Origin of the sequence: Bradyrhizobium sp. IAR9 (genome assembly GCF_013408065.1) — a bacterium.
Lineage (GTDB): Bacteria > Pseudomonadota > Alphaproteobacteria > Rhizobiales > Xanthobacteraceae > Bradyrhizobium.
Genome location: NZ_JACBZW010000002.1, coordinates 109,300 through 165,554 on the forward strand (window position 1 = coordinate 109,300; position 56,255 = coordinate 165,554).

A 56,255-nucleotide genomic window follows, 5' to 3' on the forward strand; every position below is an offset into this window, starting at 1 on the left:
ACCAGCCAGGCGACCGGCAAGGTGACGTCTTACGCCGTGGCCGGCGGGCTGTTTGCGGTCGCGGGCCTGTTCGTGATCGCGGCATTCTTCGTCGGGCTGATCGCCCTATACCGCTGGGTCGCCATCACCTACGGGCAGTTCTGGGGTTTCGGTGCCGTCGGCGGCGCGCTGCTGGTGTTGGCGGCGGTCTGCGCGGGCGTGGCAATGGCGCAGATGAAGCGCAAAGCCAAGCCGATCGTGCCGCTGGCCAGCCGGTTGCGCGTTGCGATCGCGACCCCGCGGATCCCGCGCGGAACGGTCAAGGAGGCCGTGAAGGAGGTTGCGACCACGATTCCCCTTGCGCCGCTCGCGCCGGGCGAGCGCCGCCATGGCGCAAGAGCCCGGCCCGTTCGCACCAACCGACCCGTGCAGCTTGGCTTGATGCTCGCCGCGATTGGGTTGGCAGGGTTCACGGCAGCGCGCCGCCGGCGTCACGGCCGGAGATTGGACGCTTAAATGCTGGTGCGGCGCTCCGAACAGATCGACTCCTGGCTGCTGGTGGCGGCGACGGCCGTCTTCGTGCTGACGGCGGAGCGCTACTTTCAGGACAGGGACCTGGTCCCATCGGGGCCACCGCAAGACCATCGCAAAGGCGAGGCGAATTCACCGGAAACGCATCCCGCGCGCGCGGCCGTGCAGCCCGGCCATGGCCGCCGCGCCAAGACCCCGTTTGAGATCCCCTGGAAGGGCTGGAAGGATATCTTCTGGCGGACCTATCAGCGCATCGATGAGGATCGCCTGCTGGCGACAGCGGGCGGCGTCGTGTTCTTCGGGCTGCTCGCGGTCTTCCCGGCGGTCACGGCGGTGGTCTCGTCTTACGGCCTGTTCGCCGATCCCGCGACAATCAGCGCCAATCTGCAGACGCTTGCAACGATGCTGCCCGAGGGCTCGTTTCAGATCGTCGAGGACCAAGTGGCGCGCGTGGTCTCGCATGGCAATACCACGCTCGGTGCCACGTTCCTGCTCGGCCTTCTGCTGGCGATCTGGAGCGCCAATGCGGGGGTCAAGGCGATCTTCGATGCCCTCAATGTGGCCTATGAGGAACGCGAGAAGCGCAGCTTTATCCGGCTCAACATGGTCTCGCTGGCCTTCACGGTCGGCGGCATCGTGGCACTGCTGGTGATGGTGGGGCTTGTCGTTGCCTTTCCGCTGGCGCTCAATCATCTTGGCATGGCGCCCGAAAGCAAGCTGATCGTGGCGCTGGCACGATGGCCGCTCATGTTCCTCGTCCTGCTGGTGGCGCTTGCGATACTCTACCGCTTCGCGCCCAGCCGGGATGCGCCGCGCTGGCAATGGCTGAGCCTCGGCGCGGTGATCGCTGCCATCCTCTGGATCGCCGGCTCGGCGCTGCTGTCCTGGTATCTCTCGGAGTTTGCCAATTACAATGCGACCTACGGCTCGCTCGGCGCGGCAATCGGCCTGATGACCTGGATGTGGATGTCGGCGATCGTCATCATGTTCGGCGCCGAGCTGAATTCGGAGATCGAACGGCAGACGCTGAAGGACACGACCGCGGGGCCACCCAAGCCGCTCGGCACCCGCGACGCCGTCTCGGCAGATACGGTCGGAGCCGCCGCGCCCGCCTGACCGCGCCCGGGAACGGGCCGCTATCCCCTCGAATCAACAATGATGATAAGCTCATGCAGCTTGGGGGAGCATGAGGCGTGACGGGTTCGCACAGCGGCCCGTGTTTTCCCGGGTGAGGCAGTCAGCTCTTTGAGGCGTAACGCGCGGCATGATTCGCATTTCGACGATCTTCATCGCCATCTGCATGGTACTGGTCGCGGCCTCGCTCGGGCTTGTGCTCTACGCCGTCGCCGGCATCAGCGGAACCGAATCCGCGATCGTTGCCCTGACCGCGCTGACCTTCCTGATCCTCTACAACGCGGTGTCGATGCGGCTGCGCGACCGCAGCGATGTCGGCGGCCAGATCGCCGATTTGTCGCGCGGCACCGCCGACCTCGCCCGCCAGGTGGCGGAGTTCGGCCGCCGCCTGGCCGCGATCGAGGGACGTATCGCCTCGTCCAATTCGACCAACTCCGACCGCATCCAGTCGGTGGTCGGCGAGATCAACGAGCTCGGCGGATTGGTCAGGCAGCTCGCCACCACCGTATCGACTCATGAGGATCTGTTGGCTGGCAATGCGCCAGCGCCGGCTCCCGCTCCGATCGCCAGGCTGGAGCCGGAGGCGCCAATCGACCTGATTGCGCCGTTCGAGGAGCGGTCGGCTGCCCCGCCGCCGCTGCCCGCACCGCCGTCACGACCGGCACCGGCGATCCAGACCCAGGCCGCCAATCCGGTTCCGGCAGTCAACGGGCGCAACCAGACCCAGTTGCTGGCGGCGCTGCGCAACGCGATCGACGAAAACCGCATCGACATCTTCCTGCAGCCGATGGTGACGCTGCCGCAACGCAAGGTGCGGTTCTATGAAGCCGTGACGCGACTTCGTGACGAGCGCGACCAGCTGATCGCCGCCGAGGAGTTCATCAGCATCGCAGAAGCGTCCGGCCTGATCGGGCGCATCGACAACATGGTGATGCTGCGCTGTGTGCAGGTGCTGCGGCGCCTGATGGTGCGCAACAAGGACGTCGGCGTGTTCTGCAACGTCGCGGCCTCCACGCTCGGCAATTCCACCACCTTCGCGCAATGCCTCGACTTCCTCGAAGCCAACCGGGCGCTGGCGCCCTCGCTGGTGCTGGAGTTCAAGCAATCGACCTTCCGCAATCTCGGCCCGGCCGAGACCGAAAATCTCGCGGCGCTCGCTCAGCGCGGCTTCCGTTTCTCGATCGACCATGTCACCGATTTGCGCATCGAGCCGCGCGAGCTGGCCGACCGCGGGGTGCGCTTCATCAAGGTGCCGGCCACCCTGCTGCTCGACCCCCGGCAAGCCTCGGCCTCGGACATCCATCCTTCCGACCTCTCCGACTTGCTCGGCCGCTTCGGCATCGACCTGATCGCCGAAAGGATCGAAGGCGAGCGCGCGGTCGTGGACCTGCTCGACTATGACGTGCGGTTCGGCCAGGGCTTCCTGTTCGCGCCGCCCCGGCCATTGCGGCCTGAGGGGGCATCTGCTACCGGCGGGGCCTCGCCGAACCAGGCGCAGGACATTCAGGGATCCAATGGCTCCGCTCCCCCCAGCCAAGGCGCGACATCTGGCGCGACTTCATCCGCTCCGGCACAACGCATCACCGGCAACGCGGCGCTCGCGCGCCGCATCTGATCGACGCTGCGCATCATGACCACACTGCATTTCGCCGAAAGCCTGCGCGAGCTCGTGGGCGGTGTCGATGTCGTGCTCAGCGACATCTGGGGCGTGGTCCATAACGGCCTCGAATCCTTCCCGGAAGCCTGCGAGGCGTTGCACACTTATCGCAGCCGCGGCGGTACGGTGATCCTGATCACCAACGCACCGCGCCCGGCCGATAGCGTGCAGCGGCAGTTGCGCAAGCTCGGCGTCGCCGACGAGACCTATGACGCGATCGTGTCGTCCGGCGACCTGACCCGGCTCTATGTCGCCGAGCATCCCGGCCGCAAGATGTTCTGGCTCGGCCCCGAGCGCGACAACTCGATCTATCGCGGGCTCGACGCGAAAACCGCGCCGCTGGAGGAAGCCGACTACATCGTCTGCACCGGCCTCTATGACGACGAGACCGAAACGGCGGAAGACTATCGCGGCATGATGCTGAAGGCGCGCGAGCGCAAGCTGACGCTGGTCTGCGCCAATCCCGACATCGTGGTCGAGCGCGGCGACCGGCTGATCTATTGCGCCGGCGCCATCGCGGAGCTCTATCGCGAGCTCGGCGGCGAAGTGATCTTCTACGGCAAGCCGCACCGGCCGATCTACGAGCGCGCCATGGCACTCGCCGGCGAACGCCAGGGCCATCCGATCGACCGGAAAAAAGTGCTGGCGATCGGCGATTCCGTCCGCACCGACTTAACCGGCGCGCGCGAATTCGGCATCGACTGCCTGTTCGTCACCCGCGGCATCCATGCCGAGGAGTTCGAGGGCCTCGACCAGCTCGACCCGGCATCGGTGATGGAATTGTTCGGCCACCCGCCGAAGGCGCTGATGCGCGAATTGAAGTGGTGACGGCTGGGCGTGAACTGACGCCGGCTTAGACCAATTGCTTAGCTCTCAACACCGTCATGGCCGGGCACAGCCGTCCGAAGGACGGCGTCGCTTCCGCTCGCCTATGACCCGGCCATCCACGACTTGCTTCCAACGCCCAAGAACGTGGATGCCCGGGACAAGCCCGGGCATGACGATCTCCATAGAAAGCTGTGTTTGGATCAGGCGGCGCTTTACGCGCTCGCCATGTCCGGGAAGACCGCCTCGATCTTGGTCTTCAGCGTCGCCGCGTTGAACGGCTTGACGATGTAGTTGTTCACACCGGCCTTCTTGGCCGCGATCACGTTCTCGGTCTTGGATTCCGCGGTGATCATGATGAAGGGCGTGGTGGCGAGGTTCGGATCCGCGCGCACTTCGCGCAGCAGGTCGTAACCCGTCATCGGCTCCATGTTCCAGTCGGAGATCACGAGCCCGTACTTCTTGCCGCGCATCTTGTTCAGTGCTGCCGAACCGTCGCTGGCATCATCGATGTTCTCGAAGCCAAGCTGCTTCAGCAGATTCCTGATGATACGGATCATGGTGCTGTAGTCATCCACCACCAGAACCGGCATCGACAAATCAACCGCCATCTCGACTCCCCCAACGCAAACCCAAGGAATATTACGATCGGACCTGCCCAAGCCGGAGCCCGGCAGTTCCACGCTCAAGGACTAGCACCAAGGCGTTAAACAGCGCGTTAATTGGGGACGCCCGCCAAGAACTGAAATCGCGTTCGATGTGGCCGCCTCCCTCCCGCTTGACTTCATCCGGCCGGTCGCGCCACGGTCCCGCCCGGTCCTGCCGGTTTGAGAATTCCCCTGATGGCTCCGCATTTTATCATTATCCGCGACACCACGCCGGTCTCCGCGATTCCAAGGGGTGCCGTGGTCGCCATGGGCAATTTCGACGGGGTTCATCTCGGCCACCGCGCCGTGATCGCCGCAGCCCTGGAAATGGGCCGGGCGCAGGGCCGCCCCGCGCTGGCATTGACCTTCGAGCCGCATCCGCGGCGGTTTTTCAGCCCCAACACCCCCCAATTCCGCCTGACGGACGAGCGGGCCAAGCTGCGGCTCCTGGCCGGCACCGGGCTAGCCGGCGCCGTGGTCATGACCTTCGACAAAGCCCGTGCCGGAACCAGCGCGCAAGACTTCATTCACCATGACCTGATCGGGCGGCTCGGCGTCAGCGGGATCGCGGTCGGCTATGACTTCCATTTCGGCAAAGGACGCGTCGGCTCGCCGAGCCTTTTGGTCAACGAAGCGCCCCGCCTCGGCATCGAGGTCGATGTGCAGCCCCATGTCGATATCGACGAGCGGCCGGTGTCCTCCAGCGCCATCCGGATCGCACTCGCCGAAGGCCTCCTCGGCGATGCCACTACCATGCTGGGCGCGCCCTGGTTCGTCACCGGCGAGGTCATCCACGGCGAGAAGCGCGGCCGCGATCTCGGCTATCCCACCGCCAACATCCGCCTGGACGCCAATTGCGGACTGAAGCACGGCATCTATGCGGTGCGCGTCGGCCGCGGGCCTGAGCGGCTGGACGGGGTGGCAAGCTTCGGCCGCCGCCCGACCTTTGATAACGGTGCCCCGCTGCTCGAGATCTTCCTGTTCGACTTCAAGGGCGACCTCTACGGGCAGGCTCTGGACTGCGCCTTCGTCGGCTTCATCCGCGAGGAGCTGAAATTCGACAGTCTGCAGGCCCTGATCCGCCAGATGGACGACGATTCCGCCCGTGCCCGCGCCATCCTGGCCGCCGCCCCGGACGCATTTCCGCGGCTCGGCACCATCGATTGAGCCCGAACCCGGCTTTCCCGAACCTTTGCGCTTCCCTTGGCCCCCTGCTATGGAGGGCCCATGTTTGCGCGGCGCATCATAGGGATTAGCGGCCCGGCTTCCGCCTGAGCCTTCGGCTCGGCGCAAGACCGGGATTTTGTCGTTTCACCCCGCGATTCCGCATCGCCATCCGTTCCCGCGCCCTTCCGAGCCAGTCAGCCTCATGTCCGAAAAGCCGCAAAAATCCCCAAAGTCTGAAGCCAAAGACTATTCGAAGACCCTGTTCCTGCCGCAGACCGAATTCCCGATGCGCGCCGGCCTGCCGCAGCGCGAGCCGGAGATCCTCAAGCGCTGGTACGAGATCGGCCTCTACGAGAAGCTGCGCGAGGCTGCCCAAGGCCGCGCCAAGTTCGTGCTGCATGACGGCCCGCCCTATGCCAACGGCAACATCCATATCGGCACCGCGCTGAACAAGATCCTCAAGGATCTCGTCACCAAGAGCCAGCAGATGCTCGGCTTCGATTCCAACTACGTGCCTGGCTGGGACTGCCACGGCCTGCCGATCGAATGGAAGGTCGAGGAAGAGCACTATCGCAAGAAGGGCAAGCAGAAGCCCGACTTCCGCGACTCCACCGCGATGATCGATTTCCGCCGGGAGTGCCGCGCCTACGCCACGCATTGGCTCGGCGTGCAACGCGAGGAGTTCAAGCGCTTGGGTGTGATCGGCGACTGGGACCATCCCTACGCCACCATGAGCTTCCCGGCCGAAGCCCAGATCGCGCGCGAACTGATGAAGTTCGCAGCCAACGGCACGCTCTATCGCGGCTCCAAGCCGGTGATGTGGAGCGTGGTCGAGAAGACCGCATTGGCCGAAGCCGAGGTCGAGTACGAGGACTACACCTCCGATACGGTGTGGGTGAAATTCCCGGTCACCTCGCCCGCGCACGGTGCGCTCGCTACCGCAAGCGTCGTGATCTGGACCACCACGCCGTGGACGTTGCCGGGCAACCGCGCCATCTCGTTCTCGCCGAAGATCGCCTACGGCCTGTACAAGGTGACGGACGCGCCCGCCGACAATTGGGCCAGGACCGGAGATCTCCTGATCCTCGCCGACGCGCTCGCTGAAGAGGTCTTCAAGCAGGCGCGCGTGACGGCCTTCGAGAAGGTGCGCGACGTGCCCGGCGACACCATGGACACGATCGAATGCGCCCATCCGCTGAAGGGTCTTGCCGGCGGCTACGACTTCATCGTGCCGCTGCTGCCCGGCGACCACGTCACCGACGACACCGGCACCGGCTTCGTGCACACCGCGCCCGGCCATGGCCGCGAGGACTTCGATGCCTGGATGGCGCAGGCGCGTGATCTCGATTCGCGCGGCATCACCACGGCAATCCCCTACACCGTCGACGAGAACGGCGCCTACACCGATCATGCGCCGGGCTTTGTCGGCAAGCGGGTCATCAACGACAAGGGCGAGAAGGGCGACGCCAACGAGGCCGTGATCAAGGCGCTCGTCGAAAAGGGCATGCTGCTCGCGCGCGGCCGGCTCAAGCACCAATATCCGCACTCCTGGCGCTCCAAGAAGCCGGTGATCTTCCGCAATACGCCGCAATGGTTCATCGCGATGGACAAGGACGTGGCGCAGGGCGGCAAGACCAAGAGTGGCGACACGCTGCGCGCCCGCGCGCTGCACGCGATCTCGGTGACGCAATGGGTGCCGCCGTCAGGCGAGAACCGCATCAACGGCATGATCGAGGCGCGGCCCGACTGGGTGATCTCGCGCCAGCGCGCCTGGGGCGTGCCGATCGCCGTGTTCGTGCGCGAGAAGGGCGACGGCTCCGCCGAGATCCTCCAGGACGAGGCCGTCAACACCCGTATCGGCGAGGCCTTCGAGCAGGAAGGCGCCGATGCCTGGTACGCCAAGGGCGCGCGCGAGCGCTTCCTGGGCGCACGGGCCAATGAAGACTGGCAGAAGGTCGACGACATTCTCGACGTCTGGTTCGATTCCGGCTCGACGCACGCCTTCGTGCTCGAAGACCCCGTGCAGTTTCCCGGACTCGCCGGCATCAAGCGCAAGGTCGACGGCGGCACCGACACGGTGATGTATCTGGAAGGCTCGGACCAGCATCGCGGCTGGTTCCACTCCTCGCTGCTGGAGAGCTGCGGCACCCGCGGCCGCGCGCCCTACGACGTCGTGCTGACCCACGGCTTCACCCAGGCCGAGGACGGCCGCAAGATGTCGAAGTCGCTCGGCAACACCATCGAGCCGCAGGCCGTCATCAAGGAATCCGGCGCCGACATCTTGAGGCTCTGGGTCGCGTCCTGCGACTACACCGACGACCAGCGCATCGGTCCCGAGATCCTGAAGAACACCGTCGAGACCTACCGCAAGCTGCGCAACACCGTGCGCTGGATGCTCGGCACGCTGCATCATTACAAGCCGGCCGACGCGGTGGCGCCTGCCGAGATGCCCGAGCTCGAACGGCTGATGCTGCACGAGCTCGCGGTGCGCGCGGCTGCGGTCGACAAGGCCTATCGAGAGTTCGACTTCAAATCGGTGGTCGCGATCCTGTCGGCTTTCCTGAACAGCGAGCTCTCGGCGTTCTATTTCGACATCCGCAAGGACACGCTGTATTGCGATCCACCGTCGTCGCCGACGCGCAAGGCGGCGCTGACGACGATCGACCTGTTGTGCGCCTCGGTCCTGAAATGGCTGGCGCCGATCCTCAGCTTCACCGCGGAGGAAGGCTGGTGCAGGTATCGGCCAGATGCCGAGCCATCGGTGCATCTGACGCTGTTCCCGACCGATCTCGAAGCCTTGCGCGACGACAAGCTCGCCGCGAAATGGGAAGCGATCCGCAACGTCCGCCGTGTCGTCACCGGCGCGCTCGAGCTCGAACGTGCCGCCAAGAACATCGGCTCCTCGCTGGAGGCTTCGCCGGTGATCTACGTCGCCGACCGGGACATGCTGATGACGCTGTTCGACGTCGACCTCGCCGAAATCTGCATCACCTCGAACTACGAGGTGCGTGAGGGCGAGGCGCCCGCCGATGCGTTCCGGCTCGATGCCGTCCCCGGTGTCGCGGTCGTGGTGGAGAAGGCGGTCGGCACCAAATGCGCCCGCTCCTGGAAGATCTCCCCGACGGTCGGCGAAGACGCCGAATATCCCGACGTCACCCCACGCGATGCACAGGCGCTGCGCGAGTGGAAGGCGTTGGGCGTGAGCGTCTGATCCCGCGGCCATGACCCCGCTCCGCGCCGGCATCCTCGCGGCCCTGGTCACCCTCGTGGCCGACCAGGCCTCAAAGCTCTGGCTGCTGAACGTGTTCGACCTCGCCCGTCGCGGCGTGGTCAAGGTGACGCCGTTCTTCGACCTGGTGCTGGCCTGGAACATCGGCATCAGCTTCGGCTGGCTGCAGAACGACGGCCAGGCGGCGCAGCTCGCGCTGATGGCCGTTAAGGCCATCGCCGTGGTCGCGCTGGCGATCTGGATGGCCCGCTCGCACACCCGGCTTGCCACGATCGCGTTGGGCCTGATCATCGGCGGCGCCATCGGCAACGGCATCGACCGCCTCGCCTATGGCGCGGTGGTCGATTTCGCCCTGCTCCACATCGAGATCGGCGGAAATACCTATAATTGGTATGTGTTTAACGTCGCCGACGTGGCGATCGTTGCTGGGGTGGCGGGGCTATTGTATGATTCCTTCCTGGGGGTACCCGCCGCAAAAGCGCCCTGATCCCGGCCGATACGGACCGGCAGGTGGAACCCGGCCTTTGCGAGGGTTTGCCGCGTGCGAGCGGCGATCTGACACAATATGGAACAGGTACAGTAATGCGCAGCTCGAAGACCAGCATTTCGATGGTTCGAGACCCCCGATTGGGGCTTTGGCGGGCGTTGAGATTGTCCGCCGTCGCGCTCGGCATCGGCCTCGTCATGTCGGCCGGCGCAGCACGCGCCGGTGACGACGACGATGAAGATGACGGGATGACCTTCGAAGAGAAGATCATCGACAATCTGATGTCCGGCATCGGCGCCAAGAGCATGGAAAAGCCCGGCATCGAATACCGCGAGCGCTCGCCGCTGGTGGTGCCGCCCAAGCTCGACCTGCCGCCTCCCGCGACCCAGGCCAAGGCTGCGCCGAACTGGCCCAAGGACCCCGAGGAGAAGCGCCGCAAGGAAGCCATCGCCGCGCGCAAGAAGGCAACCAAGGAAACGGAAAACTGGCAGGCCGCCCGACAGCTGACGCCCGCCGAGATGAAGGCCGGCCAGGTCGCCGCAGCCCCCCGGACAAGCAATGACCCGATCCAGCCGGGCACCAACGGCAATCCGTCACTCAGCCCCGCCGAACTGGGCTTTTCCGGCGGCCTGTGGAATATGATGAAGGGCGGCAACGCCACCGAAGAAAAGAAATTCACCGAGGAGCCGCCGCGCCAGTCGCTGGTCGAGCCGCCGCCGGGCTATCAGACGCCGTCTCCGAACTACGCCTATGGCGCCGGGCCGGACAAGTCGCGGCGGACCTATTTCGACATCATGTCCGGCAAGGACAAGGAACAATAGCGTTCCTGTTCCACAGACCCGAAACCTCGCGCCGGCCATTCATGCACGCCGGCCGAGGCGCATAAATTGCTGATCAGTAACTTGCCATCGCGTTGAGTTCTCTGCTTCGTGACGCGAAGCCTCAGCCGCACGGTGTAGCATGCCGTGCCGTCCGAGCCGGACATCCGGACCTCGGCCTTTCACTAGGGATCATGATGTCCGCAAACCGATCGGCTGCCTGCCTCCTTGCCGCGCTGCTTTCGACCAGTGTCCTGACATCAGGCGCGGCCCTTGGCCAGACCACGGTCACATCGGCCCCGCCCGCCAGCTTCACGCTCAGCAACGGCATGCAGGTCGTGGTGATCCCCGATCACCGCACGCCCGTCGTCACCGAGATGATCTGGTACAAGGTCGGCTCGGCCGACGAGACGCCGGGCAAGTCCGGCCTCGCCCACTTCCTCGAGCACCTGATGTTCAAGGGCACCTCGAAGCACCCCGTCGGCGAATTCTCCCAGACCGTGCTTCGCGTCGGCGGCAACGAGAACGCCTCGACCTCGGTCGACTACACCAACTATTACCAGCGCGTGCCGAAAGAGCAGCTGCCGACCATGATGGAGTTCGAGGCCGACCGCATGACCGGCCTCATCCTCAAGGACGAGAACGTGCTGCCCGAGCGTGACGTCGTGCTCGAAGAATACAATATGCGCGTCGCCAACAATCCGGACGCGCGGCTGAACGAGCAGATCATGGCCGCGCTCTATCTCAATCATCCCTACGGCCGTCCGGTGATCGGCTGGCACCAGGAGATCGAGAAGCTCGACCGCGAGGACGCGCTCGCCTTCTACCGCCGCTTCTATGCGCCGAACAACGCGATCCTGGTGATCGCCGGCGACGTCGAGGCCGCCGACATCCGCCCACTGGTCGAGCGCAATTTCGGCTCCATCCCGGCCCAATCAGCCATCCCGGCGCGGCGCGTCCGTCCGCAGGAGCCGGAGCCCGCCGCCCCGCGCACCGTCACGCTGGCCGACCCGCGCGTCGAGCAGCCGAGCATGCGGCGTTATTATCTGGTGCCCTCGGCAACCACGGCCGCGGCCGGCGAGAGCGCGGCCCTCGACGTGCTGGCGCAGCTGATGGGCAGCGGCAGCAATTCCTATCTCTACCGCGCCCTCGTCGTCGACAAGCCGCTCGCGGTCTCCGCCAACGCCAGCTATTCGAGCATCTCGCTCGATCCGACCCAGTTCGCGATCTCGGCCTCACCGAAACCCGGCGTCAGCTTCGCAGAGGTCGAGCAGGCGGTCGACGGGGTCATCGCCAATGTCGCGCAGAACCCGATCCGCGCCGAGGATCTGGAGCGCGTCAAAACCCAGCTCATCGCGGAAGCGATCTACGCCCAGGACAACCAGGCGGTGCTGGCGCGCTGGTATGGCGGCGCGCTGACCACCGGCCTGTCGATCGAGGACATCAGGAGCTGGCCCGATCGCATCCGCGCGGTCACCGCCGAGCAGGTCCGTGCGGTCGCGCAGAAATGGCTCGAGAAGAAGCGCTCGGTGACGGGCTATCTGATCAAGGACACTGCCGCCACCAAGCGCGAGGAGAAGCGTTCGTGACCTATCCTTTCCTTCGACGCGTTGCCTTCTCGTTTGTCACGGGCGCTGCGCTTTCCCTCGCCGCCATCTCGCCGTCGCAGGCGGCCGCAAAGATCCAGCACCTGGTCTCGCCGGGTGGTATCGAGGCCTGGTTCGTGCAGGACGCAACCGTGCCGCTGATCGCCATGGAATATTCCTTTGCCGGCGGCTCGGCGCAGGATCCCAAGGACAAGCCGGGCGTCGCCAATCTGGTCGGCGATCTCCTCGACGAAGGCTCCGGCGATCTCGACTCCAAGACCTTCCACGAGCGGCTCGACCGCCGCGCCATCGAGCTCTCCTTCAGCGCCACCCGCGACACTTTCCGCGGCAGCTTGCGCATGCTGCGCGACAACAAGGACGAGGCCTTCGACCTCTTGCGGAGCGCGTTGACCTCGCCGCATTTCGACCCCGCCGATGTCGAACGCATCCGCTCGCAGGTCGTCTCGGGCCTGCGCCGCGAGACCACCAATCCGACCTCGTTGGCGAGCCGCAAGTTCCTGGAGGTCGCCTTCGGCGATCATCCCTACAGCCGGCAGAGCAACGGCAATCTCGACAGCGTGCCGACCATCACGATCGCCGACATGAAAGACTATGTCGGACGGGTCCTCGCCAAGGATGGGCTGAAGATCGCAGTCGTCGGCGACGTCGATCCGGCGACCCTCGGCAAGCTGCTCGACCACACCTTCGGCAGCCTGCCCGCCAAGGCCAACCTCACGCCGGTCCCCGACGTCGAGGCCGCAAAACCGCCGCAACGCGCCTTCGTGACGCTCGACGTGCCGCAGACCGTGATCACCTTCGGCGGCCCCGGCGTGAAGCGCAGTGATCCCAACTTCATGGCGGCCTATGTCGTCAACCACATTCTCGGCGGCGGCGGATTGTCTTCCAGGCTCTATCGTGAGGTGCGCGAGAAGCGCGGCCTGGCCTATTCGGTCTATGAAGCGCTGCTCTGGATGGAGCATTCGGCGGTGTTCATCGGCAATACCGGCACGCGCGCCGACCGCGCCGGCGACACCATCGATGCCATTGAAAAGGAAGTGCGCCGGATCGCCGAGGAAGGCCCGACGCAGAAGGAGCTCGACGAGGCCAAGTCCTACCTCAAGGGCTCGCAGATGCTGGCGCTCGATACCTCGTCCAAGCTGGCCCAGGCGCTGCTGCAATACCAGCAGGACAAGCTGCCGATCGACTATATCGAGAAGCGCAACGCCATCGTCGACGCCGTGACGCTGGACGACGCCAAAGCCGCCGCCAAGCGCCTCTGGGGCCAGGGCCTCCTGACCGTCGTCGTCGGCCGCGCCCCCCAGGCCGCGGCGCAGCCCTCCGCGGCTCCGGCGACGAAGTCGAACTGACGTCCCTCTCAGATGTCCTGAAATGGCCGGGCTCGCCCGGCCATTTGCGTTTCCACCAAGCACCATTGCCCAACGCAGACGTCCGCGATATGTCCGGACATCACGAATGGTGCCATCATGCTGCGGATATCCCGTGATCTCGTCATCGACGAGGACGACATCGAGATCGGCTTTGTCCGCGCCTCCGGCCCGGGCGGGCAGAACGTCAACAAGGTCGCGACCTCGGCGCAGTTGCGCTTCGACGCGCGCAAGCTGACCCTGCCGGAGGATGCGGCGATCCGGCTCGCCCGCCTCGCCGGTCAGCGCATGACCAAGGACGGCGTGATCGTGATCCAGGCGCAGCGCTTCCGCACCCAGGAGCGCAACCGCCAGGATGCCATCGACCGCCTCACGGAGATGCTGCGCGAAGCCATGGTGCGGCCAAAGCCGCGGCGGGCGACAAAGCCGACTTTTGGCTCAAAGCAACGCCGGCTCGAGGGCAAGAAGCGCCGCAGCGACGTCAAGGCCGGACGCGGCGGGCGCTTCGACGACTAATTAGCGCGGCAAAAAACTCCGGCCGCTGGGCGACCGGAGTTTTGCCGTTTCACCGGCGAGACTAGTAACGCTTGGAAGGGGCTGCGCCGCCCGTCGTGGCATCGTCGGCCGTTCCCTTGTGCGCAGCGCTACCCGTGGTGCCGACCGTGCCCCTGGTGCCTTTGGTCGATTTCATGCCGGTCTTCTCGCCCGCCGCGCCCGGCTGAGCATTCATCTCCTCGTCGCCGCTGCCCATCGTGCTGCCTTGCATGGGTTTGCTCTGCACGGTGCCGCCCGGTTTGGCGGTGGGGGGCGCGCTTTGCGCGAGAACGGGCGTCGCAATGAGAGCCGACAGAGCGCATGCGATCATCGAGGTCTTCACCAACTTCATCCATTTCTCCTGGATTGTTTCGCGACGAATGGCTCGGCGGCGCACACGCCGCTGATCTGCACCGGGCCATTGCATCGCGTCGAGAGTTCAAGCGGCGCAATCGTCATGCAATGCGCATGGTGTGGTGATCGTTTAGGGATTTGACGGCGGTTTCGCGGAATTGTGCTCCGCATATAAGGCGGCGCGGAACACCGCGCATCACGAGCATCTCCGCACGCAGCGAAACAGCCCGCTACTACCACCGCCCATCTGACGCCGCCTAGAGTTTGCGCAGGTTGATGTCGATGGGCGGCTCTAGACGATGCGCGCGTTCGTGCTGGGATTGTGCACCGCGATGGTGCTGGTGGTGCGGGTTGCCGACGCACAGATGCCTTTGCCGGCCGCAAAGCCGCCGGACGGTGCGACACTCTTCAAGCAACAATGCGCGGCGTGCCACACCACGAACCTGTCGGAGCCGGCGCGCCAGGGACCGCCGCTGCTCAAGGTCGTGGGCCAGCCCGCCGGCAAGGTCGAAGGCTTTCGGTATTCGCAAGGCCTCGCCAACGCAGATTTCACCTGGGACGAAGCCCGGCTCGACGCCTGGCTGACCAATCCGCAAGCCGTCATTCCCGGCGTCGTCATGGCCTACCGGCAAGGCAAGCCGGAGACGCGCGCCGCCATCATCGCTTACCTGAAGGGGCAGAACTGAGTGGCAAAGCCGGTCCATTCCATGATCCGCGTGCTCGACGAGGCGCGCTCGCTCGACTTCTACCGGCGTGCCTTCGGCCTCGAAGTCGCCGACCATCTGAAATTCGCGGACTTTGCCCTGATCTATCTGCGTCATCCCTCCTCACCTTTCGAGGTCGAGCTGACGGTGAATTTCGATCGCAAGGCGCCGTACCAGCTCGGCGACGGCTACGGCCATCTCGCCGTCGTGGTCGAGGATCTCGAGGCTGAGCATGCCCGCTTCGAGCGCGAGAAGCTCGCGCCGGGGCCCTTACGCGATTTCAAGCACGACGGCAGGACGCTGGCGCGCTTCTTCTTCGTCAGCGATCCCGATGGCTACAAGATCGAGGTGATCCAGCGGGGCGGACGGTTCGGCTGACACAAAGGTCCAAATCATAAAAATCCACGGAGGAATGCCATGAGAGAAGTCGATCGTCGAAGCAAGCACAGCCGCCGCGTCTTTCTCAAGGGCGCAGCGACCGCCGTGCCGGTCGTAGCCGTCGCGACCAGCGTCACTGTGAGCATCGAAGATGCGTGGGCCGATGATGCCAGCGCACTCTCGCCCGCGACGATGAAGACACTGCTGAAAGTCGCGCGCGACATCTATCCGCACGACGTGCTCGGCGACAGCTACTACATCACCGCGGTCAAGCCGTGGGACGGCAAGGCGGCGAAGGATCCCGCCGTCAAGTCGCTGATCAGCGACGGCATCACGCGGCTCGATCAGAATGCACGGGATCGCCACAAGGTGCCCTATGTCGAAGTGCCATGGGAAGCCGACCGTGTGGTGCTCTTGAAGGAGATCGAGGGAAGCGACTTCTTCCAGAAGGTGCGCGGCGACCTCATCGTGTCGCTCTACAACCAGAAAGAGGTCTGGCCGCGGTTCGGCTACGAGGGCTCCTCCGCCGAGCACGGCGGCTACATCAACCGTGGCTTCGCCGACATCGACTGGCTGCCGAAGGCTTGAGACCCACCCCAACGGTTCAGGAGAACGCATATGGCAAAATTCGATCTGAACGACTCCAGCGTTGTGGTGATCGTCGGCTCCGGTGCCGGCGGCGGCACGCTGGGCAACGAGCTCGCGCAGAAGGGCGTAAAGGTGGTCATTCTCGAAGCGGGTCCCCGCATCGAGAACCACGACTTCGTCAACGACGAGTGGGAGAGTTTTTCCCAGCTTGCCTGGACCGATGCGCGCACCACTTCGGGGACGTGGCGCGTCGCCAAGGATTTTTCCGGCCTTCCCGCCTGGATCGTCAAGGCGGTCGGCGGCTCGACGACCCATTGGGCCGGCGCCTCGCTGCGCTTCGATGAGCACGAGTTCAGGGTGAAGAGCACCTACGGCAACCTTCCCGGCGCCAACCTCCTGGACTGGCCGGTCACGCTCGCCGAGATGGAGCCGTGGTACGCCAAGGCCGAGAACAAGATGGGCGTGACCCGCACCAACGGCATTCCCGGCCTTCCCGGCAACAATAATTTCAAGGTGCTGGAAGCCGGCGCCAGGAAGCTCGGCTACAAGACGGTGCACACCGGCAATATGGCGATCAACAGCCAGCCGCGCGACGGCCGGGGCGCCTGCCAGCAGATCGGCTTCTGCTTCCAGGGCTGCAAATCCGGCGCGAAATGGTCGACGCTCTACACCGAGATCCCGAAGGGCGAGGCGACCGGCAATCTCGAAGTGCGACCGAGCAGCATGGCGATCAAGATCGAGCATGATGCCGGCGGCAAGGTGACCGGCGTGGTCTACGCCGACGAGAGCGGCGCGATGCAGCGCCAGAAGGCGCGCATCGTCGCGGTCGCCGGCAACTCGATCGAGAGCCCGCGGCTGCTGCTCAACAGCGCCTCGACCATGTTCCCCGACGGCCTTGGCAATTCATCGGGCCAGGTCGGCCGCAACTACATGCGGCACATGACCGGCAGCGTCTATGCCGTGTTCGAGAAATCAGTGCACATGTATCGCGGCACCACCATGGCCGGCATCATCCGCGATGAAGCCGCCAACAACCCGAAGCGCGGCTTCGTCGGCGGCTACGAGATGGAGACGCTATCGATCGGGCTGCCGTTCATGGCGGCGTTCCTCAATCCCGGCGCCTGGGGCCGTCCATTCACCGCGGCGCTCGACGGTTATCCCAGGATGGCCGGCATGTGGCTGGTCGGCGAGGACATGCCGCAGGAGACCAACCGCATCACGCTCGACCCTCGCGTGAAGGACAAGTTCGGGCAGCCGGTCGCGAGTGTGCATTTCGACGATCATCCCAACGACCTCGCGATGCGCGCGCACGCCTACAAGCAGGGCGCTGCGGTCTACGACGCCGTCGGCGCCACCGTGACCTATCCGACGCCGCCCTATCCGAGCACCCACAATCTCGGCACCAACCGGATGAGCGAGAAGCCGCGCGACGGCGTGGTCAACAAGTTCGGGCAGAGCCACGACGTCAAGAACCTGTTCGTCTCGGACGGCAGCCAGTTCACCAGCGGCGCGGCGTGCAACCCGACCCTGACCATCGTCGCGCTGGCGATCCGGCAGGCGGACTACATCGCGGGCGCGATGCAGAAGAAGGAGATTTGATCGTACGTTGGCGTCGCGTGCACCGGGACGGCATTGAGGCAGGATTGCATATCCACACTCAGGTGTCGTCCCGGCGAACGCCGGGACCCATAACCACAGGGAGCAGTTTGGCGGAAATTGGCAGTTCGGTACTCCGACCTTCCGCAATCGATAGATCACGCGGTATGGGTCCCGGCTTTCGCCGGGACGACGCCGAGAGTGGGGCGACTATTCCGCCGCATCGAGAATCGGCGCCACCGTGGCCTTGAACTCCGGCACCGTCGCCATGCTCTTCGAGCGATAGATCAGACACGAGCAGCGCAGCAGCGAGGCGAAATTGTTGACCTCGCCGTGATGGTCGAGCACCTCGTTGTAGAGCGTCGTCAGGAACTTGCCGAGGCTCATGGCCTCCCTGGCCGCGATCTCCTCCAGCGTGTCCCAGAACGCCATTTCCAGCCGGATCGAGGTGCAATGGCCATCGATCCTTAAAGAACGGGTCTGGGATTCGTAATCGCGTTGGGGCTGATGCGCGAAGAGATGGCACATGGCGTCCTCCCGTCCTGTTGCCATTTTTTCACGATGCTACACCGCTGCCCGGCGCCTCACAATCCGGACCGTCGTCGGATGTCGGCAGGTGCCGGCCTGCGCAATTTTCTCGAACGCTCAATGTCTTCAATGCGATAGGTAGCCCTCTTCCCCAGGCGGCCACACGGCTGTTGCCCAACACATGCTTTTGACGCAACACGGCCTAGAATAGCGCTGTCCGCGAATCCAGATCAGAACCTCATGCCCGTCCGCCAGCTTCCAGAACAGGTCGTCAACCGCATCGCCGCCGGCGAGGTGGTCGAGCGTCCGGCGAGCGTGGTCAAGGAGCTGGTCGAGAACGCGATCGATGCCGGCGCCAGCCGGATCGACGTCTTCACCGACGGCGGCGGGCGGCGGCGGATCGGCATCACCGACGATGGCGGCGGCATGACCGCGAAAGACCTCGCGCTGGCGGTCGAGCGCCACGCCACCTCCAAGCTCGACGACGAGGATCTGCTCCAGATCCGCACGCTCGGGTTCCGCGGTGAGGCGCTGCCCTCGATCGGCTCAGTGGCGCGTCTGTCCATCACCACCCGGCATGCGGGTGAGCCGCACGCCTGGGCGCTCACGGTCGAGGGCGGCGAGAAGTCCGAGATCATGCCGGCAGCGCTGGCGCATGGCACCCGCGTCGAGGTTGGCGACCTCTTCTATGCGACGCCGGCCCGGCTGAAATTCCTCAAGACCGACCGCACCGAGGCGGAAGCCATCCGCGAAGTGGTGCGGCGCCTCGCGATGGCGCGGCCCGACATCGCCTTCACGCTGGCGGGCGAGGAGCGCGCACCGGTGACCTGGGCTGCCGCGCTGCCCGGCGCCGCCGGCCGCCTGACGCGGCTCGGCGACATCCTGGGCGCTGAGTTTCGCAGCCATGCCTTCGAGGTCCACGCCGAGCGCGAGGGCGTCGTCGTCGCCGGCTATGCCGCTGCACCTGCGCTGACCAAGGCCAACGCGCTCGGGCAGTATCTCTTCGTCAACGGCCGCCCGGTCCGCGACAAGCTGATCCTCGGCGCGGTGCGCGGAGCCTATGCCGACTATTTGCCACGCGACCGGCATCCCGTGCTTGCGCTGTTCGTTACGCTCGACCCACGCGAGGTCGATGCCAACGTCCATCCGGCCAAGACCGAAGTGCGCTTCCGCAACGCCGGCCTGGTCCGCGCGCTGATCGTGCACGGATTGAAAGAGGGGCTCGCGCGTGAGGGGCGTCGCACCGCCGCCAACAGCGGCGAGAGCGCGTTGTCCGCGTTCCGGCCGGCCTTCACGCCGCCGCGTCCCGCAAGCTGGGACTGGCGGGCTTCGCCGTCCGCCCCAGTCGCGCCGATGCCGTCCTTCGAAGGATCGGCCGCACCCGCTTTCGCCGAGCGCGCGCAGGCCGCCTTCGACGTCGGTGCGCCCAGCGCGGACGTGCGGTTCGAGACGCAACCGGTCGCCGACCTCATCGATCGTCCGCTTGGCGCCGCGCGCACGCAGATCCACGAGACCTATATCGTCTCGCAGACCCGCGACGGATTGATCATCGTCGACCAGCATGCCGCGCATGAGCGCATCGTCTATGAACGGCTGAAGGCCTCGCTGGCGGCGAACGGCGTGCAGCGGCAGATCCTCCTCATTCCCGAGATCGTCGAGATGGACGAGGCGACGGTGGAGCGCCTCCTGGAGCGCAGCGAGGAGCTTGCATCGTTCGGCCTCGCCATCGAATCCTTCGGCCCCGGTGCGGTCGCAGTGCGCGAGACGCCCTCGCTGCTCGGCAAGACCAATGCCGGCGGCCTCTTGCGCGATCTCTCGGAGCACATGGCCGAGTGGGACGAGGCGCTGCCGCTCGAGCGCCGCCTGATGCACGTCGCGGCGACCATGGCCTGCCACGGCTCGGTGCGCGCCGGCCGAAGGCTGCGGCCGGAAGAGATGAACGCCCTGCTCCGCGAGATGGAGGAAACCCCGAACTCCGGCCAGTGCAATCACGGCCGGCCGACCTATGTCGAGCTGAAGCTCAGCGATGTGGAGAAGCTGTTCGGGCGAAGGTGACGGTGCCGTGGTGAAGGTGCCGTAGGGTGGGCAAAGGCGCAAAGCGCCGTGCCCACGATCTGCGCATGATCGAGACAGGTGGTGGGCACGCTCCGCTTTGCCCACCCTACGGCAGTAAGGCTGTTCGGCGCGATGAGCTTCGTAGGGCGGGTTAGCGTAGCGTAACCCGCCGCCTTTACCCCCGCGGAACGAGCCGACGGCGGATTACGCTTCGCTAATCCGCCCTACGCAAAAACACGAACTCCGTGTCGTCATACGCCCGCCGCTCCAATTCCTCGTATCCTTCCGGCGTCGCGAACTGCGCGGCCTTCGCCTCTTCCACCACCAGCAGCGCGCCGGGCGTGAGCCAGCCGCCATCGCGCAAGCTTGCCAGCGCCTTCTCGGCAAAGCCCTTGCCGTAGGGCGGATCGAGGAACGCGAGCGAGAACGGCTCGACGGGATGCGCCGGGCCAAGATCGGTCGCATCGCGGCGATAGACTTTCGTCACGCCGCCGAGGCCAAGCGACTCGACGTTATTGCGCAGCAGCGCCCGAGCTTCCGCGCCGTTGTCGACGAACAGCGTGAACTTCGCGCCGCGTGACGACGCCTCGATGCCGAGCGCCCCGGTGCCGGCGAAGAGATCGAGCACGCGCGCGTCCGCAATCGGATCATCATAGGCGTGCACGAGGATGTTGAAGACGGACTCGCGCAGGCGGTCCGCCGTCGGGCGGATGTCGCGCGAGGACGGTGAGGCGAGATTGCGCCCCTTCAACCTGCCGCCGACGACGCGCATTATGAGACTCGAATAGTAGAGGCACGGAAGGAAAGCTCCCTTCCCCCTTGTGGGGAAGGGTTGGGGAAGGAGGTGCCACAAGCAGCGACCTCTCGTGGGGTACCCCCCTCCCTAACCCTCCCCCACAAGGGGGGAGGGAACGAGGGAGTGCCGAGCGACGAAGAGCTCCTCACTCTCAATCCTCCCGCGGCGTCAGGTCGCGCTTGCCGTGATAGCCGCGCTTGGGACGGCGCGGCGGGCCATAGCCGTTGGCCTCTTCCTCGTTGCGCTCGCGCGCCTCCTCGCTGCCGGTGCGCTGCACCAGCACGCGGCGGCCCTTGCGGTCGTTGATGACGGCACGCTTGCTGGTGGGCTTCTTCTCGTCATCACCCGCAGAAGATTTCTGCGGCACGTCGAACTGCGCACCCGACTTCTCGATTACCTTGTCGCCGAGCTGGTCGCGCAGCACGCGCGAGCGGATCTCCTCGACCTGACCTTCGGGCACCTCGCCGAGCTGGAACGGACCGTAGGAGACCCGGATCAGCCGATTCACCTCGAGCCCGAGATGAGCGCAGACATTGCGCACCTCGCGGTTCTTGCCTTCGCGGATCGCGAACACCAGCCAGACATTGGCGCCCTGATCGCGCTCCAGCGTCGCTTCGATCGGACCGTATTTGACGCCCTCGACCTCGATGCCGTTCTTGAGCTCGTCGAGCTGCGCCTGGGTGACGTCGCCATGGGCGCGAACGCGATAGCGGCGCAGCCAGCCGGTGTCGGGCAGCTCGAGCGTGCGCGCGAGCCCGCCGTCATTGGTGAGCAGCAGCAGGCCTTCGGTGTTGAAATCGAGCCGGCCGATCGAGATCAGGCGCGGCAGGCCTTCGGGCAGGTTGTCGAACACGGTCGGACGACCCTCGGGATCGTCATGCGTGGTCATCAGTCCGCGCGGCTTGTGATAGAGGAACAGCCGCGTGCGCTCGCGCTCCGGCAACGGCTTGCCGTCGACCAGGACGACGTCGTTCTTTGTGATGTCGAGCGCGGGCGAGTTGATGACGCGGCCGTTGACGGTGACGCGGCCCTGCGTGACCATCTCCTCGGCATCGCGGCGCGAGGCAAGCCCCGCGCGGGCCAGCGCCTTGGCGATGCGCTCGCCGGCCTTCTTCGGCTTCGGCTCCTCTTCGCGGCGCGGACGGCGGTCGAAATCGCGGTCCCGCTCGCGATAGGCGCCGCGGCCGCCGAAGGCCGGGCGTTTCTCGAAAATCCTGCTGTCGTCCTCATTGTCACGGCGCGGGCGATCGCCGAAACGGCCTTCGCTGCGCGGATGCTCGTGCCAATCGGAGCGGCCTTCCGAGCGCTCGCGCGGACGATTGAATTTCGGCCGGTCGCCGCCGCGCCCGCCGCGGTCGCCATCGCCGTCGCGACGGGGCCGATCGAACTTTGGACGATCCTCGCGGGGCCGATCGAATTTGGGCCGCTCGCGGAACGGACGATCACCGGATGCGCGATCGTCGCGCGAGCGCGAGAAGCGCGGACGGTCCTCGCCGCCGCCGCTGTCGCGACGGTCGTCGCGCTTTTGCCAGGGCTTGTCCTCGCCGCGATCACGGCCGCCGAAATCCTTGCGCGGGCCTTTGCCAAAATCCTTGCGCGGCGGACGATCGCCACGCGGACGGTCGTCGCGCTTCTGCCACGGCTTGGAATCACCGCGCTCGCCGCGGTCGCGATCAGGACCGCCCCGCGAAAACTTCCGCTCGCTGTCGAACTTGCGTTCCGGACGATCGCCACGCGGCGCGTAGGGACGCTTGTCACCGAATTTCTTGTCGCCGAACCGGCCGGCGGGACGGGAATCGTCACGATCCCGGCTGCGCGGCGGACGGTCATCACGGCCATAGGACGGGCGATCACCACGCGGCTTGAACGGCCGCTTCTCGCCATCGCGCGAGGAGCGATCGGAAAACGGCCGGTCGCCGCGCGGCTTGAAGCTGCGCTCGCCACGACCCTCACTGCCGCGGTCATCGCGCTTGAAGCGGGGACGGTCGGAAAAATCGCGGCGCGGGGCATCGCCCTCCTCGCGGCGGCGGAACGGTTTCCCCTCGCGGGGCGGGCGGCTGTCGCGATCGCCCCTGCCCTCGCTCTTGCCCTCAAAACCGCGCTTGGCGAACTTCTTCTCGGGGCCGCGCGCCTTGCCGGAACGGCCGCCTTTGGCCGGGCCTCGCCGGCCGCGGGAATCGTTGTCTTTGTCGCTGTCGCGAGGCATGAATGATCTCACTCAAGGGGGTGGCCGTTGAGCATTGTGCGCGCTCGTTCGGAGCCGCATGCCCAGGCAAAACCGGTAAGCACTTCTGCTGAAGGCGCAGCTACTAGCAGGTTTCTTCGGATGATACGAGGCTTGAAAGCCCCCTCTTTCATGGATTTGGCGCTTCTGGCGGCCGAAAATGCCGGAAAAGCGGGCGAAGTTCCGATCGGCTGCGTGGTGGTCCGCAATGACGAGGTCATTGCCACCGCCGCCAATCGGACGCTGACCGACCGCGACCCCACCGGCCATGCCGAAATCGTTGCGCTGCGCGAGGCGGCCAGGAAGACCGGCAGCGAGCGCCTGGTCGACTGCGACCTCTACGTGACGCTGGAGCCCTGCACCATGTGTGCGGGCGCGATCTCGTTTGCAAGGGTGAGGCGCCTCTATTACGGCGCCGCCGATCCCAAGGGCGGCGCGGTCGAGTCCGGCGTGCGGTTCTTCGCCTCGCCGACCTGCCACCACGCCCCGGACGTCTATTCCGGGGTCGGCGAGAGCGAGGCGGCGCGGCTGCTCAAGGAGTTCTTTCGGGAGCGAAGGTAGGGCAGTCGTAGCCCGGATGGAGCGAAGCGCAATCCGGGGCAGTGTCGCGGCGTTGACAGACCCGGATTTCGCTTCGCTCCATCCGGGCTACAAGATCGTCAGCCCGAAAAGAACTCGCGCAGCGCCTCTGCCGTCACGTCGGGATTCTCCTCGGTCAGGAAGTGGCCGGAATCCACCGGCATGCCCACAACGTTCGTCGCCCATTGCTGCCAGGTGTCGAGCGGCGTGGCTGCGGCTTGTGCCACACCGGCATTGCCCCACAGCGCCAGCATCGGAATGGTGATCTTCTTGCCGGCTTCGAAATCGGCCTTGTCGAGGTCGTAGTCGAAATAGGCACCGGCGCGATAGTCCTCGCACATCGCATGCACGCGGGCGGGATCGCGGAACGGGGCGAGGTAATGTTCGAGCGCGCGCGGGTCGATGGCGTCCAACGTCCTCGACTTGGTCTGGCTCGCCATCTTGAAGCGCAAGAAGAACTCGCCATTGCCAGAGATCAGCGTCTCCGGCAGCGGATAGGGCTGCGCCAGGAAGGTCCAGTGATAGATCTTCAGCGCATAGGCGCGGTTCATCCGCTCCCAGTAATTATAGGTCGGCAAGATATCGAGCACCGCGAGCTTCGACAGCCGGCCGGGATGGTCGAGCGCGAGGCGGTAGGAGACGCGGCCGCCGCGGTCGTGGCCGGCCAGCGCGAAGTGCACGTGGCCGAGCCGCTCCATCACTTCCACCATCGCCTTGGCCATGGCGCGCTTGCTGTAGGGGATGTGCAGCGCATCGCTCTCGGGCATGTCGGACCAGCCGTAGCCCGGCAAATCGGCGATGATCAGCGTGAAGTGCCTGGCCAGCTCGGGCGCGACCTGGTGCCACATCACATGGGTCTCGGAGAAGCCGTGCAGGAGCAGCAGCGGCGGCCCGCTGCCGCCGACGCGGGCGAAGATGCGGCCGAAGGAGGTATTGATCCATTCGGCGGCAAAATCCGGATAGAGGTCGGCGAGATCGGACATCTTTCTGCATCCTTTAAAGGGTCAGTCGGGGCCGGCCCCGACACCTAAAATTGCGAAAACAACCCCATGCACAGTAGCGGTATCATCGGCGGGGCTACTAACCCCAACAGCTGATTGCACATTCTGGAATGTCGATATGGCGGCGTGGTGACACAAGCCCTCGAGATTCTCGGATTGGCGGGCTTTGAGCGCCGTCCGGGATCGTGAGCCGGTTCTTGTCAGCCGCTTCTCAGCCCTTGGCCTTCTCCGCCTCCACCGCCTGCCAGCCGATGTCGCGGCGGCAGAAGCCCTCGGGCCAGCTGATGCGGTCGACGGCCTGGTAGGCACGCGCCTGCGCCTCCGTCACGGTCTTGCCGAGCGCGCAGACATTGAGCACACGGCCGCCATTGGCGAGGATCGCACCGTCCTTCTCGACCGTGCCGGCGTGGAAGATCTCGACGGTGTCCACCTTCGCGGCGTCATCGAGCCCGTCGATCCGCGTGCCCTTCTGGTAGTCGCCGGGATAACCCTTCGCCGCCATCACCACCGTGAGCGCGGAGTCCGGATGCCAGCGCAGATCGAAATTCTTCAGCTGGCCGTCGCAGGCGGCGAGGAAGGCCGGCACGATGTCCGACATCATGCGCAGCATCAGCACCTGGCACTCGGGATCGCCGAAGCGGACGTTGAACTCGAACAGCTTTGGCCCCTGCGTCGTCAGCATGATGCCGGCGTAGAGGATGCCGCGGAACGGCGTGCCGCGCTGCTTCATGCCTGATACCGTCGGCAAGATGATCTTCGCCATGATCGCGTCGTGGATCGCGGGCGTCACCAAGGGCGTCGGCGAATAGGCGCCCATGCCGCCGGTGTTCGGGCCGACGTCGTGGTCGAACACGCGCTTGTGGTCCTGGGCGGAGGCCAGCGGAATGGCCGTCTCGCCGTCGCACAGCGCAAAGAAGCTGATCTCGCGGCCCGGCAGAAACTCCTCGATCACGACCTCAGCGCCGGCCTCGCCGAACGCGCCCTCGAACATCATGGCGATGGCGTCCTCGGCCTCGCGCACGGTCTTGGCGACGACGACGCCCTTGCCGGCGGCAAGGCCATCAGCCTTCACGACGATCGGCGCGCCCTGGCTCTGGACGTAGTCGCGCGCATCCTTTGCGTTGGTGAAGCGCTTGTAGGCGCCGGTCGGAATGCCGAATTCGGTGCACAGCGCCTTGGTAAAACCCTTGGAGCTTTCGAGCTGGGCCGGGATCTTGCTCGGGCCGAACGCCTTGATGCCGGCGGCGGTGAGGTCGTCGACGATGCCGGCGGCCAGCGGCGTCTCCGGCCCGACCACCACGAGCTCGACCTTGTTCGTCTTGCAGAACTCGATCACCGCCGCATGGTCGGCGACGTCGAGCGCCACGCATTCCGCCTCCCGCGCGATGCCGGCATTGCCGGGCGCGCACCAGAACCTGGTCACCAGGGGGGAGGCCGCGATCTTCCACGCCAGGGCATGTTCGCGGCCGCCGGAACCGAGCAGGAGAATGTGCATCGAAGGCTCAGAATGAGGGGTTTTGCTGGGGCGGAGGTCGCACGAATCGCGGCGCGTCTCAAGGGGAAACGCCTCAAACTCCCCCGTCATTCAATTCCCCCTGTCATTCCGGGGCGCGCGTAGCGCGAGCCCGGAAGCCATTGGGCCGCAGCGTTGGTAGCAAGATGGATTCCGGGCTCGTCGCTTCGCGACGCCCTGCGAAGCGGCCGAAGCCGAGCAGAGGCGAAAAACGGGCTGACCAAGACTGTACGGGGGCCGCGAAGCGCCTAACGGTCGCCGACTGCAACCATTAAATTCCCGCCCCCATCGCAAGGGCATCGGCCGCTGGCACCCTGACCCGCTTCTCGCATGTGAGGCCGCCGAGGCGGAGAGCGCAGGGGCGACGACTGGGGGGCCGCATAGTAGGCTAACCTGCACTTAGACGCGCAAAATGACCGTGCGTGAAGTTGTTCTCTCCTCTACAGTCCGAAGGCAGCGACTGTTTGGAGGCTGTGTTCTTTGGATCGCTTTTGGCGCCAACTGGTAACGACTTGGCAACGACTCACCGGATCAGAGCGCGCGGACCCGCGTGACCCTGTTTTCGGTGCAGAAATGGCCGATGCTCGCGCGCAACTTCTGCCATGCCCTTTCTGTGATGAGGCGGCCGCTGGCTTTCAGCTCGTGAAACTGCGTCCGAGGAAGGTAATCATACACTGCTACAAGTGCGACGTTGAAATGGACGTAACTCACCAGTCCTGGGAAAATGCCAAGGAGAGGTGGAATAGGCGCGGCGGAATGTCGGAACGGATGACATGGGAAGCCGTCGAGTTTGGAGAGGATGAGCCGCTTCGATCATGAGCGGTGGCCTCCGCAACTCAGAGCGGAATCCCGACCCGGCGCAAGCGCGAGCGCCGCGAGGCGAGAAGGGCCCCAACTCGATTGGTAAATTGGTAAAAAGCCAAAGTGAAACGATCTTTCCCGAGATCATTGAAGGTCAGGACGGTGCCAACCACGTCTCCGCACGACATGTCGTCCCCGATTTGAATATTGATACGTTGCGGGTATAATCGCAATCCTTCACGCAAAAATTGCACGGCGGCGACGTTCCATGGGCCAGTCTAAAATTCCGTTGTACGCATACGTTGATGAGACGGGCAACACCGGCCACAACCTGTTTGATGAAGCGCAACCGGATTTTTTTACAGCGGCCCTGATCACGAAGGGCAACTTCGACGACGGCTACAGCGAAGCAGCTTTAAAGCTCACTGCCGCGCTCGGCGTCGATACCCTGCACGGCAAGGAGCTGGGCATAGGTCGGATTGAGAAGATTGCAGATGATTTTCTCGCCTTGCTGAACAAAGCTCACGCTCATTTCTTTATCTCCCGCGTCGAAAAGAAATACCTTCTTGCGACTAAGGTATTCGATTCTCTCTTCGATTCCGGAGAAAATGCAGGCGTTGCATGGCATCACTACAATCTTCGCCCGCTCCGGCTGCTGCTCGCTTTCAAGCTCGCGCTAACTGTGGACGAAGAGACGGCTCGGCTATTCTGGCAATGCATCCTCGAACCTAGTGAAGAGAAGGCGTACGAAATGCTGCCGGGAATTTGTGCTCGGCTGCACGGAAACCTGTTGGAGGTCCCTGATCACAGGTCCCGCGAAGTTCTCGGAGAGGGACTGGAGTGGGCCCGACTGCATCCCAAGGCAATCCAAATTCACACCGATAGAAAGTTATCTCGGCAGGCACACTTCCCGAACCTTGTGGCGTTCGCAAATCTACTGGATGGCCTCGACCACTTCGCGAAACAGTTCAAGAAGCGAGTTGCGCGGATCACGCACGACCAGCAGGCCGAATTCGCCAAATCACTGGCAGCGTTTCATGAGCTTTTCACTACCGCTGCGCCCGACCAGATACGTTGGGCGGGAGAGACCTTCAGCTTGCAGAAGGTCGTAGGAAGCGAATTTGAAGTCAAGGCTGATGAAAAGAGCGCGGGAATTCAAGTCACTGATGTCGTTTTGTGGCTTTATAGCCAGTTTCGAAAAGAACGGGAGCTTCCCACCAAGTGTAAGGCGATCGTCCACTATGCGCTGACACACGGCTGGGAAAGTGATTTTTCGTTCAGCGGGGTAAACCGTGTCATGCAGGAGAGGTATGGCGCGATCTTCAATACGCCTATCACCCCAGAGCAGGAGGCGCAGGCGCGAGAATTACTGGCGAAAGCGGAACAAAATCGCTTGGCATCAATGGAGCAGTACAAGCGTGATCATCTTCCTCCCTTTATGAGGGGACACGGGGTCGCAATGCCCGCTACGGAAGTTGACGCGCACATCGTGGAGAAAGTTGGAAGACGCTAGGTTTCTTTAAGCATTGCAACTGAAGCCGTGACAATCCCCGCCCTGCCACGCCGACATGCGAGCGTTGAATGAGCCCTACAGATGGCACCCTGACCGCTTGCTGAATGCGGCGAGGCCGAGCGGCGCAAAGCGGGGTGACCACTATCGGCGTTTGCCAAGCGATGGCAGGCCGCCCGGCATGGGGCGACCCTGCAGCCGACTCCAGTGATTCGAGACCCAACCCTTGTTGATCTCTTTGACGGTCTTCGCCTCGGCCTCGGTGGACGGTCGCGTGGTGTCAACGACGTCATCCCAACCATCGACCAAGTCGGGATCGGCCTCGGGATGTTTGTCATGACCTTTAGGCTTCAGGTTCTTTTTCTTGTTTAGTGAGGCGCGTTCGACCACCATCGCCGCCAGCATTTCAGCGCGACGGGCCAGATACTTCCTTCGCTTCTCTTTCGATCCTGCCATCTGGCCGCATCCTAGTTCTAAGTCACACTCAGTTCGGAAGGAAAAAACGGAATTCTAAAACGCGAAACCGAGGTCAACCGCCCCCCTAAGGGCTCGATACTGATCTTCTGACAGTATCGTAATCGACTGGTACGGATGGTTTCCAAGAACGCCGAGACGTTGAAGTTCCGCCAATCCGACAGCGGGTTGCGTGTGACCAACCAAAAGGAAGTCTATTACTTTGACCGGTGACACGGGCGTTGGATTCATCGCCCGCATCTCCTCAGGCGAATACACCGAGCGTTTGGCAGTGTGCTTTATAAGCTCATCCGGGTCGTCGATGTCACTTACCTGTTCGACGATTGCGAGCGTCGTAATGGATTGGCTCGCCGCCAACGCTTCATCTTTAGACATGTAGAAGAGCAGTATGTCGCCCGGCTTAATCATGCTGGTGCGCGCGTGGCACAGATAAACTTTACGAATGGTATTTCCGGGTGTCCTGTCTTTTTCGCGCGTCAGAATGGGACCGAAGTCGGCAGTCGGAAAGAGAGGCAGTTCTCGACCAAACGCAATTTCCGGGAACAGCCTGCGGTGATAATCCGGCTGGATTGGCACATAGAACTTGCCCACTGCTGCCCCATCATGGAAACGGGGATAGTTGGCCCGCGCGAAATCGAGCGCATTTCCGGTGAGTGCAGGCAGAGCGCCGCGCAAGGTGGGCTTTTCCATCACCAGCTCGCCGGTCGCTGACCTCATCGTCTCCGAAAATCCATAATACTTGAGCAATGAAATGAGAAGCGCGTGCTTGGGATAAACTGTGAGATAAGCAAGGTCGTAGTTGTTGTGTTGAGCAAACCACAGGGCCTGCTTCAACAGCAGCTCGCCAAATTTCTCGCCGAGATACTCATCACGCACTTTGAAGGTGCAGATTTTTAGAATCTTTGGTCCACGGTGTTGAGTTTGAGCTTCTGAGTGCGTCTCTGTTTTTCGTATTATTAGGCCCGCTATCTCAGAATCGATCTCTAGTACCCAACAATCACGGTGAGCTTGTTTGCAACGCTCAAACCAACCATCAAATGGCGGGTAGTCCTCACGCAAACTCACAAAGATCGGATCATGTTCACTAAGTTCATATGCTTTGCGTTCGATGACGTGGGGAAGTTCGACCGTCTTTGCTACAAAGGTGAGCTTTAGCCATTGCAGCGCATCGTCAATGGTGAGAACGCGGTCGCTCAATCCCACCCGCGCAGCCCGCTTGTGTAAGTTGCCGTCTTCGGAAATGAGATAGTCCACAGCTCGCGCGTCTAAAGCGGCGAGCAGCCGCGCATCTGAACGGTCATTGTCCTTTTTGATGGGGCCAAACCGCGTGACCAAATCTGCGTCGCTTTGGTTCGGCAGACCGGCTAATTTTTGAAACTTATCTAGCTTGCTGAGCGTGACTCTGCGGCGTCCCTCATCTCGATCACGTGCTATGTCGTCGTAGTTTGCGCCCTCAACGAAAAGGCCAACGCCATACTCATTGCTAAGCCGGGAAATATCAGCGAGTCGCGCCTCGACCGGCTTCGGGTCTTCCAGCCCGATTACTATGTGAGTGTCGATGAGTAGTTTGAAATGGTCCATCGTCTAGCAATGAATTAAAATGCTTTGTAACGTACCGATAAGATTGAGGGGGCACAATCCCAAATTGAGCCTCAAGTTCACTCGCGGTCAGGTGGGTGCGCATCGCTTTGACAGCCCCGAGCAGGATGGCAAAGCCAAACTTGGTGCCGCTAAAGTAGTCGTAGAACTCTCGGCGCGAGACGCAGGCGGCGTTGGCGTGCTCTTTCCAGATTTCGGCAATGGCCAGACGCTGAACCTCTTTGATCTTGGCGCATCCGACGACGGCACGGACCGGGCTGGTGGAATAGATATACACCTTGGCCCCGAGGTTGACGGACTCGGGAAAGCGTCGCCGCAGTTCTACGGTCTTTTGGCCGTCTAGAATTTTGGCGACATACTGCGGGCGGATGCTTACCAAGAAGTCCCGTGGCTCGCTAACCTTCATTGCATTTCCCGCTTCCGAATCGACGCCTAGATTGAATCAGCACTTGGATGCACAGCCAAGTCAAATCCCGGCGGAGCCGAATCCGCATCATCAGCCAGAGCGAGACACGCCGTGGCTCGCCGCCTGAGCCCGCCCATGACTTCAGGCTGATCTCACTTTCTGAGAAACTCCCACGGCTCCCAAAACTTTTGGGTAGATTCGATCCGCCAATCCGCAGTTTCGCTGAGCTTTTCGCTGGTGATGCCTACTCCGATTGCGAACTGTTCCATAGTGATCGCAACCTCTTTGGCGAAGTCGAACATCTCGCCATATTGTGGGGGCCGCATGCCGGGTTTCGGATCGGCGGAATGGGCTGTGTACTTGTCGCGGAAATGTTTCACTGTGGCGAAGCGTGAATCGGATTGCAGCTTCGTCCAAAGGGCCTCCGCTTGTGCAAGGGCCTGCTTGTCCATCGGCAACTGACTGCGCACGCTAGGATCAGCCGTTTCCACGAAGCCCATTCTTAGATGCTTGTCACCCGACCTAGTTGGGGCGAATGCTCCCGCCACTAGGATTACCAATCGGGTTATCAGCGAGTTTCTAACCGTTATTGCGGCTCGGGCGGCCCCGGAATCGGAGAGGTTACCATTTATCCGCCCGGTGTTCTGCTTTTCTAGGAGTTCGACAAGCTGGAGAATCTCCACACCGGTTTGATGGGCTTCCCGCGCGATGACGTTAACGTTTGCTGCCCTGCTGACGGTCATAGGATCATCGGCCTCTCGCGTTCTGACTGGTCGCGACGCGCGGCCTGCACGGCATCCGGCAACCAGGGCGCGCCTCCGCCGCCCCCCCCAACCATAGCAGGTCGTCGAGCGGCATCGCCCCGTAGTGTCAGCGGATTTTGATTTTTTAAACTGCCCATACACTCGGATGTGGACCGACTGATATTGCTGGGCTATTCCACTGTTGACTTTCCCACAAGGGGAGAGGGTGAAGCGCGCGCACCGGAATGACGGCGGTGCTAAACTTGCTTCCCCGCAATAATCTCCTGCAGCGTCGCCACATGCCGCGCAAACGCGCCGCGACCCGCCGCCGTGGCCGTCACCGTGGTTTGCGGCTTCTTGCCGACGAAGGCTTTCTCGACGGACACATAGCCCGCCTTCGCCAGGGTCTCGATATGCGCGCCGAGATTGCCGTCGGTGGCGCCGGTCAGCTTCTTCAGCCGCGAGAACTCCAGTCCCGCGGTCGCAGGCAGCGCGTTCAGCGCCGCCATGATCTTCAGCCGCAATGGCTGGTGGATGATGTCGTCGAGCTCCGCCACGGCTAGCCCCGCCGCATCCAGAGGGTACCCGCGATCAGCGCGCCGCCATTGACGGCTGCCATCCACGGCAACAGCGGTACACCCGGGATATAAAAATATCCGATCAGCGTCAGTGCGATGATGGTCGCGCCGAGCGGTGCAAAGGCGTAGCCGAACCGAAGGCCCGCCGTCAGGTAGACCAGCGTGATGTAGACCTCCCAAAACACCGTTTGCTGGCGCGGCGAGAACCTGCCGAAAGTGCAGCAGACGAGGCCGAAGGCGGCGATCAGCAGGAGCGCCAGCAGAGTGCGCCTGTCGAACAGGCGGATGCCGTTTCTCGAAAGATGATAGGCGCCGAGAACAACGAGGCCGAGAGCCGAGACGACGTAGAGTGCAAACCAGAAATACAGCCCGTCATTCACCACGAACCAGCTGTTCCAATAATAGGCCCCGTAGCGCGGCCAGAACCACATCAGGACATCGTCGGCAAACGGCATCACGGCCCATATCAGCAGGACGAGACCCGCGACCAGGTAGACCTGCGACCGCTGCCCACGACGAACGGCATGCTCATTGGCGTTCAGTGCTTCAGGAGCCTGATGGCTGTCGATCACGGGCGCGCTCCTTCCTGGGTATTGGCTGCAGGCTGGTGGATGATGTCGTCGAGCCCGGGCATGCGCTAGATCCGCCGCATCCAGAGGCCGCCGAGGATCAGGCCACCGCCATTGACGAAGGCCATCCAGAGCGGGAACGCCTCGCCGATATAGAAGAAGCCGAACAGCGTCAGCGCCGTGATGCCGAGGCCGATCGCCACGAAGGCGTAGCCGAACCACAGCCCGGCGAGCGTGTAGAACAGCATGAAATAGATCGGCCAGAACGTTCCCAGCTGGCGCGGACCAAAATGACCGACGACGCTGGTGACGAAATAACCGAAGGCGAAGAACAGCGCGAATATCAGGAACAACCTGATGCCGACACCGGCGCCAAAGGGGTGGCTTTTCGGATCGAGCACGCGAAGTGCAATCAGGCCGCCGACGCCGAAAACATCCGCGGCAACCCAGGCGTAGGCCGCGTAGATGGGCCAAAGCCAGGTCACGAGATTGGCTGCGAACACCAAGACGCCCCACCAGACCGCGGCGAGGCTCGCCAGCTCATAGAGCTGCGATTGCTTCACGCGCTGGACGATGTCGTCGATGTCGGCGAGGGACTCCGCAGCTTGCTTGCTATCGATCATATCGGTCCCCATCAACCCGGCATCATCGCAGCGTATGGTGAACACAACGCAGCGGCATCGGCACTGGGCTCCCTCTCCCGCTTGCGGGAGAGGGTTGGGGAGAGGGTACCTCCGCAACGGGACAATCCCCGGGAGGAAAGAACCGCGCAGGGACGTACTCGGTAAATTCTCGACAACCCCAACGCGGAAAAACCCTCTCCCCAACCCTCCCCCGCAAGCGGGGGAGGGAGCGCAGTGCCAATGCGGCGGCATCGTGCTCCATATGCGATTGCCCTGCCACCTGCGAGCCGCATCATGACTGCCCTGCCCCGCGCGTTGCCACGTCCTCGGCGATCACCGAGATCGCCTTCGGATGGGTGACGATGCCCATATGATTGATGCCGTCAATGACCTTGACGTCGACCGACGGCTTCACCGCCTGCACGGTCTGCGCATATTTGTCCGAGATCATCATCTCGTCCTCCGAGCCGCCGAAGATGGTGATCGGACGCGTGGTTGCCGGCAGATCGACGCGATAGCCGCGCGTTGTGAAATTGCGCGTCAGGCGATCGGAATAGGTCGAGACGAGGTACTTCGCCGAGCTCGGCGGCACCGCCAGGGCCAGCACCGGAAGCTGTGAACAGCAGTCGATGCCGAGCTTGCGCAGCGCCGTCAGACCGAAGAAGCGCGGGACATTGAAATTGGCCCAGCCGCCTGCGTTCGGCCGGTTGGTCGGTGCGTCATAGCCGAGATAGGGCGCGAGCAGCACGGTGCGCACGAACATGTCCTGCATGATCGGCGTCGCGGCGACGCGCAGCGAGAAACCGGCGCCGGCGGAATGGCCGATCAGAGTGAGCGGCAGATCCGGCGGGGTCTTGCGAACTTCGGCAACGAAATCGACGAGGTCGTCCTCGAGCTGGCCGACATAGCCGATATCGCCGCGGGTGCCGGAGCCGCCATGGCCGCGGATGTCGAGCGCCCAGGTCTCCACCCCGCGCGCGGCGATCGCATGGGTCAGCGCGTGGTTGACGGTGCCGCTGGAGCCGGAGGAGCCATGGATGAAAATGGCACCTCGGTCCGCCGCCGGGCCCCCGGAGCCATTTCCGTTCCGATGGGATCGGGCTCCGGATTCTTGTTTTGACGCGTTTTCTTCACGCGAACCGGCTTCCACTTCGCTTGAAAACGCTTTGGCCGCGTAATGGCGATAGCCGATCCAGGTGCCGTCGCGGGCCTGGAAGCGTTCGAGCGGCGGCAGCGTGGACCAGTCGATCCCCTTGGCAGAGTCGGAGACCGAGCGCATCTCGGGTGGCCGCTCCAGCGGCGTTGCGATCATCACGGTCAGGATCAGCGCCACGCCGCCGACCGCACACAGGGCCCATTTCAGACCGCTCAAGACGCCGCGCAGCAACCGGACCGCCATGGCTTACCTCCCTCAAACTCATCAATCGATAGAGAACTCTATAATACAGAGTACTCTTCCAATCAATCCCTCGATTGGCGCCGCGCGGCGAAAATCCTTAACGTCGGGTCTGACCCCAAAATGCCGAATCGTTTGCCGATGCCGCCTGCGGAACAACTGAACAACGCGTTTGAATTCACCGTCTCCGAGCTCTCCCAATCCCTGAAGCGGACGGTGGAGGACACCTACGGCCATGTCCGGGTCCGCGGTGAGATCTCGGGGTTCCGCGGCGCCCACTCCTCCGGCCATTGCTATTTCGCGCTCAAGGACGAGAGCGCCAAGATCGAGGCGGTGATCTGGAAGGGCGTGCACGGCCGGATGCGCTTCAAGCCCCAGGAAGGGCTCGAGGTCATCGCCACCGGCAAGCTCACGACCTATCCGGGCTCCTCGAAGTACCAGATCGTGATCGAGGCGCTGGAGCCGGCCGGCATCGGCGCGCTGATGGCGCTGATGGAGGAGCGCAAGAAGAAGCTCGCCGCGGAAGGGTTGTTCGACGAAGCGCGCAAGCAGCTGCTGCCGTGGCTGCCGGAGGTGATCGGCGTCGTGACATCACCGACCGGCGCGGTGATCCGCGACATCCTGCACCGGCTGGAGGACCGCTTCCCCCGCCGCGTGCTGGTGTGGCCGGTGAAAGTTCAGGGCGACGGCTCGGCCGAGCAGGTCGCGGCCGCCATCCGCGGCTTCAACGCGATTGCCCCGGGCGGCAAGATTCCGCGCCCCGATGTGCTGATCGTCGCGCGCGGCGGCGGCTCGCTGGAAGACCTCTGGTCGTTCAACGAGGAGATCGCGGTGCGGGCGGCAGCCGAGAGCATGATCCCGCTGATCTCGGCGGTGGGGCACGAGACCGACATCACGCTGATCGACTTCGTCGCCGACAAGCGCGCGCCGACGCCGACGGCGGCGGCCGAGATGGCCGTGCCGGTGCGCAGTGAATTGTTCGTCGAGGTCGCCGACCTCGGACGCCGCACCCGCGCCTATTGGCAGCGCGCCCAGGAAAGCCGTCGCAGCGAGCTGCGCGCCGCCGCACGCGCGCTGCCCGCGGCCGGTGATCTTCTGGCGATCCCGCGGCAGCGGCTGGATTCGGCGGGCGCATCCCTGCCCCGCTGCCTCAAGGCCAACACGCACGCGCATTTCCGCAGGTTTACCGCCGCAAGCTCAAAGCTGACGCTGCGGGTGCTGCACGGCCAGATCTCTCAGGCCGACCACCGCCTCACCGTGTGCGGTGAACGGCTTGGCCTGTCCGCGCGCTCGTTGCTGCGGCGTCGGCGCGACCGCTTTGCCGGGCTCGAGGTTCGCTTGCGCGCCTCAAAGCTCTCCAATGCGCAGGCGCAGCGCAACGCGATTCTCCGCCAGCGCGAGCGCACGCATCGCCTCAGCGAGCGCGCCGGCCGCGCGCTCGTCACGTTGCTGCAGCGGCTGGAGGCTCGCGTCGAGAACAGCGGCAAGCTGCTGTCCGCACTGTCCTACCGCAGCGTGCTCGCGCGCGGCTTCGCGCTGGTGCGGGACGAGGCGGGACATCCGCTGCATGCGGCCGACAGCATCGGGCCGAATGCGCGGCTCGAGATCGAGTTTGCCGATGGGCGCGTGGGCGCAACCGCGGACGCGGATCGCCCGGCGCCAACGACGAAGCGCACGCCAGCGCAGCCAAAGTCGGCTGCGGCGGACGCAAAGCCCGCGCCGAAGCGTGTGGCCAAGCCGGTGGATCAGGGCAGCTTGTTCTGAGGTGTGAGGCGCCTCTGCGATCGCAGCACTCCCAATGCCGACCCGTCATCCTGAGGTGCGAGGCTTGCGATGCGGACGCATCGCAAGGTGAGCCTCGAAGGATGTACGGCCGCGATGCAGCCGGGCCGTCGCCCTTCGAGGGCCGCTGAAGGAGCGGCCGCCTCAGGGTGACGGTGTTGGACTGATGTACTTCACCTACACGACAATCCCGCGTCGATCGTGGTCCAGAAGCCGCAATGCTCCGGCGCGCGCTGTGGGGCGCCGGCTTGGGCCTCGTACAGGAAGATCGCGACGGTGAAGACGGCCAGTGCGGAGGCGAAGAGGACGATGCGCATGAGGACTGCGTTTAATCGACATCGTGGTCGAACTAAGGCGCCGTCACGTGCTGAAACCGGCGCCGCGTGCGATCCGTAGATTCCGGGTCGGCCATCAAGTCCGTGCAGGGCGGTGGTCGATGCGGGGCTGTCCGCCTGAATTTGTTCCTCGGACGGCCCCGCTTTGGAAGACCCGTAGCCCGGATGGAGCGAAAGCGTAATCCGGGTTCGTGCCACGCGCTGCGCTGTCCCGGATTGCGCTGCGCTCCATCCGGGCTACGGGACTTCCTTTACCGCGCCAGCCACTGCGCGACGTCCTTTTGCGACTCCGCGCGCGCCTCGGCATCCGTGCCGAGATGGCCGCGCTCGGGCACGGCGGCATCGTTGCTGCCGCCGGCGGCGTGCAGCGGCGTGTTGGCGCGGTCGAAATCGTGATAGGCGTCGGGATAGACCACGATGCGTGCAAGCGCGCTGCGGCCATGCGCGCCCTCGACCATCTGGCGGCAGGCCGGCGGCGAGGAGACGTCGTCATTGGCGCCGATCAGCACCAGGGTCGGCACCCGCGTGCTCCAGCCGAGACCGGCGGAGATCCGGCAGTCCGGATAGAACGCGATCGCGGCGCGGAAATCGGGCGCCAGGTCGCGCGCCGCGCTCTGCGGCCGCACGGCCCACAGCAGCGCGCTCGCGCCGTTGGCCCAGCCCATCAGGCTGACGCGATCGCGCGCCACCCAGGACTGCTTCATCAGCCAGGCGCGCGATGCTGCGACGTCGGTGACGCGCTCACGCCGCGCCTTGACGTGCATCTCCTTGACGCGGCATTGCGGCCCGAGCTCGCGCGAGCCGTAGCTGTCGGGCAATAGCACGGCATTGCCCGCCCTGAGCAGGCGCTCGGCCCAATCGCGATAGCGCGGCAGCACGGGATCGGAATGACTGCTGAGGCCGTCGCAGCCGTGCAGCGCGACCACGGCCGGAAACGGCCCCGGACCTTCAGGCTTGTAGAGCTGCGCGTGCAGCACGCCGGACGCCAGCGGAATGTCGACCGGCTGCGGCGCCGGCGCGGCATGCGCGGCGGACATCAGCAGCGTCAGAAACAGGGCGGTCAGTCGAAGGCGCATCGGACTCTGCCACAGGAGATGCCGGAACCAGCGATCCTTCGCCCAAGCACTATCACGCGGAAACGGCGGCAAAACATCACAAACCGGTGGGTTTACCGGGCGGACAAGCCGCCCTATCTATGCTACATCCCGTCCAACACATCGCCCTCCAGGGTTTCCACGGAGCGGCCTTCCACGGAGACTTTCGACCGTGCTGAACAAGTTCGGCCCCTCGGGCCATGGCGAAGCGCAAGTGCAATACCTCGACGGCGACTTCCGCGTGATCTCGCCGGGGACCTTCGTGCGCTGTGCCATCACCGACACGCGGATTCCGCTCGACGAGCTGAAGTACTGGAGCGTGGATTTGCAGGAGGCCTACGCCACACCCGCCGCCGTGCTGCAGCGACATTTCCCCGGCGCGCCGAAACCGCAGCAATGAGCTTTCCGCTCTCGTAACTCTCGTAGGGTGGGCAAAGCGAAGCGTGCCCACGTTGTTCGTCTTGATTGCGACGAGACCGTGGGCACGGCGCTTTGCGCCTTTGCCCACCCTACGAGACCGAACGCTTGGCGTCGTTCTGCTATTGCTGCTCGGGACCATCCGCACCCACACAAGTCTTGATCGCGCTCTTCCTGGCTTCGCCGACGACCTTCTGATCGATCGCCTGCTTCAGGCAATCGAGCCGCGCCTGCGCCATGCAGAGCTGCAGCTGGTCGCGCTTGTCCTGCCCTTTCAGGCTCGCGGTCGTCGCAAGGCACGTCACGCGCTTGGTCGCAGGAACCGGCACGGTGACGGTCGGGCTTGCTGTCGGCGCGGGAGTTTGCGCGAAGACGGGCGCAACGATCAGACACACAAGGCTGGCGGCAACGGTCGCGGACGGCAGTTTCATCGAATTCTCCTGATCGTCGGGAACCGATAGGCGTTTTGCGATGAATGTCGCCTGAATGGCAGGCTGCTGCAGGGCAGGCAAAGCGCAGCAGTGCGGCGTGGCGCGAGCGGTGCAGCTTTTTTTCGCGTCATGGGGATGGAGACGATGTTCGCGTGCACCTGAACCGCGAGTCTCACCGAGGAAAATATCTCCGTCGTGCCGATCCGCGTTGCATCGAAGAATACTTGCACTCCGTAGTTAGTCATTTCGCGTTGTGGTTGGATTCTTTGTTGCAATCCGGCGCCCTTAAGTTGTTTGACGAAGTCTTGTTGAAACAGAGAGCTGCTACAGTGTTCGTTAGGTAATTGGCCCTGTTCCTTTTATCGCACAGACAATCAAGTCAACCAAACAGCCATCGAGCTTTGGAATTGGCGCAGTCTGTGAACGGGCTCATATCGAAAGAGCCATCCGACGGGCTACGATCACCTCGAAAATTTGCGGTGGAATATCTGTAAATCGAGAGTCAAACGATGGGGGTGATCATGCCCACCATATTGGACTTGCTCTATCGTGAATATTGTCGCGCCCGTCTCGCTGAAATGCGCAAACAGCTTCTGATCGCAGCTGAACGCTCCGAAGCTCTCGAAGCGCTTCGTCATCCTGCGGATCAGGCTGACGATGAGAGGACGGACGCACATCGCAAGACCGTTCACGGCCTGCCGCATTGAAGTGGCCCGCGACCGGCGATCTCTCCCGCGTAGCAGTGACCAAGCAATTGGCAACAGTTTGGGAGTGAGCAATGAATACACCCGAATGCTATACCGTCGCGGTAGCCTGCGTCTCGTGCCTGACCATTATTGGATTAATGGCCGTCGGGGCGTGGTGAGCACGACTGATTGCTGAATTGCGATACCGGTACGCGTGAAGACGCCGCGCCAAGAACGGGAATCCAGGGCTCCAGTTCTGCTTCAATTAGAACCGAAGCTCTAAAGCATGATCCGGAAAAGTGCGCAGCGGTTTTCCGAAAAGATCATGCTTAAACAACAACCTAAAGCGCGACGACGATTCATCCTCATCGCATCGCGCTTCAGATCCCGATGTCAGCTTCCGGGCGGGGTATACGAAGAACGCAGCTTCGCCGCGTTCTGGCGGACCTGCTTGATCTCGTCCTGCGTGAACAACCTGGTCAGTTTCACATTCTGCAGGGTGCCTGCGGTGACGGTCAGGCCGGAAATGGCCGGCGCCGCACCCGGATCAGGCACATCGAAAATTACCAAAACGCCCGGGCCGTCGGCCGCAACGCTGTACATCGAAAGCAGCTTTCCGCCGGCCGCTTCGATGAGCTTTCGTGCCGCCTCCTGGCGATCGGTGGTGGGATTCTCCAAAATGGCATTGAGAGCGCGTGGGGTGTACTGTCCGGTGAGGCAAAAATGCATGGCATGTTCTCCTCTGGTTTTTGGCAATGATTTTCCCTGCCGTTCCGAACTGATCGTTACGGCCGCTGCATCTGAAGTGATGAAGGTACTGCCCGCCGTGGGCATAAACGCCGTCGATGATTTCCGGGAGGTCGGCACGTCCCGGTGACGGCTCTCATCAAAGGCTACATCAACTCCCGAACGTGCGGAAGAGAATTCATCAGCCGCGACATGTCGCCCGATCAGTTGTCGAATACCGCATGGCGATGGATGAATTGTTTTTCCATCCTCCGCTCTTTGGCTGCGGCGGACTAGCTTACCCACCAAACGAGATCATCGCCTGCTGAACCGCCGCTCGCGCGCCTTGTAGAGATGATCGCTGATCAATTGCCGGAGCGCTGTCGGATCATCGAATTCGAGCTGCACAGCGAACGGCACGATGCTAGCAGGCAGGCCCTCGCGGCCGCGGAGGCGCGCGAGATCCTTTTCCGTCGTCACCAGCGTGTGCTGCTCGCGCTGCGCCTCCGCTGCGAGCGCTGCGATCTCGTCGTTTGAAAACATATGATGATCGGCGAAGGCGCGCGTGCGCGCGACCTCGATGCCACAGGCGCGCAAGCTGCGGAAGAATCGCTCGGGATCGCCAATGCCCGCGAATGCGAACACCGGCTTGCCCAACAGTCTTGCGACCGACGCGGCGTCCGGCCTCAGGCGCGCGCGCAGCTCCGGCTTGTCGCGCTTGGCAAGCTCGGCCGCGACATCGTTGGCGGCACGGCCGTCGCCAATCAGCACCAGCGCATCGGTGCGCGCGAGCTGCGTCTTCAGCGGCGCGCGCAGCGGGCCGGCCGGAAACACCTTGCCATTGCCGAGGCCACGTTCGCTATCGATCACGATCAGCGAAGTGTCCTTGACCAGGCGCGGGTTCTGGAAACCGTCGTCCATCAGGATGACGGTGGCGCCTTGCGACTTCGCCAGCGCGACACCCTCGAGGCGATCCCGCGCGACCGCGACCGGGACGTCGCGCGACATCATCAAGGGCTCATCGCCGATGTCGGACGCGGTGTGGCGCGCGGGGTCGACCATGACCGGGCCCTGCAGCCGTCCGCCATAGCCGCGGCTGAGCACCACCGGGGTCTCGCCGAGCTCGCGCAAAAGCTTCGTCAGCGCCAACACGGTCGGTGTCTTGCCGGCGCCGCCGACATGATAATTGCCGACGCAGATCACGGGGATGCCGGCATCCACGCCCTTGCGCAGCATGCGCCGTTCGGTGATTGCGCCGTAGAGCGCTCCGAGCGGCCATAATACGTACGACTGGAGAGAACGTGGCCGGTACCAGAAGGCCGGCTCACGCATTGGCGGCTCCCATCTCGATCCGCAGCTGCAGCAGATACGGCTCGAGCGCGATCATGGTGCGATCGAGTGCGCCGCCGAGCTCCTCGACCACGCCGCTGCCCGCGCGCTGCATCTTGTCGCGCAAGGCGGGATCGGCCAGCAGCTGGCCGAGCTGCTCGACCAGCGCCTCCTGCGTGTCGGCCTGGCGCGCACCGCCGCTGCCGTCGAGCGCCTCATAGACATCGGCGAAGTTGAAGACGTGCGGACCATGCACGATCGCGGCACCGAGCTTGATCGCCTCGATCGGGTTCTGCCCGCCATGACGGATCAGCGATCCGCCCATGAACACGATCGGCGACAGCCGGTAGAACAGGCCGAGCTCGCCCATGGTGTCGGCGACATAGATGTCGGTGGTCGCGGTCGGCAGCTCCTCGCGAGAGCGCAACGCCGGCTTCAGGCCCGAGGCGGTGATCAAGCCAGCGATCGAGGAGCCGCGATCGGGATGGCGCGGCACGATCACGGTGAGGAGCTGCGGGAAGAAGCCGGCGAGGCTGCGATGCGCCGCGACCAGCATCTCGTCCTCGCCCGGGTGGGTCGAGGCCGCGACGATGATGGGGCGCCCGCGCGTCATCGCCATCAGCCGTTCGAGCTTGGCGGGATCGGCCGGCGGCGCCGGCACGTCGAGCTTGAGATTGCCCGTGGTGACGACGTCGCGGCCGCCGAGCGCGGAGAAACGCTCGGCATCGGTCTTCGACTGCGCCAGGCAGATGTCGAACCGCGACAGCAGCGCCGAGATGGTGCCGTGCATGCGGCGCCAGCGCGGGAAGGAGCGCGGCGACATCCGCCCGTTGATCAGCACCATCGGCACCCGGCGGCTAGCGCCCGCCAGGATCAGGTTCGGCCACAGATCGGATTCGATGAACAGCGCCAGCGACGGCTTCCAATGATCGAGGAAGCGCGCGACATAGCGCGGGGAATCATACGGCACGTATTGATGGATGACGTCGGGCGGAAACCGCTTTGCGACCACGGCGGCCGAGGTGACGGTGCCCGAGGTGAGCAGGATGCGCAGATTGAGATCGCGCAACCGCTCGACCAGCGCCGCAGCGGCCAGCACCTCGCCGACACTGGCGCCGTGGATCCAGACCAGCGGACCATGCGGCCGCACGTCCCGGGACAGGCCGCGCCGCTCGCCGACGCGCGCGGGATCCTCCTTGCCCTGTTTCAGCCGCCGCTTGATCAGCGCCGGCGCAAGCGGCACCAGGCCGGAGGCCAGCCGCTGATACATCCGCAGCGTCATCGGCAACGAATTAGGCATCTTCCGGTCCCGGGCGGCCGAGTTGCGCATAGGCGCGGCGGGTCGCCTCGTTCAACGTGTCTTCCAGCTCCTGCCGCAACGCTTCCATCATGGCGGCGTCGGCATCTGCGGGAACGTGGATTTCCTTGATGCCGACCAATGCGCCCCGCCCGAATGGCAAATTGATGGTGGTGCGGTCCCAGTTCTTGAGCCGGACGAAGCGGCTGGTCGCCATCGCGAAAGGCATGATCGGCCGCCCCGATTCCCGTGCCAGCATGATAATGCCTAGCCCGGCCACGCGCGAGCGCTTGGGGACATCGGCGGTCAGCGCGACATTACAACCGGTCTGGAGCGTGCGCACCATTTCCTTGAAGGCGCCGACCCCGCCCTTGCGGTGGAAGGCGCCGCCATGATCGCCGGAACCGCGGATGGTGCCGATGCCGAGCCGCTCGGCGGCGATCGCATTGAACTCGCCGTCGCGGTGGCGGGAGATCAGGACCTTGGCGCGATAGGAAGCCTTGTTCTGGTTCTTGATGAAGGGCGTGAGGAAATGCTGGCCGTGCCAGAACGCGAAGATCGCAGGGAGCTGCGGCTCAACCTGCGCATAGACGTCGGGCGGATCCAACGTGAATTTGTTGGTCCGCCAGACCAGACGCAGATATTCGGCCGCCAGGACCCCGACGGCACGCTGAACGAAGCTGCTTCGCAGCGTATTGCGAAGCAGTTTTTTCAACGCGCCGGTTCTTGATTCGGGTCGAGCAACCGGTGGAGGTGGACGATGAAATAGCGCATCTGCGCGTTGTCGACCGTGCTCTGCGCCTTGGCCCGCCAGGCGGCGTGGGCGGTCGCGTAATTCGGATAGAGGCCGACGATCTCGACGTCGTCGAGGTTCTTGAAGGTGTTGTGCTCGAGATCGACGAGCTCACCGCCGATGACGAGATGAAGCAGTTGTTGCGGGGCACTATCTGGCATGAGTTCTGTTCCTAACGGGCTGCCCGGCAAAAGCAGTGTTCGACGGGCACGACGAAAAGCGCTTTAGGCCAAGGGGCGGTTTCGAAAATGCGCGACAATGCCCGCATGACGATCGCGCCCCGCTGCCACCAGCACCCCGTGCGCCACTTCCCGGCGGTTATAGAGGATAGGTTCTCCGGAGAGGTCGCTGATCCTACCATCGGCTTCCTGCACGATCAAATCGGCCGCCGCAAGGTCCCAATCATGGCTGTTGCCCCCCGCAAAAGCCGCATCCAGCGCGCCATGGGCGACCCGGCACAGGCGCAGCGCGAGCGAGCCGATTCGCGGATGCAGCTTGATCTCGCCGCCTGATCTGTTGAGCCGCTCGACCATCGGTTTCGGGCCGGCGATGCGGGAGAAGTCGAGCGCGGATCCGGGCGAAGCCTGCACGGCTGCGCCGTTGAGCGTGGTGCCCTGGCCGCGTGCGGCGAAGAAGAACTCGCCGCTCGTCGGCGCGAACACCGCGGCCAGCACCGGCGCGGCATCCTCGACCAGCGCGACGCTGACGCACCAATCGTCGTGGCCGTTGAGATAGTTGCGCGTGCCGTCGATGGGATCGACGATCCAGGTCAGCCGCCGCGACAGCCGGGCAGCGTCGTCGGCGCTCTCCTCCGAGAGCCAGCCGTAATCCGGCGTCGCGATGCGCAGGCGCGCTTCGAGCAGGTCGTTGACGGCAATGTCGGCTTCGGAGACCGGCGAGGATGCGCCCTTGGTCCACTTCTTCAGTTCGGTGCGAAACATCGACTGCGCCAGCGCACCCGCCTCGCGCACCGTGTCCTGCAGCAGTGCCGCGTCGCGCGTCAGGATGGTTTCGCCCGGGGCGTTCGCCTCAACGTCCGCCAAGCGTCAATCCCTCGATGCGCACCGTCGGCGCATTGATGCCGTAGCGGAACTCGAGATTGTTCGCGGGCTGCATCGACTTGAAGATCTCGAACAGATGGCCGGCGATCGTCACCTCGCTGACGGGATAGGTGATCTCGCCGTTCTCGATCCAGAAGCCGGAGGCGCCGCGGCTGTAATCGCCGGTGACGCCGTTCACGCCGGAGCCGATCAGATCGGTGACGTAGAAGCCCTGCTTGATGTCGGCGATCAGCTCGGCCGGGCTCGGTGTGCCAGGCTCGAGATGCAAATTGTACGGCCCGGGCGAGGGCGAGGAGGAGACGCCGCGATGGGCATGGCCGGTGGTGGCAAGGCCGAGCTCGCGCGCGGTGGCGCAGTCGAGCAGCCAGGTCGTCAGCACGCCCTCGTCGATCAGCGCGATCTTCTTCACGGCAACGCCTTCGGCGTCGAAGGTCTGCGAGCGCAGGCCGCGCTTGCGCAGGGGATCGTCGATGATGCGGATGTTCTTCGCAAACAGCTGCTGGCCGAGCTTGTCCTTGAGGAAGCTGGTCTTGCGCGCGATCGAGGCGCCGTTGATGGCGCCGACGACATGGCCGACCAGGGAGCCCGCAACGCGCGGATCGAACACGACGGGCACCTTGCAGGTCTCGACCTTGCGCGGATTGGAGCGCGCCACGGTGCGCTCGCCGGCGGAACGGCCGACGATCTCCGGCGACAACAGGTCCGCACCATGCGGCGCCGAGGTGAAGTCGTAATCGCGCTCCATGCCGGTGCCTTCGCCCGAGATGGCGGTGGCCGAGATGCCCTGGCTGGAGCGCAAATAGGAGCCGTGGAAGCCGGTCGAGGTGACCAGCACCATGCCGCCCATGCCCGCGGAGGCCGAGGCGCCGCCGGATTTGGTGACGCCCTTCACGGCGAGCGCGGCAGCTTCGGCCGCGAGTGCGCGGCGCTCGAGCTCGCTGGTGGCAGGCACATCGGGATCAAGCAGATCGAGATCGGGGAAGTCGCGCGCGAGCAGCGCGGGATCGGCGAGCCCGACATATTTGTCGTCGGGCGCAACGCGCGCCATCGCGACCGCGCGTTCGGCAAGCTTGGTCACGGCATCGCCGCTGACGTCATTGGTCGAAACCACCGCCTGGCGCTGGCCGACCAGTACCCGCAGGCCGACGTCGTCACCCTCGGAGCGCTCGGATTCCTCGACGCGTCCGTCGCGCACCTCGACGCCTTGCGAGACGCCGCGCACCGCGACCGCGTCGGCCGCATCCGCGCCGGCGCGCTTGGCCGCCTCCACCAGCCGCTGCGCCAGATCCGACAAGGCGGACTGGTCGAACAGGTCGCGGCTGGCCTTTGACCCCTTGGAGGAATCCTTGGACGAAAGCGTCGAGCTTGCGGATGGTGAAGAGTTCACGAACGAAATCCTGTTGGGGCGGGGGTTCGGGACCGGAACCACAGATGTGCCCTGATCGCGCGGACTTCAAGCATTTTCAGCCCGCCAAAAGCTCAGATTCGCACCTTTGGCGCAACGTCTCGTCAATCATGCGCGCCAAGGTCTTGTCAATCATGAGCAGCAGTGACGGTGGGTTAACCAGCCTTTTTAAGCGGTTTCGGAAAGCGGCGCGCTAAGGTCCTCGCATCGACCGGGAACATAATCCCGGCGGGGAGAACTAAAGCCGTGAGGCGTCAAACAGCAACATGCGGGGTCGCTCCCGCCGGGTCGAGCCGCTCTCTGCGGCTCGACCCCCTTTCCCTTCCGGTCCGCTTCGATGCGCACGATCCGCGCGCCGACGGACATGTCAGGCAGATCGAGCTTCATCGCGAACGCGTCGTGCTTCGCCGTGCCGTTCGCGGCATGCAGATGGCGATCAACGTCCGCGTCAGCGACTTCACAGGCGTCGCACTGCGCGGCAATGACGAAGCGCAGGCCATCGTCCTGGTGCATCGCGATCCCTCGCTCTCCGTTCCGCTGCTCGTCGGCGCCGACGGCGAGGAGCTCGTCGAGGCCTTGGCGATCTGGAGCGAGCTGTTCGCGCTTCCGCAGCTCGACGAAGGCGCGCGCAAGCCCGCGGCCCGCCGCCGCCGCGCCAATGCGATCCGCGCCCGCCGTCCGAAATTCCTGATGCGCCGCCGTGTTGCGATGGCGCGGGAGCTGTCGGTTCATCGCGAAGAACGCGAGATCATCGCGAGGAATTAAAGGTACCGTAGGGTGGGCAAAGCGCAAGCGTGCCCACCTTTTTGTCATTGAGAGGATCGTGGGCACGGCGCAAGTGCGCCTTTGCCCACCCTACGGGAGCTACGCCCGCATCACCGCGTCGGCGAGCAATCCTGCAAACAGCAACAGACCCGCATCCCTGTTCGACTTGAACAAGCGCAGACACAGCTCGGGATCATCAATCCGCAAGCGCACGATCTGCGAGGCCAGGTGCGCGGCGAAGGCGGCAAGCCCGAGCCAGGCCGGCCAGCGCGCATCGCCTGAGGCCAGCGCGACACCGATCAGCATCACAGCGAGCCCGTAGAACAGGATCAGCGCCTGGTGCGTATGCGCGCCGAACAGGCGCGCGGTGGACTTGATGCCGATCAGCGCGTCGTCGTCGGCGTCCTGATGCGCGTAGATCGTGTCATAGCCAATCACCCATGAAATCGCGCCGGCATAGAGCACCATCGCGGTGACTTCGATGCGGCCGAAGGTGACGGCAAATCCCATCAGGGCGCCCCAGGAAAAGGCAAGCCCGAGCACGATCTGCGGCCACCAGGTGATGCGCTTCATGAAGGGGTAGATCGCGACGATCAGGAGCGAGGCGATGCCGGTCGCAATCGCGAAGCGGTTGAACTGCAGCAACACGATAAGGCCGATCAGCGCCTGCACGACCATCCAAGCCAGCGCCTGCTTCGTGCTCACCTGCCCCGACGGCAGCGGCCGCGAGCGGGTGCGCTCGACCTTGTCGTCGAGGTCGCGGTCGGTGATGTCGTTCCAGGTGCAGCCCGCCCCGCGCATCACGAAGGCGCCGATGAAGAACAGCACGATGGTGAGCGGCAGTCCGCGGACGTCATGCGCCATGCCGCTCGCGAGCGCCGCCGACCACCAGCACGGCATCAACAGCAGCCAGGAGCCGATCGGACGATCGAAGCGGGACAATCGCAAATAGGGCCGCGCCCATGGCGGCGCGAGCGTATCAACCCAGTTGCCGGTGGAATCGGCAACGCGGGCGGATGTGCTAGTGTCCAGTTTTCGAAGTTCGTATTCCATCGCGGCGTATCCCGGTACGAACTTCGAAAACTACAAGGGCACTAGCAAGAAACTATAATTCACGTGCCGCTTATCGATTTGAAGTTCTCATGAGGATCTCGCGGCAAACACCGTAGGAACTTCAAATCGGCGGCACGTGTATCATCGGGTCAGGACGTTGCCGTTGAGCGTGTCGAAGGTGCTGCCGCCCTTCTTGCCGGCATTGGCCTCAGGCGCCGAGCCTGAACCGAGCACCTCGCTCAGCGACGGGCCGGCCGGACCGCGCGGCTGGTTCTGCATCTGCTGCGCGACGTTGCAGACCTTCGTCGCCATGGCCTCGGTATTCTTGTGACCGTCCTTCATCTGCGCGCCGATCTGCGGCGGGATTCCGCATTTGGCGGCGTGGGACTCGATGTACTTGATCATCTTGGTCTCAGCCTGGCTGAAATTGCGGATCAGCTTGCAGGCTTCGTCCGGCGGCGCATGACGGTCGCTCGCGGCCTTGATCAGCTTGCCGCGCTTCTCGGCTTCCTCGCGCAGAGGAATGAAAGCCTTCATGCAGTCCTCGCCGGGGCCGCCCTGGGTCGGCGGGGCCGCGCTGAACGCGCCAGCGCCGCCGACGGGCGCGGCGCCGTTCACGGGAAAGGACGATTGCGGTGCCGTGCCGACCGAAGCGGTCGGCGCCGAGCCGTTCACCGGGGGAAACGCGGAACTGGTGGCGGCCTGGTTCGGCAGCGGCGCCGGGAAGGCGCTTTGCGCATAGGCGCCCGCGGTGCTCAGGGTGACCATGGCGGCAGTGATCGGAACCATCAAATGACGGATCATCAGGATAGTCTCTCCGGCAGGAGCTACGGGGTTCAGCGTCTTCCCAATTGAAGCGCAACCAGCGTGTTCGCGTTTTTACGATTCCCGCCGGCGCTTAACAACCCGTTGAATAGGGCAATAGCGCGGCGCGGGGACGCACCATTTCGGCAATATTTACCCCCGGAATGGCTGCTTTCGGTTAAGAACGGCCCCAAATCGGACTCCTGAACGATGCCCTCCCACGATTTTCGCGCTCCCCGCCTGTTCGTCGACGCTCCCCTTGCCCAGGACGCCAGGATCCCGCTCGACCGCGACCAGAGCAATTATCTCGGCAATGTGCTGCGGCTTGCCGCCGGGGCCGAGGTTTTGGCCTTCAACGGCCGCGACGGGGAGTGGCAGGCCGCCATCGAAGGTCGCAAGCGTCCGGACGGCCTCGTGATCCTGCAGCAGACCCGGCCCCAGGACGGGCTGCCTGACGTCGCCTACGTTTTCGCCCCGCTCAAGCATGCCAGGCTGGATTACATGGTCCAGAAGGCCATCGAGATGGGCGCCGCCGGCCTGCAGCCGGTCCTGACCCGGTTCACCCAGGCCTCCCGGGTCAATACCGAGCGGATGCGCGCCAATGTCGTCGAGGCGGCCGAGCAATGCGGCATCCTGAGCATCGCCACGGTCGCCGAGCCGGTGCCGCTGGAGCGGTATCTCAGTCAGCGCCCTGCGGTCCGCCTGCTGATCTTCTGCGACGAGGCGGCGGAGCTGCAAAACCCGGTTCAAAGCCTGCAAAACGCCCGCGAGGCCGGACAGGGGATCGACGTGCTGATCGGCCCCGAAGGCGGCTTTGCCGAAGAGGAGCGCGCCCTGCTGCTGCGGCAGCCCAGGATTCTCCGGCTGGCGCTCGGCCCGCGGATCATGCGGGCCGATACCGCCGCCGTGGCCGCGCTGGCGCTGGTGCAGGCGGTGCTGGGCGACTGGGGTGGCAAGACCGGCACCTGACAAGGCTCGATTGGCAGCCGCAGGGGAGACGCGCCCCCTCTCCCGCTTGCGGGGGAGGGTTGGGGTGGGGGTGCCTCCGCGTCGGGATTGTCTGAGGCTTAGGGAGAAATTCCCCTAGCGGAAAGAGCCCCCACCCGGCGCTTCGCGCCGACCTCCCCCGCAAGCGGGAGAGGTTGAGCGAGCCCGCGGCGGCCCAGGTGGCTCCCCTCGCGCGTCGAGAACGTCCATTGCCCGTCCATTAAGCGATTGATCCTTTGGAGGTCGAAACCGCGCATCGACCATGCTAAGGGCTGCGCAATTCGCTTGCCTCCCCTTGCCTGCCCGGTTCCACCGGGACGATGGACCCAGTTATGACCGCGACTGCCACCTCAAATGCTGCCGGCTCCGCCGCCTGGGCGGATACGCTGCTGTTGTCGTTCGCGCAGGCCGGTTACGTCAGGGCCGAGCCCGCCATCCTGCAACCGGCCGAGCCGTTCCTGGACCTCTCCGGCGAGGATATCCGCAAGAGCCTATACCTGACCACGGACCTCACGGGCGAGGAGCTGTGCCTGCGCCCGGACCTGACCATTCCGGTGGCGCGCGACTACCTGAGCTCCGGTCGTGCCGGCCAGCCGGCCGGGTTCAGCTATCTCGGCCCGGTGTTCCGCTACCGCAGCGGCCAGGCCAGCGAATTCCTGCAGGCCGGCATCGAATCATTCGGCCGCCAGGACCGCGCCGCGGCCGACGCCGAGACGTTGGCGCTCGGGCTCGAAGCAACCGCGGCCTTCGGTGTCCGCGACGTCGAGATCCGCACCGGCGACGTGGCGCTGTTCAACGCGCTGCTCGATGCGCTCGACCTCTATCCGGTCTGGCGCCGCCGCCTGGTCAAGGACTTCAATCGCAAGATCAGCCTGGAAAAGGATCTGGAACGGCTCGCGGCCGCGACCACGGCGACCCGCAGCGAATATGAGGGCGTGCTCGCCGCCCTCGCCGGCTCCGACCGCAAGGCGGCGCTCGCCTTCGTCACCGATCTGATGTCGATCGCCGGCACCACCAATGTCGGGGGACGCACCACGGCCGAGATCGCCGATCGCTTCCTCGAGCAATCGACGCTGAAGGGCGGCGCGCTGCCGCGCGAGGCCATTGCCGTGCTCAAGCGCTTCCTGACGATCGCAGGCAATCCCGACGATGCCATCGCCGAGCTGCGCGCGCTCACTACCGACGCCAAGCTCGACCTCACGGCTGCGATCGACCAGTTCGAGAGCCGGGTCGGCTTCATGGCGGCGCGCGGCATCGACGTGAAGCAGACGCGCTTCTCGACCGCGTTCGGGCGCGGGCTCGACTATTACACCGGCTTCGAATTCGAGCTGCACCACCGGGGCAACGGCGCCGAGCCGCTGGTTGCCGGCGGCCGCTATGACGGGCTGATGACCCAGCTGGGATCGCCTGAACCGATCCCTGCGGTCGGCTTCTCGGTCTGGGTGGACGCGCTGACGAAGATCGGCCGCAAGGTGGGAGCTTAAGTCATGAGCGCGCCATTCGTTCTGGCCGTTCCCTCCAAGGGTCGCCTTCAGGAAAACACCGAAGCCTTCTTCGCCCGTGCCGGCCTCAAGCTGTCGAAGGCCGGCGGCGCCCGCGACTATCGCGGCACGCTTGCAGGCCTCGACCATGTCGAGGTCGCCTATCTCTCGGCGAGCGAGATCGCCTCGCAACTGTCGCGCGGTCTTGCGCATCTCGGCGTCACCGGCGAAGACCTGGTGCGCGAGAACATCGCGGACGCCGACAAGCGCGTGTCGCTGATCGATGGGCTCGGCTTCGGCTATGCCGACGTCGTCGTCGCGGTGCCGCAGGCGTGGATCGACGTTCGCACCATGGCCGACCTCGACGACGTCACCACCGGCTTCCGCGAGCAGCATCACATGCGGATGCGGGTCGCGACCAAGTTCATCAACCTCACCCGCACCTTCTTCCAGAGCCACGGGATCACCGATTACCGCATCGTCGAGAGTAGCGGCGCGACCGAAGGCGCGCCGGCGGCCGGCAGCGCCGAGCTGATCGTCGACATCACCACCACGGGCGCGACGCTTGCCGCCAACGGCTTGCGGGTGCTCGACGACGGCGTGATCCTGCGCAGCCAGGCCAATCTGGTCGCCTCGAAAGAGGCCGACTGGACGCCGCAGGCGCGGGAGACCGCGCGCGTCATCCTCGATCACATCGCAGCAAGGGCGCGGGCCAACAAGTATCGCGAGGTCCGCACCCGCTTCCGGCAATGCGACGCCGCCCTGCTCGGCGAAGCCCACAGTCGGTACGGCGTCGAGGCCCCGTTCGGCGGGCCGACCTCGTCAGGCATGCTGACGCTGCACTGCCCACCGGGGCAGCTCTATGCGCTGGCAAGCTTCCTGCGCGAGCATGGCGCCGAAACCGTCTCGGTGGTTTCGCTCGACTACGTGTTCGACCGGGAGAACCCGCTGTTCGCCAAGCTCGAGGCGTTCCTGCGGCGGTGAGCCCTGGGACGTTCGGCTTTTCGTTCAGCTTTGCGACAGCAAATGGCGGCTACCATATGCTGTTGAGATGACTTTGAACGCTTCTGGAACCTTGATCGATGACGCTGGGCTCTGACGTTTCCGGCATGACGACGACCGCAGGCACCGCAGCCGCGAAGGGACTGTCGATCGTCGTCCCCGTCTACAACGAGGCGGCGGGCCTCGCCGCCCTGCACCAGCGCATCTGCGATCTCGCAAAGACCTTGCGGGAGCGCTATCGGCTGGCTTGCGAGGTCGTCTATGTCGACGACGGCAGCAAGGATGCGACGCTGGCGATCGCCCGCTCGCTGCCGGCCGACGCGATCGACGTCCAGGTGGTGTCGCTGTCGCGCAATTTCGGCAAGGAGGCGGCGCTGATGGCCGGCCTCGACCATGCCCGGCTCGGCGCCGTCATGTTCATGGACGGCGACGGCCAGCATCCGCCGGCGCTGATCGAACAGCTGGTGCGGCACTGGATCGATGACGGCTATGACGTCGTCTACACCGCCAAGGCACATCGCGACAACGAGACCTTCCTGCGCCGGGTCGCCGTGCACGGCTTCTATGCGCTGATCAATTGGGGGGCCCGGCAGAAGATTCCCGAGGACGCCGGCGACTTCCGCCTGCTGTCACCGCGCGCGGTCACAGCGCTCAGGCAGCTGCCCGAGCGCAACCGGTTCTTCAAGGGCCTCGCCAGCTGGATCGGCTTCCGCCAGATCCGCGTCGACTACGAGCCTGCCGCACGCGCCCACGGCGTCACCACCTTCAACGCCGCAAGCCTGCTCGGCCTGTCGATCGAGGGCCTGACCTCGTTTTCGGTCGCCCCCCTGCGCTTTGCCAGCCTGCTCGGCGTCATTCTCGCCGGTGGCGCCTTCCTGTTCGGCCTTTCGATCCTCTGGGAGGTGTTCACGACCGGCAAGCAGGTGCCCGGCTATCCCTCGCTCGTGATCGGCCTGATGACGATCGGCGGCGTGCAGCTCATCATGATCGGCATCGTCGGCGAATATATCGGCAAGATCCTGTCCGAGCTGAAGGCGCGCCCGATCTACTTCGTCGCCGAGCATAGTGAAAAGCACTTCGAAGCCGACGATGCCGCGAAGAGGACGGCCGCCGAATGAGCGCGGCCGCGGGCCTGCGGCGGATCTGGCTTTGTGCCGACGATTACGGCATCAGCCCGGGCGTCAACCGCGCCATCCGCGACCTGATCGAACGCGGCCGTCTCAACGCCACCTCGGTGATGATGGTGGGGCCTGCGATCGCGCGCAGCGAGGTCGAGGCGCTCCAGGCCTCGGCGAAGACGAGTCCGCGCTGCGCGATCGGATTGCACGTGACGCTGTCGGCGCCGTTCCGCCCCCTCACCATGCATTTTCGTCCGCTCGACGGCGACATGTTCATGCCGTTTCCGAAGCTGCTGCGCGCGGGCATTTTGCGGCGGCTCGACCGCGAATTCGTCCGCAACGAGGTAAAGGCGCAGCTCGCCGCCTTCGCCGAAGCGTTCGGGCGCGCGCCTGACTTCGTCGACGGCCACCAGCATGTGCAGCTCTATCCGCAGGTCCGCGACGGCTTCGTCGATGCGGTCAGCGAAGGCGCGCCGAACGCCTGGGTGCGCCAGGGCGGCCGCGACCTGCCGCTCAGGCAGCGGCTGGCCTCACCCAAGGCCATCGTGCTCGACATCCTCAGCGCCCAATTCCGCCGCCGTGCCGGCAGCGCCGGCCTCAGCTTCAACCCGGGCTTTGCCGGCGCCTATGACTTCACGCGGGCGGCCGATTTTGGCGAGCTGATGGGGCAATTCCTGGAAGGCTTGCCGGATGGCGGCCTCGTGATGTGCCATCCCGGCTTCGTCGACGATGTCCTCGCCGGCCTCGATCCGATGACCGATGTCCGCGAACGCGAGCACGCCTATCTGGCCGGCGACGCCTTCGCGCGTCTGCTGGCGGACAGCCGCGCCACGCTGGGATGACAGCAAGCCGCGGGGCAGCTTGTCGCATACCGAAATTTAATCCGGCCGGCACTGTTGGGGCCACAATGGAACCCTACATCTGCTTCGCGCTTGTTTTGCGCGAGGGAGACTGATCATGACGCCGCAGGAACGCCAGCTCGTCGACGACCTTTTCGACCGGCTTTCGAAACTGGAAAACGCACCGCGCGATCCCGACGCGATCGCCGCGATCTCGGACGGGCTGCGCAAGGCACCCGGCGCGATCTATGCGCTGGTGCAGACCACGCTGCTGCAGGACGAAGCGCTGAAGCGCGCCCATAACCGCATCCAGGAGCTGGAAGCGGCCCATGGGCCCGAGCAGGCGCAGTCCGGCGGCTTCCTCGACACCATGCGCGACACCTTGTTCGGCGGAGGTCCCTCGCGCGGCTCGGTTCCGAACGTGCCGCCGCGTGACGCGCGGCCGGTCTGGAACAGCGGCGGAGCGATGCAGCAGACGCAACCGGGCTACGGTCAGCCCCCTTACGGCCAAGGCCCAGGTCAGGGCCCGGGCCAGGGTTATGGCGCACCGCCGATGGGCGGTGGCGGCGGCTCGTTCCTCGGCACCGCGGCGGCAGCTGCCGCCGGCGTCGTCGGTGGCTCGCTGCTGCTCTCGAGCATCCGCGGCATGATGGGCGGATCGCATCAGCAGGCCTTTGGCGACACCAATGCCCTCGGCGACCGCGGCGCTGGTGGAAGTCCTTGGGGCGGCAGCGATCAGTCCGGCGGCTCGCTCGCGCGCGATGCCGGCCTGAACGACATCGGCTCGAACCGCGAGTCTCGCCAGAGCTTCTCCGACCAGGCGAACAACGATCGCAACGACAACGACCAGAACTACGGCGACAACAACGACGACGGCAATATGGACGTGGCCGACGACAGCGACTTCGGCGGCGACGACGACGGCGGCAGCGATTACGCGTGAGCAATTCGCCCCGAAGATGCGAACGGCTGCCTCTCGGCGGCCGTTTTCTTTAGAGCGTGCCCCGAGCGCCTTTTGTGCGACGGCAAGCAGCTGGGACGTTCGATATAGTATGACTAATGTGCAGCGTCATTGGACTGGCTGAACGTTACCCGACGCGCCTGAATTCACCATGACAAATCAAATCGGCATCTGACACGCGCAGCCGTAGACTCCCGGATTTCCAAATGCGGACATGGGTGTTCAACTGGAAGAACACGTTGCTCATGCCACACACCGATGTGGTTGCCTCTCTTGGTTATAGTCGGGGTTTTAAAAATGAGTCCACTTCAGCAGCGCATCGCCACCCTGACCAACGTGACAACTCATCTCATCACCGAGTTGTCGGAGTTGGAGGGACTGCACGAGCTCGTCAAGAAGGCCGAGCTGTCGGCGCGGCGATTTAAGCGCTCCGCTCGCGCATCGCTTTCCCATTCATCAACGCGTCGTCGCTGCTCTGTTGCCCCTCGTCTCGCTTCGACGGGGCATCGTCGGCCAGCCTAGACCTTAGCCGGAGGACGTACGCCGGCGGCACGCAACGCCTTCGATGCCGCGCGTCGCGAGCCGGCGCGACACGCGGAGTTGACGGCTCGCAGCGAGCGCCGGCCTACATCACCACGACCTTGGTGCCGACATTGACGCGGCCGTAGAGGTCGATGACGTCTTCGTTGCGCATGCGGATGCAGCCGGAGGAGACGTTGGTGCCGATGGTCCAGGGCTCGTTGGAGCCGTGGATGCGATACAGGGTCGAGCCCAGATACATCGCACGGGCGCCGAGCGGGTTCTCCGGACCACCTTCCATGTGCCGGGGCAGATCGGGGCGGCGGGCGAGCATTTCGGCCGGCGGCGTCCAGTCCGGCCATTCGCGCTTGGCCGT

General features: G+C 64.6%; 57 protein-coding genes (2 of these 57 only partly in view). 29 read left to right on the forward strand and 28 right to left on the reverse strand.

Features of this window, described 5'->3' with window-relative positions; genetic code table 11:
- The 4 genes from GGD67_RS06080 to GGD67_RS06095 form a co-directional block, all read left to right on the forward strand.
- Positions 1–495: the 3' portion of a phage holin family protein gene (locus GGD67_RS06080; RefSeq protein ID WP_179731606.1), read on the forward strand. It extends 93 nt beyond the left edge of the window; the window shows 495 of its 588 coding nt (coding positions 94–588); its start codon lies beyond the left edge, outside the window; its stop codon occupies positions 493–495.
- Positions 496–1,626, forward strand: a complete 1,131-nt coding sequence (locus GGD67_RS06085) for a YihY/virulence factor BrkB family protein (RefSeq protein ID WP_179731608.1) — start codon at positions 496–498, stop codon at positions 1,624–1,626.
- A 148-nt stretch (positions 1,627–1,774) separates the two neighbouring features.
- The gene (locus GGD67_RS06090) at positions 1,775–3,259 is read left to right on the forward strand and encodes an EAL domain-containing protein (RefSeq protein WP_179731610.1); all 1,485 of its coding nucleotides are present in this window, start codon (positions 1,775–1,777) and stop codon (positions 3,257–3,259) included.
- Positions 3,260–3,274: 15 nt separating this feature from the next.
- Positions 3,275–4,129 (forward strand): TIGR01459 family HAD-type hydrolase, encoded by an 855-nt coding sequence (locus GGD67_RS06095; protein ID WP_028140142.1) that lies wholly within the window; start codon positions 3,275–3,277, stop codon positions 4,127–4,129.
- A gap of 212 nt (positions 4,130–4,341) precedes the next feature.
- Here GGD67_RS06095 and GGD67_RS06100 read toward each other — a convergent pair whose 3' ends face one another.
- Complete coding sequence (locus GGD67_RS06100; protein WP_008567674.1) at positions 4,342–4,737, reverse strand: response regulator; 396 nt, start codon at positions 4,735–4,737, stop codon at positions 4,342–4,344.
- Between the two features lie 231 nt (positions 4,738–4,968).
- On the opposite strand from GGD67_RS06100, the gene GGD67_RS06105 reads away from it, so the two are divergent.
- The 7 genes from GGD67_RS06105 to arfB all read left to right on the forward strand — a co-directional run bounded on the left by GGD67_RS06105 (position 4,969) and on the right by arfB (position 13,961).
- Positions 4,969–5,940 (forward strand): bifunctional riboflavin kinase/FAD synthetase, encoded by a 972-nt coding sequence (locus tag GGD67_RS06105; protein WP_018318362.1) that lies wholly within the window; start codon positions 4,969–4,971, stop codon positions 5,938–5,940.
- Positions 5,941–6,142: 202 nt separating this feature from the next.
- The gene (ileS, locus tag GGD67_RS06110) at positions 6,143–9,151 is read left to right on the forward strand and encodes an isoleucine--tRNA ligase (RefSeq protein WP_179731612.1); all 3,009 of its coding nucleotides are present in this window, start codon (positions 6,143–6,145) and stop codon (positions 9,149–9,151) included.
- Positions 9,152–9,161: 10 nt separating this feature from the next.
- Positions 9,162–9,656, forward strand: coding sequence for a signal peptidase II (gene lspA / locus GGD67_RS06115; RefSeq protein WP_179731614.1), 495 nt, complete (start codon positions 9,162–9,164; stop codon positions 9,654–9,656).
- 95 nt (positions 9,657–9,751) lie between these two features.
- Positions 9,752–10,477 (forward strand): hypothetical protein, encoded by a 726-nt coding sequence (locus GGD67_RS06120; RefSeq protein WP_092255207.1) that lies wholly within the window; start codon positions 9,752–9,754, stop codon positions 10,475–10,477.
- 194 nt (positions 10,478–10,671) lie between these two features.
- Positions 10,672–12,063 carry a pitrilysin family protein gene (locus GGD67_RS06125; protein ID WP_179731616.1) on the forward strand — a complete coding sequence of 464 codons (1,392 nt, stop codon included), beginning with the start codon at positions 10,672–10,674 and terminating at the stop codon, positions 12,061–12,063.
- Complete coding sequence (locus GGD67_RS06130; RefSeq protein WP_179731618.1) at positions 12,060–13,427, forward strand: pitrilysin family protein; 1,368 nt, start codon at positions 12,060–12,062, stop codon at positions 13,425–13,427. Before GGD67_RS06125 ends, GGD67_RS06130 begins: the two co-directional genes overlap by 4 nt.
- Positions 13,428–13,544: 117 nt before the next feature.
- Positions 13,545–13,961, forward strand: coding sequence for an alternative ribosome rescue aminoacyl-tRNA hydrolase ArfB (arfB, locus tag GGD67_RS06135; protein WP_018321949.1), 417 nt, complete (start codon positions 13,545–13,547; stop codon positions 13,959–13,961).
- Positions 13,962–14,022: 61 nt separating this feature from the next.
- On the opposite strand, the gene GGD67_RS06140 is transcribed toward arfB, so the two are convergent.
- Complete coding sequence (locus tag GGD67_RS06140) at positions 14,023–14,331, reverse strand: hypothetical protein (protein ID WP_026202641.1); 309 nt, start codon at positions 14,329–14,331, stop codon at positions 14,023–14,025.
- A 301-nt stretch (positions 14,332–14,632) separates the two neighbouring features.
- Between GGD67_RS06140 and GGD67_RS06145 the strand changes: the two genes are divergently transcribed.
- The 4 genes from GGD67_RS06145 to GGD67_RS06160 are packed head-to-tail and all read left to right on the forward strand — an operon-like array spanning position 14,633 to position 17,602.
- On the forward strand, positions 14,633–15,019 hold the full coding sequence (locus GGD67_RS06145; RefSeq protein ID WP_179731620.1) for a c-type cytochrome: 387 nt from the start codon (positions 14,633–14,635) through the stop codon (positions 15,017–15,019).
- On the forward strand, positions 15,020–15,415 hold the full coding sequence (locus GGD67_RS06150; protein ID WP_179731622.1) for a VOC family protein: 396 nt from the start codon (positions 15,020–15,022) through the stop codon (positions 15,413–15,415).
- Between the two features lie 39 nt (positions 15,416–15,454).
- Positions 15,455–16,003, forward strand: coding sequence for a Twin-arginine translocation pathway signal (locus GGD67_RS06155; RefSeq protein WP_092255219.1), 549 nt, complete (start codon positions 15,455–15,457; stop codon positions 16,001–16,003).
- A 30-nt stretch (positions 16,004–16,033) separates the two neighbouring features.
- Positions 16,034–17,602 (forward strand): GMC family oxidoreductase, encoded by a 1,569-nt coding sequence (locus GGD67_RS06160; RefSeq protein WP_018321944.1) that lies wholly within the window; start codon positions 16,034–16,036, stop codon positions 17,600–17,602.
- Between the two features lie 207 nt (positions 17,603–17,809).
- On the opposite strand, the gene GGD67_RS06165 is transcribed toward GGD67_RS06160, so the two are convergent.
- The gene (locus tag GGD67_RS06165; RefSeq protein WP_018321943.1) at positions 17,810–18,127 is read right to left on the reverse strand and encodes a ribbon-helix-helix domain-containing protein; all 318 of its coding nucleotides are present in this window, start codon (positions 18,125–18,127) and stop codon (positions 17,810–17,812) included.
- A 240-nt stretch (positions 18,128–18,367) separates the two neighbouring features.
- Between GGD67_RS06165 and mutL the strand changes: the two genes are divergently transcribed.
- Positions 18,368–20,182, forward strand: coding sequence for a DNA mismatch repair endonuclease MutL (mutL, locus tag GGD67_RS06170; RefSeq protein ID WP_179731624.1), 1,815 nt, complete (start codon positions 18,368–18,370; stop codon positions 20,180–20,182).
- Positions 20,183–20,396: 214 nt separating this feature from the next.
- On the opposite strand, the gene rsmD is transcribed toward mutL, so the two are convergent.
- Positions 20,397–20,954, reverse strand: coding sequence for a 16S rRNA (guanine(966)-N(2))-methyltransferase RsmD (gene rsmD / locus GGD67_RS06175; protein WP_091958677.1), 558 nt, complete (start codon positions 20,952–20,954; stop codon positions 20,397–20,399).
- A gap of 175 nt (positions 20,955–21,129) precedes the next feature.
- Positions 21,130–23,184 (reverse strand): pseudouridine synthase, encoded by a 2,055-nt coding sequence (locus tag GGD67_RS06180; protein ID WP_179731626.1) that lies wholly within the window; start codon positions 23,182–23,184, stop codon positions 21,130–21,132.
- 120 nt (positions 23,185–23,304) lie between these two features.
- Here GGD67_RS06180 and GGD67_RS06185 point away from each other — a divergent pair, with 120 nt between their 5' ends.
- Positions 23,305–23,763, forward strand: a complete 459-nt coding sequence (locus GGD67_RS06185) for a nucleoside deaminase (RefSeq protein WP_179731627.1) — start codon at positions 23,305–23,307, stop codon at positions 23,761–23,763.
- Positions 23,764–23,861: 98 nt separating this feature from the next.
- Here the strand turns inward: GGD67_RS06185 and GGD67_RS06190 are convergent, their stop codons facing one another.
- Positions 23,862–24,764, reverse strand: coding sequence for an alpha/beta fold hydrolase (locus GGD67_RS06190; protein ID WP_179731629.1), 903 nt, complete (start codon positions 24,762–24,764; stop codon positions 23,862–23,864).
- Positions 24,765–24,993: 229 nt separating this feature from the next.
- Positions 24,994–26,277, reverse strand: a complete 1,284-nt coding sequence (purD, locus tag GGD67_RS06195; RefSeq protein WP_179731631.1) for a phosphoribosylamine--glycine ligase — start codon at positions 26,275–26,277, stop codon at positions 24,994–24,996.
- A gap of 833 nt (positions 26,278–27,110) precedes the next feature.
- Here purD and GGD67_RS06200 point away from each other — a divergent pair.
- Positions 27,111–27,323: a hypothetical protein gene (locus GGD67_RS06200; protein ID WP_179731632.1), complete on the forward strand. Its 213-nt coding sequence runs from the start codon at positions 27,111–27,113 to the stop codon at positions 27,321–27,323.
- Positions 27,324–27,364: 41 nt separating this feature from the next.
- Positions 27,365–28,609 (forward strand): DUF3800 domain-containing protein, encoded by a 1,245-nt coding sequence (locus GGD67_RS06205; protein WP_179731634.1) that lies wholly within the window; start codon positions 27,365–27,367, stop codon positions 28,607–28,609.
- Between the two features lie 141 nt (positions 28,610–28,750).
- Here GGD67_RS06205 and GGD67_RS06210 read toward each other — a convergent pair whose 3' ends face one another.
- From GGD67_RS06210 to GGD67_RS06245, 8 genes are all read right to left on the reverse strand, one after another.
- Positions 28,751–29,062 (reverse strand): hypothetical protein, encoded by a 312-nt coding sequence (locus GGD67_RS06210; RefSeq protein WP_179731636.1) that lies wholly within the window; start codon positions 29,060–29,062, stop codon positions 28,751–28,753.
- A 54-nt stretch (positions 29,063–29,116) separates the two neighbouring features.
- Positions 29,117–30,661 carry a GNAT family N-acetyltransferase gene (locus GGD67_RS06215; RefSeq protein ID WP_179731638.1) on the reverse strand — a complete coding sequence of 515 codons (1,545 nt, stop codon included), beginning with the start codon at positions 30,659–30,661 and terminating at the stop codon, positions 29,117–29,119.
- Positions 30,579–31,085, reverse strand: a complete 507-nt coding sequence (locus tag GGD67_RS06220) for an ASCH domain-containing protein (RefSeq protein WP_179731640.1) — start codon at positions 31,083–31,085, stop codon at positions 30,579–30,581. The genes GGD67_RS06215 and GGD67_RS06220 overlap by 83 nt, the downstream gene beginning before the upstream one ends.
- Positions 31,086–31,237: 152 nt before the next feature.
- Positions 31,238–31,828 (reverse strand): hypothetical protein, encoded by a 591-nt coding sequence (locus GGD67_RS06225; protein ID WP_179731642.1) that lies wholly within the window; start codon positions 31,826–31,828, stop codon positions 31,238–31,240.
- A 257-nt stretch (positions 31,829–32,085) separates the two neighbouring features.
- Complete coding sequence (locus tag GGD67_RS06230) at positions 32,086–32,385, reverse strand: winged helix-turn-helix domain-containing protein (protein ID WP_011090236.1); 300 nt, start codon at positions 32,383–32,385, stop codon at positions 32,086–32,088.
- A gap of 2 nt (positions 32,386–32,387) precedes the next feature.
- Positions 32,388–32,978 carry a hypothetical protein gene (locus GGD67_RS06235; RefSeq protein WP_179731644.1) on the reverse strand — a complete coding sequence of 197 codons (591 nt, stop codon included), beginning with the start codon at positions 32,976–32,978 and terminating at the stop codon, positions 32,388–32,390.
- Between the two features lie 65 nt (positions 32,979–33,043).
- Positions 33,044–33,598 carry a hypothetical protein gene (locus GGD67_RS06240; protein WP_179731646.1) on the reverse strand — a complete coding sequence of 185 codons (555 nt, stop codon included), beginning with the start codon at positions 33,596–33,598 and terminating at the stop codon, positions 33,044–33,046.
- Between the two features lie 292 nt (positions 33,599–33,890).
- Positions 33,891–34,997, reverse strand: coding sequence for an alpha/beta hydrolase (locus GGD67_RS06245; RefSeq protein ID WP_179731647.1), 1,107 nt, complete (start codon positions 34,995–34,997; stop codon positions 33,891–33,893).
- A 138-nt stretch (positions 34,998–35,135) separates the two neighbouring features.
- On the opposite strand from GGD67_RS06245, the gene xseA reads away from it, so the two are divergent.
- Positions 35,136–36,758 (forward strand): exodeoxyribonuclease VII large subunit, encoded by a 1,623-nt coding sequence (gene xseA / locus GGD67_RS06250; RefSeq protein ID WP_179732236.1) that lies wholly within the window; start codon positions 35,136–35,138, stop codon positions 36,756–36,758.
- Positions 36,759–36,949: 191 nt separating this feature from the next.
- Here xseA and GGD67_RS06255 read toward each other — a convergent pair whose 3' ends face one another.
- Both GGD67_RS06255 and GGD67_RS06260 read right to left on the reverse strand, forming a co-directional pair.
- A complete protein-coding gene (locus tag GGD67_RS06255) occupies positions 36,950–37,093 on the reverse strand; it encodes a hypothetical protein (protein WP_179731649.1) in 144 nt (47 codons plus the stop codon).
- A 269-nt stretch (positions 37,094–37,362) separates the two neighbouring features.
- Positions 37,363–38,187, reverse strand: coding sequence for a dienelactone hydrolase family protein (locus GGD67_RS06260; RefSeq protein WP_018321927.1), 825 nt, complete (start codon positions 38,185–38,187; stop codon positions 37,363–37,365).
- Between the two features lie 190 nt (positions 38,188–38,377).
- Here GGD67_RS06260 and GGD67_RS06265 point away from each other — a divergent pair, with 190 nt between their 5' ends.
- The gene (locus GGD67_RS06265; RefSeq protein ID WP_018321926.1) at positions 38,378–38,605 is read left to right on the forward strand and encodes a DUF2093 domain-containing protein; all 228 of its coding nucleotides are present in this window, start codon (positions 38,378–38,380) and stop codon (positions 38,603–38,605) included.
- A 139-nt stretch (positions 38,606–38,744) separates the two neighbouring features.
- On the opposite strand, the gene GGD67_RS06270 is transcribed toward GGD67_RS06265, so the two are convergent.
- Positions 38,745–39,053, reverse strand: coding sequence for a hypothetical protein (locus GGD67_RS06270; RefSeq protein WP_026202638.1), 309 nt, complete (start codon positions 39,051–39,053; stop codon positions 38,745–38,747).
- 509 nt (positions 39,054–39,562) lie between these two features.
- On the opposite strand from GGD67_RS06270, the gene GGD67_RS06275 reads away from it, so the two are divergent.
- A complete protein-coding gene (locus tag GGD67_RS06275) occupies positions 39,563–39,760 on the forward strand; it encodes a hypothetical protein (RefSeq protein ID WP_179731651.1) in 198 nt (65 codons plus the stop codon).
- 372 nt (positions 39,761–40,132) lie between these two features.
- Here GGD67_RS06275 and GGD67_RS39860 read toward each other — a convergent pair whose 3' ends face one another.
- The 7 genes from GGD67_RS39860 to GGD67_RS06310 form a co-directional block, all read right to left on the reverse strand.
- Entirely contained in the window at positions 40,133–40,771 is a 639-nt protein-coding gene (locus GGD67_RS39860) for a GYD domain-containing protein (protein WP_245283343.1), read from the reverse strand.
- 9 nt (positions 40,772–40,780) lie between these two features.
- Positions 40,781–41,797, reverse strand: a complete 1,017-nt coding sequence (gene lpxK / locus GGD67_RS06285; RefSeq protein WP_179731653.1) for a tetraacyldisaccharide 4'-kinase — start codon at positions 41,795–41,797, stop codon at positions 40,781–40,783.
- Entirely contained in the window at positions 41,790–43,124 is a 1,335-nt protein-coding gene (locus GGD67_RS06290) for a 3-deoxy-D-manno-octulosonic acid transferase (RefSeq protein WP_179731655.1), read from the reverse strand. The genes lpxK and GGD67_RS06290 overlap by 8 nt, the downstream gene beginning before the upstream one ends.
- Positions 43,087–43,806 carry a lysophospholipid acyltransferase family protein gene (locus GGD67_RS06295; protein ID WP_018321920.1) on the reverse strand — a complete coding sequence of 240 codons (720 nt, stop codon included), beginning with the start codon at positions 43,804–43,806 and terminating at the stop codon, positions 43,087–43,089. Before GGD67_RS06295 ends, GGD67_RS06290 begins: the two co-directional genes overlap by 38 nt.
- Positions 43,803–44,045: a DUF4170 domain-containing protein gene (locus GGD67_RS06300; protein WP_018648410.1), complete on the reverse strand. Its 243-nt coding sequence runs from the start codon at positions 44,043–44,045 to the stop codon at positions 43,803–43,805. The genes GGD67_RS06295 and GGD67_RS06300 overlap by 4 nt, the downstream gene beginning before the upstream one ends.
- A gap of 63 nt (positions 44,046–44,108) precedes the next feature.
- Positions 44,109–44,927, reverse strand: coding sequence for a 3'(2'),5'-bisphosphate nucleotidase CysQ (locus GGD67_RS06305; RefSeq protein ID WP_179731656.1), 819 nt, complete (start codon positions 44,925–44,927; stop codon positions 44,109–44,111).
- Positions 44,914–46,332 carry a TldD/PmbA family protein gene (locus tag GGD67_RS06310; protein ID WP_177237061.1) on the reverse strand — a complete coding sequence of 473 codons (1,419 nt, stop codon included), beginning with the start codon at positions 46,330–46,332 and terminating at the stop codon, positions 44,914–44,916. Before GGD67_RS06310 ends, GGD67_RS06305 begins: the two co-directional genes overlap by 14 nt.
- Positions 46,333–46,596: 264 nt before the next feature.
- On the opposite strand from GGD67_RS06310, the gene GGD67_RS06315 reads away from it, so the two are divergent.
- Complete coding sequence (locus tag GGD67_RS06315; RefSeq protein ID WP_018321916.1) at positions 46,597–47,115, forward strand: DUF6101 family protein; 519 nt, start codon at positions 46,597–46,599, stop codon at positions 47,113–47,115.
- Between the two features lie 99 nt (positions 47,116–47,214).
- Here GGD67_RS06315 and ubiA read toward each other — a convergent pair whose 3' ends face one another.
- Complete coding sequence (gene ubiA, locus GGD67_RS06320; RefSeq protein ID WP_179731658.1) at positions 47,215–48,168, reverse strand: 4-hydroxybenzoate octaprenyltransferase; 954 nt, start codon at positions 48,166–48,168, stop codon at positions 47,215–47,217.
- Positions 48,169–48,309: 141 nt separating this feature from the next.
- On the reverse strand, positions 48,310–48,972 hold the full coding sequence (locus GGD67_RS06325; RefSeq protein ID WP_018321914.1) for a hypothetical protein: 663 nt from the start codon (positions 48,970–48,972) through the stop codon (positions 48,310–48,312).
- Between the two features lie 210 nt (positions 48,973–49,182).
- Between GGD67_RS06325 and GGD67_RS06330 the strand changes: the two genes are divergently transcribed.
- The 6 genes from GGD67_RS06330 (at position 49,183) to GGD67_RS06355 (ending at position 55,342) form a co-directional block, all read left to right on the forward strand.
- The gene (locus GGD67_RS06330) at positions 49,183–49,941 is read left to right on the forward strand and encodes a 16S rRNA (uracil(1498)-N(3))-methyltransferase (protein ID WP_179731666.1); all 759 of its coding nucleotides are present in this window, start codon (positions 49,183–49,185) and stop codon (positions 49,939–49,941) included.
- 350 nt (positions 49,942–50,291) lie between these two features.
- Positions 50,292–51,443: an ATP phosphoribosyltransferase regulatory subunit gene (locus GGD67_RS06335; protein ID WP_179731668.1), complete on the forward strand. Its 1,152-nt coding sequence runs from the start codon at positions 50,292–50,294 to the stop codon at positions 51,441–51,443.
- A 3-nt stretch (positions 51,444–51,446) separates the two neighbouring features.
- A complete protein-coding gene (gene hisG, locus GGD67_RS06340; protein WP_018321910.1) occupies positions 51,447–52,424 on the forward strand; it encodes an ATP phosphoribosyltransferase in 978 nt (325 codons plus the stop codon).
- 98 nt (positions 52,425–52,522) lie between these two features.
- Positions 52,523–53,560 carry a glycosyltransferase family 2 protein gene (locus GGD67_RS06345; RefSeq protein WP_018321909.1) on the forward strand — a complete coding sequence of 346 codons (1,038 nt, stop codon included), beginning with the start codon at positions 52,523–52,525 and terminating at the stop codon, positions 53,558–53,560.
- Complete coding sequence (locus GGD67_RS06350) at positions 53,557–54,402, forward strand: ChbG/HpnK family deacetylase (RefSeq protein WP_179731669.1); 846 nt, start codon at positions 53,557–53,559, stop codon at positions 54,400–54,402. Before GGD67_RS06345 ends, GGD67_RS06350 begins: the two co-directional genes overlap by 4 nt.
- A gap of 115 nt (positions 54,403–54,517) precedes the next feature.
- Positions 54,518–55,342, forward strand: coding sequence for a DUF2076 domain-containing protein (locus GGD67_RS06355; protein ID WP_018321907.1), 825 nt, complete (start codon positions 54,518–54,520; stop codon positions 55,340–55,342).
- Between the two features lie 643 nt (positions 55,343–55,985).
- On the opposite strand, the gene GGD67_RS06360 is transcribed toward GGD67_RS06355, so the two are convergent.
- Positions 55,986–56,255, reverse strand: partial view of a L,D-transpeptidase gene (locus tag GGD67_RS06360; protein ID WP_092255294.1) — the 3' portion only. Its footprint extends 540 nt past the window's final position; only the last 270 of its 810 coding nucleotides appear in the window; the start codon falls outside the window, past its right edge; it ends in the stop codon at positions 55,986–55,988.

Coding starts and splice junctions, on each gene's coding strand:
- GGD67_RS06210 (WP_179731636.1), bottom strand. CDS start 29,062: ATGGCAGGATCGAAAGAGAAGCGAAGGAAGTATCTGGCCCGTCGCGCT.
- GGD67_RS06270 (WP_026202638.1), bottom strand. CDS start 39,053: ATGAAACTGCCGTCCGCGACCGTTGCCGCCAGCCTTGTGTGTCTGATC.
- GGD67_RS06180 (WP_179731626.1), bottom strand. CDS start 23,184: ATGCCTCGCGACAGCGACAAAGACAACGATTCCCGCGGCCGGCGAGGC.
- GGD67_RS06255 (WP_179731649.1), bottom strand. CDS start 37,093: ATGCGCATCGTCCTCTTCGCCTCCGCACTGGCCGTCTTCACCGTCGCG.
- GGD67_RS06345 (WP_018321909.1), top strand. CDS start 52,523: ATGACGCTGGGCTCTGACGTTTCCGGCATGACGACGACCGCAGGCACC.
- GGD67_RS06145 (WP_179731620.1), top strand. CDS start 14,633: ATGCGCGCGTTCGTGCTGGGATTGTGCACCGCGATGGTGCTGGTGGTG.
- GGD67_RS06335 (WP_179731668.1), top strand. CDS start 50,292: ATGACCGCGACTGCCACCTCAAATGCTGCCGGCTCCGCCGCCTGGGCG.
- GGD67_RS06090 (WP_179731610.1), top strand. CDS start 1,775: ATGATTCGCATTTCGACGATCTTCATCGCCATCTGCATGGTACTGGTC.
- GGD67_RS06220 (WP_179731640.1), bottom strand. CDS start 31,085: ATGAAGGTTAGCGAGCCACGGGACTTCTTGGTAAGCATCCGCCCGCAG.
- GGD67_RS06190 (WP_179731629.1), bottom strand. CDS start 24,764: ATGTCCGATCTCGCCGACCTCTATCCGGATTTTGCCGCCGAATGGATC.
- GGD67_RS06160 (WP_018321944.1), top strand. CDS start 16,034: ATGGCAAAATTCGATCTGAACGACTCCAGCGTTGTGGTGATCGTCGGC.
- arfB (WP_018321949.1), top strand. CDS start 13,545: ATGCTGCGGATATCCCGTGATCTCGTCATCGACGAGGACGACATCGAG.
- mutL (WP_179731624.1), top strand. CDS start 18,368: ATGCCCGTCCGCCAGCTTCCAGAACAGGTCGTCAACCGCATCGCCGCC.
- GGD67_RS06350 (WP_179731669.1), top strand. CDS start 53,557: ATGAGCGCGGCCGCGGGCCTGCGGCGGATCTGGCTTTGTGCCGACGAT.
- GGD67_RS06200 (WP_179731632.1), top strand. CDS start 27,111: ATGAGCGGTGGCCTCCGCAACTCAGAGCGGAATCCCGACCCGGCGCAA.
- GGD67_RS06140 (WP_026202641.1), bottom strand. CDS start 14,331: ATGAAGTTGGTGAAGACCTCGATGATCGCATGCGCTCTGTCGGCTCTC.
- GGD67_RS06165 (WP_018321943.1), bottom strand. CDS start 18,127: ATGTGCCATCTCTTCGCGCATCAGCCCCAACGCGATTACGAATCCCAG.
- GGD67_RS06100 (WP_008567674.1), bottom strand. CDS start 4,737: ATGGCGGTTGATTTGTCGATGCCGGTTCTGGTGGTGGATGACTACAGC.
- GGD67_RS06240 (WP_179731646.1), bottom strand. CDS start 33,598: ATGATCGATAGCAAGCAAGCTGCGGAGTCCCTCGCCGACATCGACGAC.
- GGD67_RS06325 (WP_018321914.1), bottom strand. CDS start 48,972: ATGATCCGTCATTTGATGGTTCCGATCACTGCCGCCATGGTCACCCTG.
- GGD67_RS06105 (WP_018318362.1), top strand. CDS start 4,969: ATGGCTCCGCATTTTATCATTATCCGCGACACCACGCCGGTCTCCGCG.
- hisG (WP_018321910.1), top strand. CDS start 51,447: ATGAGCGCGCCATTCGTTCTGGCCGTTCCCTCCAAGGGTCGCCTTCAG.
- purD (WP_179731631.1), bottom strand. CDS start 26,277: ATGCACATTCTCCTGCTCGGTTCCGGCGGCCGCGAACATGCCCTGGCG.
- GGD67_RS06205 (WP_179731634.1), top strand. CDS start 27,365: ATGGGCCAGTCTAAAATTCCGTTGTACGCATACGTTGATGAGACGGGC.
- GGD67_RS06245 (WP_179731647.1), bottom strand. CDS start 34,997: ATGGCGGTCCGGTTGCTGCGCGGCGTCTTGAGCGGTCTGAAATGGGCC.
- GGD67_RS06330 (WP_179731666.1), top strand. CDS start 49,183: ATGCCCTCCCACGATTTTCGCGCTCCCCGCCTGTTCGTCGACGCTCCC.
- ubiA (WP_179731658.1), bottom strand. CDS start 48,168: ATGGAATACGAACTTCGAAAACTGGACACTAGCACATCCGCCCGCGTT.
- GGD67_RS06125 (WP_179731616.1), top strand. CDS start 10,672: ATGTCCGCAAACCGATCGGCTGCCTGCCTCCTTGCCGCGCTGCTTTCG.
- GGD67_RS06215 (WP_179731638.1), bottom strand. CDS start 30,661: ATGGACCATTTCAAACTACTCATCGACACTCACATAGTAATCGGGCTG.
- lspA (WP_179731614.1), top strand. CDS start 9,162: ATGACCCCGCTCCGCGCCGGCATCCTCGCGGCCCTGGTCACCCTCGTG.
- xseA (WP_179732236.1), top strand. CDS start 35,136: ATGCCGCCTGCGGAACAACTGAACAACGCGTTTGAATTCACCGTCTCC.
- GGD67_RS06260 (WP_018321927.1), bottom strand. CDS start 38,187: ATGCGCCTTCGACTGACCGCCCTGTTTCTGACGCTGCTGATGTCCGCC.
- GGD67_RS06355 (WP_018321907.1), top strand. CDS start 54,518: ATGACGCCGCAGGAACGCCAGCTCGTCGACGACCTTTTCGACCGGCTT.
- GGD67_RS06120 (WP_092255207.1), top strand. CDS start 9,752: ATGCGCAGCTCGAAGACCAGCATTTCGATGGTTCGAGACCCCCGATTG.
- GGD67_RS06085 (WP_179731608.1), top strand. CDS start 496: ATGCTGGTGCGGCGCTCCGAACAGATCGACTCCTGGCTGCTGGTGGCG.
- GGD67_RS06290 (WP_179731655.1), bottom strand. CDS start 43,124: ATGCGCAACTCGGCCGCCCGGGACCGGAAGATGCCTAATTCGTTGCCG.
- GGD67_RS06185 (WP_179731627.1), top strand. CDS start 23,305: ATGATACGAGGCTTGAAAGCCCCCTCTTTCATGGATTTGGCGCTTCTG.
- GGD67_RS06225 (WP_179731642.1), bottom strand. CDS start 31,828: ATGACCGTCAGCAGGGCAGCAAACGTTAACGTCATCGCGCGGGAAGCC.
- GGD67_RS06300 (WP_018648410.1), bottom strand. CDS start 44,045: ATGCCAGATAGTGCCCCGCAACAACTGCTTCATCTCGTCATCGGCGGT.
- ileS (WP_179731612.1), top strand. CDS start 6,143: ATGTCCGAAAAGCCGCAAAAATCCCCAAAGTCTGAAGCCAAAGACTAT.
- lpxK (WP_179731653.1), bottom strand. CDS start 41,797: ATGCGTGAGCCGGCCTTCTGGTACCGGCCACGTTCTCTCCAGTCGTAC.
- GGD67_RS06275 (WP_179731651.1), top strand. CDS start 39,563: ATGGGGGTGATCATGCCCACCATATTGGACTTGCTCTATCGTGAATAT.
- rsmD (WP_091958677.1), bottom strand. CDS start 20,954: ATGCGCGTCGTCGGCGGCAGGTTGAAGGGGCGCAATCTCGCCTCACCG.
- GGD67_RS06155 (WP_092255219.1), top strand. CDS start 15,455: ATGAGAGAAGTCGATCGTCGAAGCAAGCACAGCCGCCGCGTCTTTCTC.
- GGD67_RS06095 (WP_028140142.1), top strand. CDS start 3,275: ATGACCACACTGCATTTCGCCGAAAGCCTGCGCGAGCTCGTGGGCGGT.